We start from the raw sequence: 57,671 nt of genomic DNA, 5'->3' as shown, positions 1-57,671 counted from the left end.
CTTTGACTGCTTGTAAGTCTACGGTTTCAGTTCTATTTCACTCCCCTCCCGGGGTTCTTTTCACCTTTCCCTCACGGTACTCTTCTCTATCGGTAGCTTTTTAGTATTTAGCCTTGGAGAGTGGTCTCCCCAGCTTCAAACAAGGTTTCTCGTGCCTCGTCCTACTCAGGAACATTTTAAAAAGATATTTACATTTAAATTACAGGACTATCACCTTCTTTGGTTAAACTTTCCAGATTATTCTTCTATATAAATATTTTGTAACTTTTTTGCTTATCACAGACTAAGCCTAAACGTCCTACAACCCTCTAAATGCAACGCTCTGCAACTTGACACATTTAAAGTTTGGGCTATTCCCCTTTCGCTCGCCACTACTAAGGGAATCTCTTTGATTTCTTTTCCTCAGGGTACTTAGATGGTTCACTTCCCCTGGTATCACCTCTATTATTTAGATAATAGATAGCTAGCATCTTGCTAGCTGGATTACTCCATTCGGTAATCTTGGGATCAATAAATGTTTGCTTCTCCCCCAAGCTTTTCGCAGCTTACCACGACCTTCTTCGCCTTAAAGCTCCTAGGCATTCACCATAGACTCTTATTACTTTGACCATATTTTTATCTTCCATCTCTAATTTGCCAATTTGTTTATGCAACATAGAATAATATATATCTTTGTTTAATCCATGTCAATAGTTACACCAATATTTTAATAAATAAATTAATCTTTTAAATAGAAGATTTTGCTAAAAATAAACCAAATGCATTAAACATTAACTACAAATTATCCATAATTAATATTAAGATCAAAAAAATCAATTAAAAATTTAGCAACACCATCCTCATTATTACTAAATCTTGTTATTTCATTATTCACTAAATTAATTTTAAGAAATTCATTAGCATTCTTCATTAAAACCCCTTTACCAAGATTTTTAAGCATCTCATAATCATTATTATTATCCCCAAAGGCTAAAACATTGCGCAACGAAATGCTCTCAAGAAAAGCAATATTTTTAATAGCATTATATTTATTAGCATTAATATCTGTAACCTCTAATAAATCCCTAGAAGAAAAAAACACCCTTATATCCTGAAAATCTTTGCTTCTAATCTTATTATCAAGTTTATTAAGAATTATTAAATCATCAGAATAATAAACAATCTTAGAAACAGAATCAACGCCTAATTCATTTAAATCTCCAATAATAACATTTAAACCCAAATCCCTAATAAAATGTTTCATAATAGGACTTTTAACATCTGAATTAGAATACCAAGTATCATAAGTATAAATATTAACATCAACATTATCTGCATGTATTTTGAGGATCTCTTTTACTAAACCATAACTCATTGCGTGTCTAAAAATTAAATTTTCTTGCAAAAACACTTCAGCTCCATTCGCAGTTACAAGATAATTATTGTCAATATTAATTTCTTTTAATTGATTCCTTACATTTTCAATTTCACTCAACCTTCTACCGGTTGCAATAATTATTTTAAAATCTTTACCTAAAGTCAAAAGAACCTCGAGGGTTAGAAAACTAATTTCATGGTTATTATTTAACAAAGTGCCATCAAGGTCAAAAACCAGTATTTTATATCTTTCATAATTAGAATTCATATATAAATCTCTCTTGTAAGATATAATATCACAAATAATTTATTCTTAATAAATTACTCTTAAAGAGCGTAAAATAATAAAATTTAATAAAAATATCTTTTTTGAAATTTTTTAAAAAAGATATTTAAATGAAAATCAACGCCTTGAAACAAATTTATTATCTTTAATATAAAATCTCCAAAACTTATTTATATCATCCTTTTGTGCATAATTAATATTTATTCTTTTTGAACAAACTATATTAAAATCTAGATTAAAACTTTTTTGTAAAAAAAGCTCATTATTCCCAATAAGATCAACTTTATTAAAAGTTAAATCAATGTTTAAAAATTTTGTAAGTTTGCCAGGACCATTAGTAAGAATGCCTTTACCCTCCAAAAATGGAGAAATGGGCTCTACACTTCTAATTAAAACAGCTTGTGGATTATTTTTGTCCGCAGTCACAATGTTAAACATATAGTGCACACCATATATCATATACACATAAGAATATCCTCCTATGCTATACATAGCATTTGTGCGATTTGTTCTCTTGCCACCATAAGAATGACAAGCGCTATCTGTTATTCCCATATAAGCTTCCGTTTCAACAATTCTGACAACTATTTCCTTTTTATTGATCTTTCTGATCAATAAATTACCAAGCAATAACTTTGCAACAGTAGTAGCATCTTCTAAAAAAAAATATCGATCCATAAACTCAATTTTAAAAAAAGATAATAAAAAAAACTATTGTCAAAACACATAAAAATATAAGAACATATTACTCAAAATAAGAATAAAAACTAAATGACTTAATTGTCCAATAAATAAATATTTCAATATCAAAAAAATTGTAGTCAATTATAACAATCTTTCAAATAGATAAAAATAAAATTAACAAATCTTATAAAACACTTATATAAAGTAACAGGCATTAAAAAATATATGAATAATTACAAATAATATGCAATAGCTCTTGTATCTTTTTAAGATACAAGAGCTATTGACAAAGCTAGAAGATTTAAATAAAATTTGTAGAGAGTTGGTATAATTAAGGGATCATAGCTCAGGTGGTTAGAGCGCAGGTCTGATAAACCTGAGGTCGGATGTTCAACTCATCCTGGTCCCAATGTGTTTTATTTTTCCAAGTACTGCGATCTGCTTTAAGCTATAATGAATAATGACAATAAAATATTTGGTTGATTTTAATTTTTAAAATTGGCAACTGCCGTTCTATTAGATTTAAAATCATGTTTACTATTAACAGAATTTAATTTAATATGGAACTGTACAATACCAACTTGCTAAAGATTTATTTTTTCTAAAAAGAATATAATTCAAATATACTTTCCAGTCGGCTAGTTTATTACAACTTCACTACTCTCACTAACATACCTTAAGCACCTTTATTTCTTACTGGTTAAAACAATAGATTTAAGTATCCATTCAACTGAAATTATGCGACATGTGGTGTATACAAAACTCTAAAACGTATTCGCTATATCATTTTAATATATACTTGTTGATAATTTAAAATTCATGAAGTCAAGCTTCAAATTTCAATCCGGACTGAGACCCGATTTGTGAGTTTTACTTATATCCACTATTTCGATTCGATTTTGTACAGGCCGTTGTAGCATGCATGTAACCCAAAACATAAGAGCCCCGATAATTTGATACTATCCCTACACTCATCCAATTTGCCACCAGTAATCTTACCTGAGTTCCCATTATTACATATGGGCAGTATATAAAAAGGATTGCAACGGTTGAAAGATTTAATACAAAACAAATTAAAGACATTCATACAATACCTGTATACAGATCCAAACAAAAAATAATTATCTCTAACTATATCCTAGATATATCAGCTTCTGACAAGGTTCCTCGCGTATCATCGAATTAAACCACATGCTCCACCGCTTATACTAAGGCCTCCGTCAATTCCTTTGAGTTTCACTCTTACAAGCATACCTCCCAGACGACACACTTAACACGTTAGCTTCAGTATTAACTTTTAGTTAACACCAAGTATGCATCGTTTACAGCGGAGACTACTAGGGTACCTAATCATGCTTGCTCCCTACACTTTCGTGACTTAGCATCAGTATTAACCAAGAAGTTAGCACTCACCTCCGATATTCTTTCTGATATCAACGAATCCCACCCTTACACCAGGAATTTTAACTTCCTCTATAAAACTCTAGACATATAGTTTCCAACATAGTTCCACAGTTCAACTGTGGCATTTTATGCATAGACTTATATATCCGCCTACTCACCCGTTACACCAAATAATCCCAAACAACGCTCGCCCCCTGAGCATTACCACAGCTGCTAGCACGTAATTAGCCAGGGCTTATTCATAAATTAACGTCACCACCTTGTCATTTCCTAAAAAGCTTATTCCTTATTTATAAAAGGATTTTACAACCTTTAGAATTTCTCATCCTTATAGTATTACCCTATAAGTCTCTTGACCATTATAAAAGATTTTCAACCATAGTCTACTATAAAAACCCTAAACCACATCTCGGTTTTAATGTTACCACTCATAAAGTAGACCATTCACACATTACCTACCCTTCGCCATAATATATTACTACATACGTTTGACTTGTATACTTAAGATGCACTGCTAACGTTAACCCTAAGCCAAAATCAAACTCTTAATTATTTTTTTTGACTTCTAGCCCTGCTTAATTCTTAGCTTATCTCATCTTCTAATAATTATTTTAACCTTTAATAAACTTGTCTAACATAATACTTAATACCAAGCTAGGATATACACTTAATGGAGGTTAAGGGACTCGAACCCTTGACCCTCGGCTTGCAAAGCCGATGCTCTAGCCAACTGAGCTAAACCCCCAATCAATTTAAATTCTTTAATACTAAAAATAAAAAATCAAACACAAAAGCTTCTCTTATAAAGTTAAGAGAAATACCGGCTTTAAAAGCTCTTTTATCAAAAGATAAAAGTAGAGAAGAGTTAATAGAATTAGCCTTAATTTATCTTTCTCTTAGAAAGGAGGTGATCCAGCCGCACTTTCCAGTACGGCTACCTTGTTACGACTTCACCCCCCTCACTAAACATACCTTAAATACCTTCCTCCCTTACGGGTTAGAATAATAGCTTCGGGTATCCTCAACTCGGGTGGTGTGACGGGCGGTGTGTACAAGGCCCGAGAACGTATTCACCGTATCATTCTGATATACGATTACTAGCGATTCCAACTTCATGAAGTCGAGTTTCAGACTTCAATCCGGACTGAGACCTGCTTTGTGCGTTTTGCTTCACATCACTGTTTCGCTTCGCTTTGTACAGGCCATTGTAGCACGTGTGTAGCCCAGGACATAAGGGCCATGATGATTTGACGTCATCCTCACCTTCCTCCGACTTATCACCGGCAGTCTTATCTGAGTCCCCATCATTACATGCTGGTAACAGATAACAAGGGTTGCGCTCGTTGCGGGACTTAACCCAACACCTCACAGCACGAGCTGACGACAACCATGCAGCACCTGTATATAGGCCCCAAACGGGGAATAATTATCTCTAACTATATCCTATATATGTCAAGCCCTGGTAAGGTTCCTCGCGTATCATCGAATTAAACCACATGCTCCACCGCTTGTGCGGGCCCCCGTCAATTCCTTTGAGTTTCACTCTTGCGAGCATACTCCCCAGGCGGCACACTTAACACGTTAGCTTCGGTACTAACTTTTAGTTAACACCAAGTGTGCATCGTTTACAGCGTAGACTACCAGGGTATCTAATCCTGTTTGCTCCCTACGCTTTCGTGACTCAGCGTCAGTCTTGACCCAGAAGTTCGCCTTCGCCTCCGGTATTCTTCCTGATATCAACAGATTCCACCCTTACACCAGGAATTCTAACTTCCTCTATCAGACTCTAGACATATAGTTTCCAACATAGTTCCACAGTTGAGCTGTGGTATTTTATGCATAGACTTATATATCCGCCTACTCACCCTTTACGCCCAATAATCCCGAACAACGCTCGCCCCTTACGTATTACCGCGGCTGCTGGCACGTAATTAGCCGGGGCTTATTCATAAATTAACGTCATCACCTTGTCATTTCCTACAAAGCTTATTCCTCATTTATAAAAGAATTTTACAATCTTTCGACCTTCTTCATTCACGCAGTGTCGCTCCGTCAGGCTTTCGCCCATTGCGGAAGATTCTTAGCTGCTGCCTCCCGTAGGAGTCTGGACCGTATCTCAGTTCCAGTGTGACCGTTCACCCTCTCAGGCCGGTTACTTATCATCGCCTTGGTAGGCATTTACCCCACCAACTAACTAATAAGACGCAGACTCATCTACAAGCGAAGCTTTAAAGGCTTCCTTTCATCAATTAACAAATTAATTGACCTTATTCGGTATTAGCTACTATTTCTAGTAGTTATCCCCATCTCATAGGTAGATCATCCACGCGTTACTCACCCGTTCGCCACTAGATGCATTGCTACATCCCGTTTGACTTGCATGCTTAAGACGCACTGCCAGCGTTAGTTCTAAGCCAGGATCAAACTCTTCGTTATTCTTATTTTTTATTTAAAAATTAACAAGTTCCGTTTATTCTTTTGCTTGGCTTTCAACCTTACTTAACTCTTCCCTTCTCTCATCTTCCAATAGTCATTTCAACATTTAATACTTTAACAAAATAAGAATCATATTGTCAATACCTTTGCATTATTTTATTAACACAAAACATAAAAAAATAAATTTTATTCATTAAACATGATAAAAGCATTAACAACCACATTTTTCATTAACAGGTAAAGTTGTAAGAACTTTTTTCAATTTATTTCCTAATTTAGCTTTTAAATAATCAAAGAAAGTTCTAAAATTTTCATTATCTCCTTTAAACTTAATCCATAATTCTTTAAAAGTCAAAATTCCTTCTCTAAGATCCTTGTAATTAGTAAAAGACGCATTACAATCACTATACATTAAATTATAAAAATCAGAATCTTGTTTATCCTTAAAAAAATCTATACTTGGTATCTTTTTAGCAAAGGCAAATCCCCTTTCATAAGCAGTACCCGCATCAACATAATTAACCAAAGCTAAAATAATATCGCTACTAACCAACTCTTTTAAATCTATTTCTCTTATTTTTTCTCTTATATCTCTATTTACAAACTTATAATCAACCTTTTCAAGCAATCCCATTTTTTTGACAGCATGATGCTCTGGAGAAAATACATCTAAATTAAACTCTTCAAGAAATTTCAAAACCTCATCCCTCAGCTTAATTTGCTCTTCGCTGAAAAATGGAGAAGCCAAATAAATTTTCATAAAAACCCCTGTTAAAGTTCAAGTATAACACAATAAATCAATCAGATAAAACCTATAACAAATAAAGTTTTGATATCCAAATAGAAAACATTTATTTTAAACGATTTCTGCTGACTAAAATAGTAAATTCTCCTTTAATCTTCTCTTTACTCGATTCGAAATAATTTTTTAACTCCAAAGGCTTCCCAATTTGATATTCTTCATAAATTTTTGTCATCTCACGACCAACAAGAATCTTCGCATCCAAACTAACAGAAGAAATTTCAACAAGCAATTTCAAAAGTCTATGACCAGATTCAAGCAAAACAAAGGCCTCACCCCTTTTATATAGCTCAGCAATTCTTTTAAATCTTTTAAGACCCTTGTTAGGTAAAAATCCCTCAAAAAGCACTGATTTTTCTCTAAAAGGATTAACACTTACAATTGTATTAAAAGAACTTACTCCAGGAATTGGGCAAACTTTGTATCCCCCTTTAAAAGCAGCATCAACTAACAGGCTACCTGGATCACTAAGGCCTGGAGTACCAGCATCACTAACAAAAGCAACAGAATTTCCTTTTGACAAAAAATTTAATAGCATGCTTATCCTCTTATTTTCTGTTGCAGCATTACAAGAAATCATTTTTTTATTAATTTTATATCGCGACAAAAGCTTACTAGTGACTCTAGTGTCTTCTGCAAAGATAACATTTACCGATTTTAAAACATCAACCGCTCTATAAGTAATATCTTCTAAATTACCTATTGGCGTGCCGATAATATATAACATAACTTCTTTTAATTCCTCCAAAAACTAAAAACAAATATATTAAATACATATTCTTTAATGATAAAAATCTAAAATCTTTTATTTACCAAATGCAAGAATAAGCTATACGCTATTTTATATGTCTATCAAAATACTTGCTTTTGTATTACATTTAGTTATATCATTAAGTGTTAATGATTAAAAAGCTAAAAGAAAGGGAAAATTTATGTTTGCATTAATTAGAAAAATATTTATAATCTATTTTCTATGCATTACTCTTGCAGGTTTTGCCATGATTTTTATTGACAGCAAATTTACTGAACAACCTGATACCAAAGAAAATCAAAACAAAATTAATCAACATACAATCGAACCTAATTTAATTATGTTTACATCTTCTATAGGAGGATTTTTGGGTGTTTATGCTGGAATTTGGATATTTAATTATGATAAAAACAATTTTTACTTAAATTGGGGAAATTTAATTATATTAATATATAACATAGCCCTAATTATCACCGTATACTCAAAGTCGCGCAGTTAGCTAAAACACAGCTTAATTATTTTCATAATTTATAAACTATTAACTATAATACCTCTTTTAATCATATATTTATACACTTCTTCGGGATTTTCCAAGCTTTCAATCAAGCTTTCTGCCCTGTCATTTATTTTTTCCACCAATTTTTTATAAGCTACTTTTATTCCTCTACTTTCTAAAAAATCCTTTGCGGGTTGAGAAACAACCCCAGCTTGAACATTTTGAAGTCCTATATTATAAATAATAATAGCCGCTGCCTTGCCTACAACTTTATCATAAATCTCAAGTCCTTCTTTATTTTGAATATACTTATTAATAAAATTATCTACTTCTAAAAGGGGCTTTAATCCCCTTTCCATATTAGAATAAAGTATTTTATGATCTTTAAATAACCTTAATGTTGGATTCAAGCCTGATATCATTTAAAACCCCTTTTTTAACCATACTTTATAATAATTAATAATAAAAACAAACACTATTAATAATATACATAAACAATAAATACTGCAATATCTAAAAAGATAGTATACTTATGCTATATGATATTCGTGCCAAAAAACAATAGTAATACTAAAATTGAAATAAAAAAATCTATCTTTGTTTCATATATTTTTAATATTGAAAAAAAAGAAGATATAAATAAAACTATTAAAAAATATAAAATAAAATTTAAAAATGCTACCCATATAGTTTATGGATTTAGGATTGGAAACAAGAATTCATTCTTAAATGGAATGAGCGATGACAGAGAGCCTAATTTAACAGCTGGAAAACCCACATTAGATGCCATAATACATAATAATTTAACTGATACTTTAATCATTACATTGCGATATTTTGGAGGCACTTTGCTTGGTAGAGGGGGATTAATCAAAGCATATTACAAGTCTGCCAAAGAAGTTATTAAAAACACATCTATAATAGAAAAAGAGGAATTGGAAATTTTAAGCTTAAATTTAAATTATAACCAATACAATTCACTATTAAAAATGAAAAATAAACTTGAAATAGAAATAACAGATTCAGACTTTTCAAACAAAATAAACACTTCAATTAAATTTAAAACAAAAAATACACAAAAAATATTGGAATTTTTTATAGAAAACGGTTTAACTCAAGAAATTTTCAAGTTTAAAAAAGAATAATATACATCTCAAATAATCAAATATTTAAAATTACTTTGAAATATTATTATTTTTATCATTTATGTTTTAAAATATAAAAACAAAACCAAATAAAAAGAGAAAATTTATATGAAAATAATATCTGTAATCAATCAAAAAGGGGGCGTAGGAAAAACTACAAGTGCCATTAATATTTCCTATTCAATGACTCTGCTCAATAAAAAAATTCTTCTAATAGACATTGATTCACAAGGAAACTCTACCAGCGGCACAAACACCTCAGAGCACATAGCTGAAAACTCAAGTTATGAACTCATTAATAAAAAAACAAAGATCAAACCTTTAAATCATTTTAAACTAGACATAATTCCATCTAGTATTAAATTAGCTTTACTCGAAAAAGAATTAATAAATGAACTTTCAAGAGAAAATTTTTTAAAAAATGCATTAACACTGTATGAAAAAGATAAATATGATTTTATTATTATTGACTGCCCTCCCACACTTTCAATATTAACTATAAATGCCCTTATTGCAAGTAATTACCTGTTAATACCAATTGAAACAGAATTTTTTGCATTTGAAGGTATAAACCAATTAATAGATACAATAAATACCGTAAAACAAATAAATAAAAATCTAGAAATTGCAGGCGTTTTTGTAAACAAATACGATATAAGAAACAAAAGTAAAGAAAAATATGTAAGCTCTTTAAAAAAAGTTTTTAAAGAAAAATTTTTAAATACAAAAATAAGGAAAAATATAACCATTTCAAAATCTCAAGAAGCAAAAATGCCTGTACACGAATATGACAAAGAAAGTAATGCCGCAAAAGACTTCTTAGAACTCTCAAAAGAGATAATAAATAAAATCAAGGAATAACTATGTCTGACAATCTCGAAACTTTAATGTTTCTAATGGGGAAAAAATTAGAAACGTCTTCAATAAATTTAGAAAATATCGAAAAAAAAGAAATTCTTTCAATTGAAAGAAAAAACTTTGACTACAATAAGCTAGATAAAGATATTTCTAATTTTTTAAAAACAAAGCAATATGAAATTTTCAATATTTTTAATAATACTTATACAAAAATTGGAAAAATACTTAAAGAGACTCAAGATAAATTAAAAGGAAACAATCAATATAACGGACTTTTTTATCAGTGGTTCAAAAGTATGGGATTTAAAAAAGACAAAGTTTATGCTTTAATATCAAGATATAATCTGCTTGTCGAAAATTCCGACAAGCAACTCACTATAGAAAAACTGCCGTTATCATTATCATATGAAATATCTAAAAAATCTTGCCCCCCTATTTTAAAAACCGAAGTTTTAGATGGTAAAATAAATTCTTTAAAAGAATATAAAATTGTTTATAAAAAAAAATTTGATATAAAAGATACACATAAATCATTACTTAAAAAAAATGAAAAATATGAAAACGATATAAAAGAATCATTGGATTTTATATTAAAAAATATAAAAGAATTTAAAAATATCAAACTTAACAAGTTAGACCAAGAAAGCTTAAAATTATTTTTTCATTCTATTTCCGAAATAAAGAAAAAAATAAAATTTATTAAAAATCATTTTATCTAAATCTAGAGCTGCACCAAAAAATATAAATTTTGCTCCCCATTTAAAACTTAAGATTTCTTTATAAAAACTAAATAATTTTAAAAAAACTTGAAAAGTTACACATTGTGACAAATACTTAAAAAATCAAAACTCCCATAAAATTAATAAAAGATATTTTATAATCTTTAAATTATAAAAATAATTTAGTTAATATGGCCAAAAAAAGAAACGATTCTTCTTAAATCACTTGCTGTAAAATACTCTATTTCTATTTTCCCTTTATCTTGATTCCCTTTAATATCTATTTTTGTTTGGATTTTATCAAATAAAAATTCTTTTATATTGCTTAAAAAAGGATCTTGTTCGGCTTTATTTTTTTTTGCTATAGATTTATAAAAATTTTTAACATATTTTTCTGCATCTCTTACAGAAAATTTTTTTTTCAGTATAATTAAATAAAGATTATACCTATCTTGTTTGTCTTTTAAGGATAAAATAACTTTAGCATGCCCAAAAGAAATTTCTTTTCTATGCACTGCATTTAATATTTCTTGTTCAAGATCTAAAATCCTAACTAAATTTGAAATATAGGCTCTACTTTTTCCAATTTTTTCAGACAAATCCTTTTGAGTTAAAGAATATTTATTCATTACATTTTTATAGGCATAAGCTTCTTCAACAGGAGTAAAATTTTCTCTTTGAATATTTTCAACCAAAGGCATAAAATCTCTACAAGATTCTTTCATGTTAACCTCAATGACAGGAATATTTGTCAACTGAATAAGTTTAGCGGCCCTAAATCTTCTTTCTCCTACTATGATTTTATATCTCTCATTTACTTTACAAACAATTATGGGTTGCAAAATTCCATTTTCCTTTATGGAAATACTTAACTCTTCTAATTCAACAAGACTAACAAATTTCCTTGGCTGATCATTATCAATATCTAAAAGTTGAATATCTATCATTTTAAAAACCCCATCCATATTATCAAAACCCCCTACAACACAAAATTTTACCAGGTTATAATATTAAATTACAATTTCTAAATAAAAAAAAAGAATGTTCCACGTGGAACATTCTTAAATAAGAAAAACCAATTCTTTATTTAATAAATTTTGAAACAGAAATCAAGTTGTCATTATCAAGAAATAACACTTGAACTCCTCTAGCATCTTTGCCTTGCTCAGATACTTTTCCAGCTACTGTTCTTAAGGCTTTTGAACGTTTGCTTACAAGCAAGATTTCATCATCTTCTGACACTGCTACAGCATCAACAACACTACCCGCTTTTTTATCAGATTTTTTATAACTAGTATAACCAGTGGCTCCTCTTTTAAGTTCAGATATCTTAGAAACACTCAATCTTTTTCCATACCCATTCTCAGAAATAATCAAAAGATAAGGATTTTCTCTAAGCGCCAAAACCTTAACAAACAAATCCCCTTCTTTCAATTTCATTCCACAAACACCTTGGGTACCTCTATTAGTAAGCCTAACATCCCTTGAATTAAATATAAACGCACTTCCCTTTTTAGAAAGACAAATTACTTTTTCATCCTTAAAAACAATCTCTGCACTTGTAACAAAATCTTTATCATTAAGTTTAATAACAATAACACCTCGAGACTTTACTGTTTTAAAATCTGTAGATTCGAATCTAGCTATCTTTCCACTTGCAGTTGTAAGCAATAAATAGGCATCATCAGTAAAATCCTTACTATTCTTAATAGTTAATATTTCTTCCTGAGCTCCTAAATTAATAAGCTCACTAATATTTTGACCTTTTGAAGCTCTTGAAGAATCTTTTATTTCATAAGCATTGATTAAATAAAGCTTTCCTTCATTTGAAATCATAAACAAATAATCATGGGTATTGACGCACAAAGCAATAACAATCTCATCTCCATCATTAAGATCAAAAGAACTGAGCCCTTTTCCCCCCGTACCTTGCAATTTATACTCATTTTGTGAAAGTCTTTTAAGGAAACCTTTCTTTGTAAGCATAACAACAATATTTTCTTTTTGCATTAAATCCGACATACTAGTTTTTAAAACCTCCTCATCATAAATTATTTTAGTTCGACGTTCATCGCCAAATTTCAAACCTAAATTTATAGTTTCTTCTCTTATGATATTAATAATCCTTACTGGATTCAAGAGAATATCTTCATAATCTTTTATTAAGCTTAAAAGCACATTAAGCTCTTCTTCAAGCTTAAAAATCTCAAGAGCTGTAAGTTTTTGCAACTTCATATCAAGGACTGAATTGGCCTGAATCTCAGAAAGACCAAAATTTACAACAAGTCTCTCCTTTGCATCTTTTGACAATTTAGATAATTTAATAACCTTAATAACCTCATCTATATTATTTAAAGCAATATTTAATCCCTCAAGAACATGTGCTTTCTCTTTTGCCTTTTTCAAGTCAAATTCAATACGTCTTTCGATAATGTTTTTTCTATGCTCAATAAATTCAAATAATAATTCTTCCAAATTCAACTGTTTAGGAATACCATCCACAAGGGCTAAATTATTTATACTAAAATGCTTTTTAAATTCAGTATATTCATAAAGTAAATTCATAATAACATGAGGATCAAATCCTTTTTTAACTTCAAGAACTATTCTAATGCCTTCTCGATCAGACTCATCTCTTATATCTAAAAGTCCTTCTAACTTTTCTTCTTTTGCTAAAAACGCAACCTTCATAAGAAGTGCAGATTTATTTACTGTATAAGGTATTTCTGTAACAATTACAGCATTTCTATCTTCTGTTCTTTCTTCAATATGATATTTTGCCCTAATAACAACACTTCCCTTGCCAGTTTTGTATGCTTTAATTAAATTATCATTATAAACAATCTCTCCAAAAGTTGGAAAATCGGGACCTTTAACTATCTTGAGCAAATCAAACATAGAAGCATTCTCATTATCCAACATATAAACAATAGCATCACAAATTTCTCTTAAATTATGGGGCGCCATGTTAGTAGCCATACCAACAGCGATTCCACTAGAGCCATTTACCAAAAGAAATGGAAATGATGAAGGCATAATCTCCGGCTCACTTAAAGAATCGTCATAATTAGACTTAAAATTAACAGTCTCTTTGTCTATATCCTTAACAATATATTCAGCTATTTTTTCCATTTTAGCTTCAGTATATCTCATAGCAGCAGGAGGATCTCCATCAATAGATCCAAAATTTCCCTGCCCCCGTATTACAGGATATCTAAGTGAAAAATCTTGAGCAAGTCTCACAAGAGCATCATAAATTGATTGATCCCCATGGGGATGATATTTCCCAAGAACATCTCCTACTATTCTTCCAGCCTTTTTAAAAGCTTTATCAGAACGAAGTCCCATCTCATACATAGAATAAAGGATTCTCCTATGAACTGGCTTAAGACCATCTCTTACATCTGGAAGAGCTCTGGAAACAATAACTGACATTGCATAATTTAAATAAGAAGTCTTGATTTCATCTTCTATCTTAACATTTAATATTTGTTCTTTATTTTCTCCAACTGCCATTAACGCTCCAATTACACATCAAGATTAATTACATTAAGTGCATTCTGTTCAATAAATTCTTTTCTAGGCTCAACTAAATCCCCCATAAGAGTAACAAAAATTTTTTCAGCCTCAACAGCATCATCTATATTCATCAATCTCATTTTTCTTCTAGCAGGATCCATAGTAGTTTCCCATAGCTGCGTTGGATTCATCTCCCCAAGTCCTTTATATCTTTGCAGAAAGATACTATTTCGATTTTTAGTTTCAATAGAATCTAAAAACTTTTCCTTTTCTTTCTCATCATAAAAATAATAAATACGATTGTCATACTTTATTTTATAAAGAGGAGGCATGGCTATATATATATAGCCATTTTCAATTAATTCTCTCATATATCTAAAGAAAAAAGCTAAAAGCAAAGTTCTAATATGAGAGCCATCAACATCAGCATCTGCCATAATAATGATCTTGTGATAACGAAGTTTTGTAATATCAAAAGTTTTACCAACTCCTGCGCCAAGAGATGCAATTATAGGAATAAGCTTATCATTGGTAATTACCTTATCTTCTCTTGTTTTCTCAACATTAAGCATTTTCCCCCACAATGGCAAAATGGCCTGAAAAAATCTATTTCTACCCATTTTAGCGCTTCCTCCAGCAGAATCACCTTCTACAATATAAATTTCTCTTTCCAAGGGATTTTTAGAAGTACAATCAGCCAATTTCCCAGGCAATGCTAGGCTTTCAAATGCATTTTTTTTTCTTTCTGATTCTCTTGCTTTCCTTGCAGCCTCACGAGCACGAGCAGCTTTTATTGCTTTTCCAAGAATAATGTCTATCTCTAAAGGATTTAAATTAATAATTTTCAATAAATGCTCGTATACAATAACCTCAACTATTTTTTTTATCTCAGAATTACCAAGCTTGCTCTTTGTTTGACCTTCAAATTGAGGTTCTGGAACTTTTACAGAAATCACAGCTGTAAGTCCTTCTTTAAAATCATCTCCTGTAAGATTTGGAACATCTTTTTTACTTATTTTTGAATTTTTAAAAGCTTCATTCATAGCCTTAGTAAGGCCACTTCTAAAGCCCATAACATGGGTCCCCCCTTCTCTTGTATTAATATTATTAACAAAAGAAAGAATATTATCAGAATAGCTTTCAGTCCATTTAAGTCCCACATTAACAATAACATCATTCATAAAACCATCAATATAATAAGATTCTGATTGATAAGCTTTACTGTTATTAGTTAAATAATCTACAAAAGATTTTATGCCACCTTCAAAATAAAATTTAGAAGATTTTTCTTTGCCAAATCTTCTATCTTCAATTGAAATATATATTTTATCATTTAAAAAAGCAAGTTCTTTAAGTCTTTTTTCAAGAACATCAAAATTATAATCTAAAGTTTCAAAAATTTCAGAATCTGCTAAAAAAGTAACCTTGGTTCCAGTAATAACAGATTCTCCCACAACTTCTACTTTAGAAGTTGGAATACCTTTTGAAAAAGTTTGCCTAAAAATTTTTCCATCCCTATTAATGTAAACTTCTAAAAACGAAGACAAAGCATTTACAACCGAAATTCCAACACCATGCAATCCTCCAGAAACTTTATAAGTGCCTTTATTAAACTTGCCGCCAGAATGTAGTTTTGTCAAAACAAGTTCAAGGGCACTAATTCCTTCTTCTTCATGAATGTCTGTAGGAATCCCTCTCCCATTATCAATTACAGTTATGGTATTATCTAAATTAATAATAACATCTATTCTATCACAAAAACCAGCTAAAGCCTCATCAATACTATTGTCAACCACCTCATAAACCAAATGATGCAACCCATTAATAGAAACAGAGCCTATATACATACCAGGCCTTTTCCTAACAGCCTCAAGTCCTTTTAAAACCTGAATGTTACTAGCAACATAATTCATAAACCTTCCATTCATTTAACTAAAATCTAGACACAGATAAATTCTACATTAAAAAAAAAATAATATCTATTACATACAAATTAACAAAAATTTTAAAAATTTTACAAGCAATTCAGATAGAATCCTAATTTAACATTATACTATATAATGTTATAAGTATAGTACTAAAACCAACAAGGACAAAAAATGGAAAAATCAAAAAATATATGGAGCTTAATTTTAACAGAAATAAAAAAAGAATTATCAGAAGAAGAGTTTTATGTTTGGTTTGAAAATTTGTGCTTTTTAGAATCCATAGGTGACAATATTAAAATATCTACTCCAAATTTATTCCATAAAAATCAAATAGAAAAAAGATTTACAAAAAAAATCAAAGAAATACTCACAAACAATGGCTACGATAACGTAGTCATTGTATTTACAAATCAATCACCTAAAACCTATTCTAACAAACAAGAAAGCGAAAAAACAAATTTTAACGCTTTCCCAAAATTCGACAAACTTAAAGGAAACACACCCTCTAAAGAACCGATTCAAGGCATAAAAGATCGTATAAAAATGTATATCAAAAAAGAAGAAGGACTTACAAATTTAAAAAACCCCTTTCTTAAAAAAAGATATACATTTGAAAATTTCATCATAGGGCCAAATAATAAACTTGCATACAACGCCAGCTTGTCAATCTCAAAAAATCCTGGGAAAAAATATAATCCCTGTTTAATTTACGGTGGAGTTGGGCTTGGAAAAACACATTTACTTCAAAGCATAGGAAACAAAACAGAAGAATTACATAATAACCTCAAAATATTATACGTTACTGCTGAAAATTTTTTAAATGAGTTTGTAGAAAGCATAAAAACACACGAAACAAAAAAATTTAAAAAAAAATATAGATACTTAGACATGCTACTTATAGACGATATCCACGACTTACAAAAAAAAGAAGGTATACAAGAAGAGCTTTTTCACACATTTAATGCCCTTTATGAAGACAATAAACAATTAGTATTCACATGTGACCGGTCCCCTTCTGAACTTACAAATTTTACAGATCGACTAAAAAGCAGATTCACAAGGGGATTAAATGTTGATATATCAAAACCCAATTTTGAACTCAGAGTAGCTATTATTGAAAAAAAAGCAGAAGAAGATGGCATAAAGGTTCCTAAAAACATACTAAATCTGGTTGCCCAAAAAGTTACAACAAATGTAAGAGATCTTGAAGCTGCTGTAACAAAACTAAAAGCATATATAGATTTAGACAATATAGAAATTGACATTGAAATTGTTGAAAAAATAATAAAAGAAATAATAATTTACGAAAAAGAAACAACTAACGAACCAAGCAATAAAATCAATATTGAAAATATAAAAAAAATACTCTTAAGAGAACTAAAAATTGCACATAAAGATATTGAGGGACATAGCAAAAAACCAGAAATAACAAAAGCTAGACATATTTATGCATACCTTCTGCGGAATTTTACAGAGCTATCAACAATTGAAATCGGAAAAATTATTGGCGGAAAAACCCACTCAACAGTGCTTTATTCGATAAATAAAATAGATAGAGACAGAAATAATGACAAGGAAATAAACAATTTAATCACAGAACTTATGAACAAAATAAAAAAAAATTAAACCTAATTGAAAAATCAAAAATTCTTTTAAACAATTAAAACAAATTATTTAACAAAAATACAACAAAAAACAACCTATAATTCAACAAGATATTTCTTTATGCCATATTACATTAAATATAATTAAACAATTAAACAGAATACTACTACTATTATTACTATCATATATATATGGACTAAAAATATAAAACAATGAAAATTTACAGGTACAAAATGTAATAAAATATACAAGGAGGAATCATGTTAAATAACACATTTTTTATTTGCGACACAAATCAAATTACAAGTGAGATAGAAAAAGCAAAGGGAATAATATTAAACAGGAATATGAATGACATTTGGAGTGCATTGTTAATAGAAGTAGAAAAATCTAATCTTATAATTAAATCAACAGACAGAAATATATTTTTTGAAAGCATAATTCCAATTGTCTCAGAGACAGATTTTAAGGTATTAATTAATGCCTCAAATTTTTATGATGCAGTGAAAGCATTCAGTTTTTGCAAAAAAATTAAAATAGTTTTTAACGAAAATAATAGCAAATTAGAAATTATGGAAGAATCAAAAAATGAAAAAGAAGAATATGAAGATCATTTGAAAGAACCTACTTTTTCATATGAAGAAATAGAAAATTACAATTATGATATGGTTAATGAAGATTATACTTTTGAAATTGAATTAAAACAAAAATCTTTTAAAAAAATAATAAACAGAATAGCTTTTTCAGCACATCTTGATGAATCTAAAAATGTATTAAATGGCGTGTATTTTACAAAAAATGAAGACTCTCAATTATTGCTTGTTTCTACTAATGGGCACAGAATGTCTATTTGTAAAACAGAAATTATGGTTGAAGAGAATGTGAATTTTATAGTTCCCGTAAAAATATTTAATTTTTTAAAACATCTTATGTCAGGGGAAGGTATGGTTAAAATAAAATCTTCGAATAAAAAATTTTATGTTGAATTTGATAACTATAAAATAGCTTGTAGTTTAATTAATGGCAATTATCCTGATTATAAAAGCATTATACCCAAAGAACAAAAAAATAAATCTTTAGTTTCGCTAAGCATTCTGAAAGATAGACTTGCAAGAATCAATTTGTATGTTGATAAATCAAGAAAGTTAGTTTTAAATTTTTCTGAGTCTCAGCTAAAACTTCTTGGGGAAGATTTGATTACTGGAAGAAAAGGAGAATTTTTTATTAAAAATCCGAACTATTTATATGATGGGTCAGATGAGGTTATGGCTATTAATATTTCATATTTTATTGAAGCTATTGGTGTTTTTGAGACTTCTAAGATAGAAATACAATTTAATTCGGGAAATGTATTAAAATTGAGTGAACCTGAAAATTTTGATTTTACACACTTGATAATGCCGATGTCTTTAGGGTAAAGTAAATTATTAATGTGATTTTGAATATTGAAATAAGCTTTTTTAAAGTTTGTTAAATATTATTTTTTTGCATTGTGGTATAAAAAATTGCTATGAATGATTCTGCTTTTAAAAAAATAGATAATGTTCTTAAAGGTTATTTAGAATCTGATTTGCTTGTTAATAAAAAAATAAGTTCAAAATTATTGATTGTTGATAAATGGAATCAGATTTTCAATACTTTATCAGATGATGTTAAATTTTTAGATTTTAAAAATGAGCGATTTCTTTTTATTGAAGTAAGTAATTCAAGTATGTTGCATAGTATATCAGTCAATAAGTCAAAAATAATAAAATCAATAGAAGAATTAACATGTATTAAAGTAATAGATATAAAGGTTATAGTGAAATAATTATTATTGACAATCGTATTTATATACTATACCATTGTAGTGTTCAATTTACAGCTTAGTAGCGGAAAATTGTTTTTAATGGAGGAGCGTTTTGAAAAGGACTTATCAGCCCAGTCGTGTTAAAAGAAATAGAAAATTTGGGTTTAGGGCTAGAATGAAGACTAAAGGTGGAAGACTTATTCTTGCAAGACGAAGGGCAAAAGGAAGAATAAAATTAACTGTTTCTGATGAAAAAAAGAAATATTAGTCTAAAATCAAAAATAGAAATTCAAAAAATTTTCAAAGAAGGTAATCTGATTAGATTTAGCAGTCTTAATCTTAAAATGTTTTATAAATCAAATCATCTGATTTATTCTAGAATTCTTGTTACCTTTTCTAAAAGTTTTAGGGGCTCTGTAAAAAGGAATCTTGTTAGAAGGCTTTTTAAAGAAGCTTTTAGAAAAAGATTAGAATTATTAGAAGGTAGGGCTATAGATATTATTTTTGTGGTTTATTATAACAGGTTGGATTTGACATATTTTAATATTGAATCTCTTATGAAAAGTTTAGTTTTAATGGTGTAGGGGCATAAGTGAATCAAAGTAAAAGAGTTTTAAGAGCTGTTTATTTGTCTTTATTTTTAATAGGTCTTTTTATGCTTATTAATGATGTTTTTTCTTCCAGGATGTTAAGTTCTAAGTCTTCTGAGAAGGATTTGAATTTTGATTTAAGCAAAAGCTTTGATGATAATCAATTATTTTTAAGTAAAAGCAATAACTTTAATTTGATTGATAAGTCTCAAGATATTTTTGTAGAAACAGGGATATATTGTGCTACTTTTTCAACATTTAGAGGAAATTTGGTTTCATTAAAGCTTAAAAATCATTTAAATTTGGAAAAAACTCCTACAGACCTGATTAATGTTGATTATGAAAATGAACCTTTTTTCGATGTTAGTTTTGATTATTTAGTAGAGGATTTGTTTTTGTATAAAAAAATAGATGATTTTAATCATGAATTTAAAGCTTATTTTAAAAATAATGGCAAAACTTATGAATATGTGAAAAAGTATACATTTTCTAAAAAAAATGAATATTTGATAAAATTTGAAGTTACTGTAAACGGTCTTGAGGATTATGACTTATTTGATATTGATTCTTATAAAATTATTTTTGGTTCTCAGATTGAAAGGTTAAGCGATAAGGCTAAGTTGCAATATAATAATTACTTATCTCAAATAATTTATTATGATAATAAGCTTAAATATGGTAAAGATGGTCTAAGTATTAACAATCCCAAATGGATTGGTTCTAGTACCAAGTATTTTGAAGTGTTGCTTTCTAAAGAAAATATGGAAGTTGAGTTCAAGAAGGAAAAAGGAATTCTTAAATCGTTTATTGTTAATAATGTTATAAATAAAAAAAACATTAATGATAAGTTTTTTATTTACGCTGGGCCTAGGGACAATAGGTATCTAGATATTTTTGATAAAAATGATGCTAATACCTTTGGTTTATCTGATAGTGCTTTTGGAATGTCAGTAGAGAAGAGTTTGTGGCATTTAATTCAAGTTCCTATGCAAATAGTAATGCAAGTTTTTTATGATGTTATACCTAATTGGGGGCTTTCAATTATTTTTTTGACAATTGTTGTTAGAATACTTATATTCCCTTTGACATTTAAGGGATTTAGAGCTACTGCCGAGCTTTCCAAGCTTCAACCCAAAATGAAAGAACTTCAAGTAAAGTTTAAGCATGATCCCAAGAAGTTAAATGAAGAGATGGGAAGGCTGTATAAAGAAGAAGGAGTTAATCCTCTTGGAGGGTGTCTTCCTGTAATTTTACAGCTTCCTATATTCTTTGCTCTTTATTCACTTGTAAATAATTTATTTTTATTAAGAGGGGCTAATTTTATTCCAGGTTGGATTGATGATTTATCTATTGGTGACAGTGTATATCATTTTGGATATAAGCTTTATTTTGTATCTTGGACCGATATTAGAATTTTACCTTTTATTATGATGTTTACTCAATTAGGATCTACAATTGTTAGTTCTAATATTGATTTAAAAAATCTTGGAGCGCAGCAGAAGTTTTTATATTTTGGAATGCCTATTATGTTTTTTTTCATACTTTACAATATGCCATCAGGGCTTTTGATATATTGGATTACAACAAATATTTTTACTATTTTACAACAATACTATATAAAGATGCATTTGTCTTAAAGGGGGAATAATATGAGCTATGAATTTTACGGAAAAACCGAACAAGAAGCAATAAAGAAAGCAATGAGAGATCTAGAATTAAAAGAAGGTGAGTTTGATGTAGAAATTTTAGATAAAGAAAGGGTTGGATTTTTATTTAAGAAAGAAATGATTAAAATAAGGGTTTCTCCTCATGTAAAGGAGGTTAAAAAGGGTGGTTTTGAAATTAAAATTGGGGATGAAATTTGTGATAAAATTTTAGAATTTGTAAAAGAAATGCTAATCAAAATGGGATATTCTGTGAACTTAACAATAGAGCTTAAAGAAGAAGGTTATATTAAGATTTCTATTGAGACAGATAGCCCAAATATTTTGATTGGGCGAGAGGGTAAAAATTTAGATTCTTTACAGCTTTTGACAAATGTTTATACCTCTAAGCTTATTGGTGAAACTAGTACCTTTAATAGAGTTATATTAGATATTGGAGATTATAGAGAACGATTTAAATCTAGGTTTATTAATTTAGCAATAAATTCTTTTCATAAAGTCAAAAGAACCAGGCGGTCTATTTTGTTGCCATCAATGAATCCTTTTGAAAGAAGAATTATTCATACGACTTTAAATCGTTATAGTGATATAAAAACTGAAAGCGAGGGTGATGGAAATATAAAAAGAATAAGGGTTTCCTATGTCAGAAATAATAGGTTTGGCAACAATAATTTTCGCAGTTATCAAAAAAGAGATTTTGGGTTTAAAAAATAGATTGATGCTTTTAGTTTGTATTGAATTTTAAAGGAATAATAATATGAAGATTTTTTTAACTGGAATTGCAGGCTTTATTGGATTTCACGTAGCCAAAAAGCTTGCAGAAAAAGGGCATGAAGTTTTAGGTGTAGACATATTAAATGATTATTATGAACTCAAATTTAAACATGAAAGATTAGAGGCCTTGGGTTTTTGCTCTAAGGATGTAAAAACCCATAAGATTATTAAGAGTGCAAAATATAATAATTTATCTTTTGCTTATCTTGATATCTTAAATAAAGATAAACTGCTAGAACTTTTTAAAGAATATAAGTTTACACATGTTTGTCATTTAGCTGCTCAAGCGGGTATTAGAGATAGTCTTGAAAATCCTGATAGTTATGTTTCAATAAATATTGTTGGGTTTTTTAATGTTTTAGATGTATGTAGAGTTTGCAAAGAAAACATTAAGCATTTTGTTTATGCTTCAACATCATCGGTTTATGGTATAAATGAGAATATTCCATCTAATGAAGATTTTAGTACGGATCATCCTTTAAATTTATATGCAGCTAGCAAAAAATCTAATGAGATAATAGCGCATGCTTATAGTGCATCTTTTAATATTCCCACAACAGGGCTTAGATTTTTCACAGTTTATGGGCCTTATGGAAGACCCGATATGGCTTTATATTTATTTTCAGATGGAATTAAAAATGGCAAGGCTATTAATATTTTTAACAATGGGAATATGGCTAGAGATTTTACATATGTAAGTGATATTGCAAACGGTGTTTACAAAGTGTTGAAGAATCCGGCTAAGAGCGATTGTAATTTTGATGTTAAAAATCCAAATTCGTCAACGTCTTCTTTCCCTTACAGGATATATAATATAGGAACTGGACATGCAACTAAATTGTTAGATTTTATTGAAGAACTTGAGGTGAATTTTGATAAAAAGGCCTTAAAAAATTATATGCCTATGCAAAAAGCAGATGTTGTGGAAAGCTGTTGTGATATTGTAAAGCTTAAAAATGATATGGGTTATGAGGCTAAAATTTCTATTAAAGAAGGAATAAAGGAATTTTCACAGTGGTATAAAATGTTAGAGACTACTGAGAAGGTTTGATTTTTATTTTTTTTCAGAATGATAGATTTTTAATAAATTTATGGTTGCTTTGGTTCAATAATTATCAATTGATTTAAATTCAATTCTACTTCTTAGGTGTATAATTTATTGTAGGCATTTGATAAAAGAAAAAATAAAATAGAAAGGAGTGTTATAAATGGGCGTTTTAGACAAGATTAAACCAGGTGTAGTTTATGGAAAAGAACTGCATTCTTTATATGAAATATGTAAAAAGGAAGGATTTGCTATTCCTTCTATTAATTGTATAGGAACGAATTCTATTAATGCAGTTTTGGAGGCAGCAAAAGAAATTAATTCTCCTATTATGATACAATTTTCCAATAGTGGTTCTGCTTTTATTTGTGGGAAAGGGTTGAAGATGGAAAAACCACAAGGAGTTTCAATAGTTGGAGCTATTTCTGGTGCTATGCATGTTCATTTGATGGCAGAGCATTATGGTGTTCCTGTTGTTCTTCATACTGATCATTGTGCTAAAAATTTGCTTCCTTGGGTTGAAGGACTTTTAGAGTATGGTGAAAAATACTATAGTCAGCACAAAAGACCATTATTTTCTTCACATATGTTAGATTTGTCAGAAGAGCCTATTAAAGAAAATATTGAAATTTCTAAAAAATTCTTAGAAAGAATGGCAAAAATTGAAATGTTTTTAGAAATAGAGCTTGGAATTACGGGCGGGGAAGAGGATGGAGTTGACAATTCAGATAGGGCTTTACATGAACTATTTTCAACTCCTGAGGATATTTATTATGGATATTCAGAACTTTTAAAGATTAGTCCAAATTTTCAGATTGCAGCAGCTTTTGGAAATGTTCATGGAGTATATAAACCGGGGAATGTTAAGCTTACTCCAAGGGTGTTAAAGGATGGTCAAGATTATGTTATATCAAAAACAGGAGCAAATATTAGTAAGCCAGTTTCTTATGTTTTTCATGGGGGTTCTGGGTCTACAATTGATGAGATCAATGAAGCACTTTCTTATGGGGTTGTAAAGATGAATATTGATACAGATACTCAGTGGGCCGCTTGGGAAGGTGTTTTAAATTATTACAAAAAAAATGAAAATCGTTTGCAAGGTCAATTAGGAGATGGCAAGAACATTGATGTTCCAAATAAGAAATTTTACGATCCAAGAGTTTGGTTAAGAGAGGCTGAAATTTCTATGAAAGACCGTGTGAAAATTGCGTGCAAAAATCTTAATAATATTAATAGGAATTAAATAAAAATTCACGAATTTTTATTTGCAAGCTGCTTTTTGAGCGGCTTTTTTATTATTCTATTATGTTTTAGATATTGAATTATAAAATTATTGATTATTTGATATATTTTTCAGAATTTAAATAAGATATTAATTTATTTTTAAAATGATTTTTTAATGACATTATGGCTGAATAAGAAAATAATTAAAATTTTTTAAAAAAGCATTTTTGCTTTGAGATGGCTTTATGTGTTTTTATAGTGTTTATTGTTTGTGAAAAATTAAACTTTAGCTTTTGAGATTTGATTTTTTGAAGAAGAGCATGCTATTGGAAAATGCTAAAGAATATAGATTGCCTGATTTTTATAATTTTAAAGGTGTGCTATAGTTAAATTGTGAATTTAAGTGTCATCGGCAACAATATTAATTCCTAGCTCTTTGAGTTGTTCATTTGAGATTTTAGAGGGGGAATTATCAAGAGGACTTGCCGCAAAAGAATTCTTGGGAAATAGTATTACATCTTTTATTGAAGTTGATTTTGTCATCAGCATTATTAGTCTATCAATACCAATTGCAATGCCACCGTGGTTAGGAGCCCCATATTCTAGTGCTTTTAGAAAAAAACCAAATCTATCTTCTGATTTTTCTTTTTGGAATCCTATTATGTTAAAAATTCTTTGTTGAAGTTCTTTGTTATGTATTCTAATTGAACCTGAACCGAGCTCTACACCATTTAAAACAAGATCGTAAATTTCACCTATGGTTTTGTTTGGATTTTTTTCTAAATTGGCAATATATCGCTTTTTGGGAAGCGAGAACATGTGATGAGCTGGCGTATAGGTTTTTGTGTTTTTATCATATTCAAATAGTGGAAAGTCGTAGACCCATAGAAATTCAAATTTATTGTCATCTATTAGTTCAAGATCGTTTGCAATTTTTATTCTAATTTGACCCATTGCTTTGCAAGCGATTTCCCATTTGTTATTAGCTGTAAAGAAAATTATGTCATTATTTTCTAGAGAATAGGTTTTTATTAATTGTTGTTCTTCTGTTTTTAAAAATTTTGCAATTCCCCCAGAAAATTTATTGTTTTCAATTTTTGTAAAATAAAGTCCTTGTGTTTTGTAAAGCTTTGCAATTTCTTCTAAATTATTTATTTTTGCTCTTGAAAACTTATCAGCTTTATTTTTTACTATTAAAATTTTAATTACCCCTTTGTTTTTTAGAGTATCTTTGAATATATTAAATTCTGAATTTTTTAAATTTCGACTTATATCTTGCAATATAAGTTCAAATCTAGTATCTGGTTTGTCACTTCCATATGTGTTCATGGCCTTTTTATATGTTATCTTTTTAAATTTTTTAGGTAAGTTAATATTAAGGCAATTTTTAAATATTAAAAAAAGCATATTTTCTATTAATTTAAAAATATTTTCTTTTTTGATAAAGCTCATTTCAATATCAAGTTGAGTGAACTCCGGTTGTCTATCTCCTCTTGAATCTTCATCTCTATAGCAACGTGCTATTTGAAAGTATTTATCAAATCCCGCTATCATTATAAGCTGTTTGTAAAGTTGTGGAGATTGGGGTAGGGCATAAAAAGATCCTTTGTGAATTCTTGATGGGATTACAAAGTCTCTTGCACCTTCTGGTGTTGATTTTACAAAAGTTGGAGTTTCTAATTCTAAAAATTTTCTTTTTACTAAAAAATTTCTAATAAGATGAGTAGCTTGGCATCTTAAGATGATTTTATTTTTCAATGAATCTCTTCTTAAATCTAAGTATCTATATTCAAGTTTTGAGTTTTCACTTGCATTATTGTCATCTTCTATCATAAATGGCAATTCATTACACTTTGATATAATGTCAATGTTTTTTGCCAATATTTCAAAATATCCTGTTTTCATATTTGCATTTATCATGTTAGAAGGTCTTTTGATCAATAATCCTTGAATTTTAATACAATATTCAAGTTTTATTTTTTCTACTATCTTTAAAAGGTGCTCTTCAGTTACTAAGACCTGAGCTTTTTCATATCTGTCTCTTATGTCTAGAAAGGTAAATTTTCCATGGTGTCTTATTTTTTTTATCCAAGCATTTATTTCAACTTTTTTGTTTATCAATTTTTCATTTAACTCATTACATTTGATAACTTTAAACATAATTCAGCTCACTATTATATTGTAAATTTCTTTGTCTGTTTTTGCATTTAAAATTTCTTTTTTATATAGATCAACTTTGCCTACAACAGATGCTAAAATTCTAGGGTAGCTAACATAATCTTTTGCTGGGCATAATATTAATATAAAAACATGGCTTAAATTTTTGTCAAGAGCATTAAAGTCAATCCCCCCATGGCTTATTCCTATTGCAATATGTATTTTTGAGATTAAATTTGTTTTTAAATGGGGGATAGCAAAACCTTCTTTTAATGCGGTAGTAATTAATTTTTCTCTCTCCATTAAATCTTGGAATATTCTTTCTTTGTCAATTTCAATGTTTATTACGCTTAGAAGTTCTCTTATTACATCAGCCTTGTTGCTTGCTTTTAATTCTAGAATAATATTTTCCTTTTTTATTCTTTTATTTAGCTTGATATTACTAAGTATTTTATCATAATTTATTGAGTAATCTAGTTTTTTTGCTCTTAAAGAGACTGTTTCAACTTCTTTGGTTATTTTTTCTAGGTTTAATATTGTTTCTCTAAAAAGGTCTTGCATTATAATTAAGTGATTATTTGGGCATTCGAATGTGATTTTGCTACCTTCTCTTTTTATTGAAAAGGATATATTATTTTTTCTTGCATTAATATATTGTGAAGAATCATTTTTAATCTGTTGTGTGAAAAATCCTTCTTTTCTTAATTCATTTTTCAAGTCCCACACAAGAATTTTGGCTAAATTATCATACTCAAATGATACGCATATGTGTGTATTTTGATCTATTGGTAGTTCTTTTTTAAGTCCGCTTTTATTTATTTTGAATAAAAAGTTTATTATGGGTGTTGCAATAATTGTTGGCAAAAATACCATTATTATTATGATTCCAAATATTTTTTGACTAATAAATCCTGAAGATAATGCTACATTCGCCATAATAAGTGAAACTTCTCCTCTTGGGACCATTCCGGCTGCAATTTTTAAGGCTCCAAGTTTATTAAATCCCAAAAAAAGTGCTGGAATAAAGCAAAATATGCTTTTAGTAATTATTGCTATTGCGCTAATTGCCAATCCCAAAATAAGAACTTCTTTTGAAAGTATTTCGTTAATATCTGACATAAGCCCAATTGATGTAAAAAAGATTGGGATAAAAAATCTTTCAAAAATTGTTAGTTTATCTTGAATTACATATACAATATCTGTTTTTGACATAGCAAGCCCAAATACATAAGCTCCAACAACAAAAGACATTCCTAGATTTTGAAAAATGCTTGCAATAGTAAGAGCTAGAGAGAGTGTTATTACGGTTGCTAGTGTGACACTATTTAATTTTTTTAACAGTCTTGAGAGTGTCTCTGATATATATATTAAAAAGAAAGTTAAACATAGCCAGATTACTATGTTTTGAATTATGCTTTTGATTGAGCTTGCTATATCAAGATCTGATATAGATCTTGATATAGTTATTACGCTTGTAAGCATAAGCATTGAAAGTACATCATCAATAATTGAAGTTGAGATTATTGTTACCCCTTCTGAAGTACTCATTTTTTTTTGTGCTGAGAGTATGCTTGCTGCGATTCCTGCTGATGTTGGGGTTCCAATTATTCCAATAAAAAGTGAGGTTGGACTTATCATAGGAACATTAAAAATTATACTGGCCATTAATACAAAACTTGTGAATGTGCCAATAACTTCTGTTATTCCAATAATTCCTCCGCGTGGCAGAAATTTGATGAACAATTTTAGGTTAGTTTCAAGTCCAGCCGTGAAAAGTAATATTATTGAAGCTATGGTAGAGATTGCAAATATTTTTTCATTTATTAAATAATTTTCTCCAATTTGAGTTATCCCTAATGGAAATAATAAAGGTATTTGAATTTTTCCAAAGGCATTTGGACTTAAAATTATTCCTGCTGTTATTTGCCCTATTACTTTTGGAATTCCTATTTTTGCCACTAAATTGCCTAGTGAAATAGACGAGATTACAATGATTGCCAGACTCATGACAAAAGATGACATTGTTGCTTCAATGTCATCTTTTGCTGAGTATGAAAATAGAAGATTAGGTAAGTGTAGTAGCATTGTTATGTAAAAAATTTTTTTGTTCATTTTTAAAGCTCTTTTGAAAAATTATATTTTAATAAGTTTAACAAATTTTTAATTATTAGTTTTTCTTTTTTCCCGATGACTGTTATTTTTACTTTTTCTTTATATATTATTCCTAATATGATAATTTCGAATGTAGACTTTGCGTCAGCTTTTCTACCATCTGTTGTTGTTATTTTTATATCACACGAAGAATGTTTATTTGCGAATTCAGAAATGATGTTTGCGGATCTTGAATGTATTCCATCCTTATTTATTATCTCAATTTCTACTTCTTGCATTTTTTACTTATTTTATTTATTATTCCTCTTTTCTTTTTCTTTAGTTGCTGCTTGGTAAAGTGTTCCTATTGCTCTATCAATAAGGGTTAGAAGTATTTTCCCATCTTCTCTTATATGTATTCTTTTCCCCCAATTAAAGTGAACGTGTGCGTCGAATTCAAAAAGTTCACGTTCTTTTTTGATTGTAATTTTTAAATTTTCTACATATTTTTTGATATGAGTATCAAATTTTTCTAGCTTTTTGAGAATAAAATTTTTTTCACTCTCATTTAAGTTATAATTGACTGTTTGAATTTTAGGTTCCATAATATATTTTTCCTTTCTCAGATTTCAATTCATTTCTATACTTGTTTACTGTTCTCCTAGAAATAGAGATTCCTTTGGATTTTAGTATAGCAGAAATTGCTTTATCTGACATCTTTTTATTTACTTCTAACAACTTTTTTACTGTTATTTTAATGCTTAATTTTGAAAATTCATTTGTTTTTGCTCCACCAACAGAGCTAAAGAGTTCTTTGATTAATATGGTACCCCACTCGCATTTTAAATATTTATTTTTTATTGCCCTTGATATTGTTGATTTTGATACATTGATTTTTTCTGATAAAATGCTCAAGTTCATTGGCCGTAAGCTTTTAAAACCTCTTCTTAGAAATTCTTTTTGCAGTGTGTATATAGCTATTCCTATTTTTGCAAGTATTTCGTCTCTATATCGTAATGATTCGATTAACCATTTTGCTTTTTTTTGTTTTTGAGGATTTTCAGGCGTCCTTTTAAGTTCTTTTTTAAAGATGCTAACTTCTTTGATTTTAATCTCAAATTTGTTATTGCGGTTTATTATTAATATATCTGGATCAACATAAAAATTAGTGTCTTCTGGATCTTTAAATTCGATTGTTGGGTTGGGGTTGAGTTTTTGTCTTATAATTTCTAAAGCTGTATTAAATTCTTTACTTCTTATTTTGAGCTCTTCTTTTAATTTTTCTTGAGTTTTCTCAAGAAGTTCTGCTTTTTCAAGGATTTTAATAATATTGCTTTCTAATTTATGATATTTTGCTTGTAAAATTAACGATTCTATTATATTGGGGACGCAAATTCCAATTGGATCAAATTTTTGAATAAGTTCAATTATTTTTTTTACTTTTTCTTTTTCTTCCTTTTTAAAAAGATCATAAGGGTTTATTATATGAAAACCCTTATTGTTTAGATTGTTTATTAATATTTCACCTATTTTAAGTTCATCTTCATTTATTCTTTGAATTCTTAATTGTAGTAAAAGGTGCTCTTTTAAAGAAGTATTTGTGTGTGTTTTTTCAAGAGCTATGTCGTGTTGATTTTTTATCATATTATCTTCTTTGTAAAAAAACTTTTTAAATCTATATGTTTTTAATGTTTCAAAAAAGATTTTATTTGGGACTATTTTTAGACATTCGTTATTTTCGCTTTCTTCTAGTATAAGCTGTGCTAATTCTTTTTTATTAAGACCTAGTATTTTTATTGTTTGTATTTGAATAGAGTTTAAATTTTGAGATAATTTTAATTTTTGTTTAATCATATTTATATTAATGTATAAAAAAATCCGCTAAGTATAATTACTAATGCCGGGCTTATTTTATTATAAAGAAATAAAATAAAAAAATTAATTCCTACAACAGCCAAGGTTCTTAAAAGTTCTGTTTTGTCGTTTTCTATTTTTAAATATGTGTTTTCAAGCAAAATGATTATTGTAATTATCCATAGCGCAACAATAATAGGTTTTAGATTTTCTAGACAATAATTTAAAAAGCCGATCTTGTGTAGCATTAGTAGGATTATAACCATTATTAATATTGGAGCTGTTATTAATGCTACTGTAGCGATTATGGCTCCTGTAATTCCTGCAATTTTCATTCCAACGTATGTTGCTATGTTTGTGGCAATAGGTCCTGGGGTTATTCTTGATATTGTAATCATATTGACAAATTCTTCTTGTGTTATCCAATGTTTATTATTAATTATTTCATTGTTTATTATTGCTGCAATTCCGTTGCCACCTCCGAAATTTAGTAATCCGATTTTTAAAAATGTAATTAATAAATTTATTAAAATCAACTTATATCCTTTTTCTGTGTAGTTAATATTTTTTTTATTGTTATATATTTTAATGTATATATTAAAAAGAATATTAGCAGAATATATGATATTTTTATTTTTAATTTAAAAATTGCAAAAATTACAAGAAAACATATTGTCCATTTTATTACAGAATTATTTAACATTTTTTTTGAAAATTTTAACACAACTGTTAACATTATGATAATTGAAGAGATTTTTGCACCTTCTAAAAATTTTTTAACTTGTGCGTTATCTGGTACTAATTTTAGGTAAAGGAATACCATTATTATTGCAATAATGGAAGGTAGAATTCCAGCAACAACTAGTAAAAGTGCACATGGAAACCCTCCAAATTTTTTTCCTATTAGGAATACAAAATTAACTGCTGTAACCCCAGGAATAACATTTGATGTTGCTAGTATTTTGTTAAAATCGTCCTCTGATATTATTTTTCTTTTTTTAACAAGTATTTTTTTAAGCTCAGATATAATTATTAATCCTCCGCCAATTGTAAGTGTTGTTGTTTTAAAGACAAGTAAAAACAAGTCTAGAATTTCATATAATTTTTTTTGCTTCTTTTTATGCATTTGTTTTGTCAAATTTAGTAAAAATCTTTGGCATATTAATTTTACCATAAATGTTGTTGTAATGTGTATTTTGTTATTGGGCTACGGTGACGAAAACATGCTTTATTGTAGCTTTAAAACATTGATGTATTGTTTTTGCTAGGAGTTTATATTGAAAAGGTTTGTTTATTTTTGTGTTATAATTCAATTAATTTATGTAAAGTTTAGAGGGAAAGTTTAGTTTGTTTAAGGAGTTTTTTATATTTAAAGATTATTTTAATCATATTCTTGAGAGTGTGATAGGTTATGGTTTAAAAGTTTCGATTGCCATAGTGCTGTGGTATTTTTTAAAGTTAATAGTTAAGAAAATGGGGAAAATCTTATTTAAGACTTTGGAAAAGTCTAGATTAGAGGAAAAGTTAGAGGCTACAGTTTTTAACTTTTTAGAATCTTTTTTCAAAATATTAACAGATTTTATTATTATTTTAATAATATTGCCATATCTTGGGGTGCCTACAACATCCATTGTTGCTGTATTTGGATCATTAGGACTTGCTATTGGGCTTGCTGCCCAAGGTATTTTATCCAATTTTGTTAGCGGATTTATTGTTTTGAATTCTAAATTTTTTAAGCGTGGAGATCATATTAAATGCGGCGATGTTGAAGGGTTAGTTGAGAATGTTCAAATTTTTTTTACTACACTTAAAACATTTAACGAAGAAATTATTAAAATTCCAAACAGTAAGCTTACATCTAATTTTGTTATTAATTTTTCAGCAAATCCTAGAAGAAGAGTTGTGTTTTCTTTTCAAGTTCCTCATGACACAAATATCGGTTTATTGAAAGATAAAATAGAGGGTTTAATGATTCTCGATAATAACAAATTTAATGTTGAGGCCTGTTCTCCTATTCTTATTGTCGAAAAATATACCCCCTTTTATATAGTTGTGCAGGTTCGATTTTTTGTTAATACAGAGGCTTTTTGGGATTTTAAATATTTTATTGGTGAGTCTATTAAAAATGTTTTATTGGATATGAAAATTAAGTTTCCAATTTGTTTTATACCTTTTGATAAGTCACATTAATGATTTTTTTTTGCAATAATTTCTGAGTAATAATTTTCAATTTTTTTTGTAAAAAAATGGCTTGAAAATTTAGTAGAGTATTTTTTCGCATTTTGTTTAAATGTTTTTAGTGTTTTATCATCTTTTATTACTTTATCGATGTACTTAGATAGGTTTTCGTACTTTTTTATTAAGAATCCGTTTATTCCCTCTTTTATTACATCTTTATATATATAATCATTTATTAAAATAGCGGGTATTCCAGCAGTTAATGCTTCTATTACCGTCATTGGATATACTTCGCTTTTTGATAGACTAGCAAAGATATCAGAAATTTTGTAGTAATAGCATATTTCTTCCCATGGAATTGTTCCTATTAGTAATATTTGTTTCTCAAGCCCATGTTTGATGCTAAAATTTTTTATTTCCTTTTCTTCACTTCCTTTACCAATAATGATAAGTTTATAATTTTTATTTTGTATTAAAAGGTCTTTTAAATGTATTACTAATGAATTTATGTTTTTTTCTTTATTTATTCTCCCTACAAATATGATTATTTTGTCTGTTTGCTTTATGTTGTGTTTTTTAAAAATTTCATCTTTTTTTTCTTTGCTTAGAGTTTTTATAAAAAGCTTTCTATCAACTCCATTTGGAATTATTTTATAGTTAGAATTATTTGAAAGTTGAAAATACCGCTCTTTTGCTTTGCTTGATGGGTAAATAAAATGCTTTATTTTATTATAATGTCTTCGCATCATTTTATCGGGTTTAATAAAATATTTAAAAATTCCTAAGTAATGTAAATAGTAATCCCACATTGTATGGCTTGTGTGAACTATTGGTATGTTTTGTTTTAATGCAATTTGTTTTCCAATTTTTCCCATAGAAAATTCGGAGTGAGTATGAATGATGTCTGGTTTATAGCTTTGTATTATTTTAAATATTTTTTTTTTGTTGGGAAAAGCTATTACAGCATCTAGTTTTTTATTTATTTGAATAGATGAGCATCTGTAAACATTCTTTTCTTTTAAAGATTTTTTGGATTTTGGACAAAATATGTAAACTTCATATCCATTTTTTTCAAATCCCTCTTTAATTTGCTTTATTGACGTTGCCACTCCATTTTTTTCTGGGATATAGGTATCTGTAAATATTGCAACTTTCATATTCTCCTCCTAGCTTAAGTATAATATATTTGGGACTTGGATTATAATTTACTTTGATGCAAGTGGTTTATTTATTATTAGGCAGTGAGCAAGGTTTAAAAGAGGCTTATTTAAAAGAGCTTTTAATCAAGATGAATGCTTTTAAATCGAAAGTTTTAGTTACTAAAATTTTTTTGTCGGAACTCTCAGTTGTGGGATTTGCTGAAAAACTATTTTCCAAGTCTTTTTTTTCAGAAAAAGAAGTTCTTATTGTTTATGAGGCTGAACTTTTAAAAGTAGGAAAAGATTTAGAACTAATATGTAATGCAATTTTAAAGTCTAACAATAAAACTGTTATTTTTGTTTCTAATAACAATACATGTAACATTGATTTTAAAAATAAACTTAAGTTTATAAAAAAAGTTTTTTATGAAATTTCTGATGATGACAAATTTACATTTGTAAAAAGAAATTTTTCTAATCTTAATATTAAAATTACAGATTCTGCAATAAACTTAATGCTTTTAATGCTAAATTCAGATACTAAAATTTTGAAATTTTATATAGATTCTTTTGCGCTTTTTGCTAAGAACAACACTATTAATGAGAAAGATATAACTTCTTGGATTAGTTTTGTTCGTTTTGAAAACACTTTTTCTTTATTCAATTCTATTTTAAGAAAAGATATGGTTCATTCTTTGATAAAGATCAAGTCTATTTTGGATCAAGGGGAAGATTTGCTTAATATTTTAATGAGTCTTATTTGGCAATTTAAAAGATTATTAAAAGTGCAAATAGATTATAATGTATGTGGAAGCTTGCAGAGTGCATTAAATAAAAATAAAATCTTTTTTTCCTTAAATAAAATTTATAGAGCAGGAGTTAAAAATTATTCAATTGCAGAAATAAAAATTGTTTTGAAAATTTTATATAAGTTTGATTTATATTTGAGGATTTATTCTAAAAATATTCATCAAAATTTGTCGTATTTTTTAATATTTTCAATCTTAAAGCTTAATAATAATTTTTTAATGCATTCTTCTACAGAATCAAAATTTGATTTTTAATATATGAAGCGAAAATTAAGTTGGATTGTATTATTTTGTTTTTTATCTTGTAGATCTGAATCTAGATTGGCAGAAATTGTTTTAATAGAGTTTTTTGATTCTATTAAAAATTTGCAAAACAATCCTGAAATATTTTTTGATCATTTAAATATTCCAAGTGATGATGATCTAAGAGAAAAGATTCGTGGATTGAAATCTCAGTCAAAGGATGATTTTATTTTTTATCCTTTGTTTTTTAATAATCTAAGATATAAAATAATAGATAAAAAAAACATTTCTAAAGGTTTTGAATTTAAAGTTATTATTAAAAATATTAATTTTCAAAACGGGATAGAAAAATTTTTGGCTAAATTAAATGAAATTGAAATAAGATCTTCAAAGATTAAAAATTTAGAAAAAAAAGAGCGTAAAAAAATATTTAACAATGTAATAAATAAAGTTGTTGTAGATTTGACTAATTGTGATTACACCGAGATTATTTATTTTTTTAGAGTAGTAAAGAGTTCTTCTAGAGGATATAAAATAGAACTTTTGGGAGATGTTTTAGATATGCAAGTTAGAAACAAGCTTATTAATGATCTTTTTTTAGTTTTATCGCCTGGAATTTCAAATAGTTTTTATGTTTTAAAAAATATTGATAAATAATAATTTAGTTAAAATATTGTAATTTTAGCCATTAATTTAGAGGTTATATGAAATTTAATTGAATTTAAAATTTATTTGCCGTGATTATTTTTTTATTAAGTTTTCTTTCATTGCAAATTCTTTTATTCTTTTTGCAATTTCAATGTTTACCTTTATTTTTTTTGAAATTTCACTTTCACTTAAAGGTAATATGTCCTTATAAGTTCCAATTGATTTTAATATTTTTTGAGCTGTTTTTTCTCCAATTCCATGTATTTTTGTATACAATAGGGTTATTTTTTCTCTTCTTTTTTTATTAAATTCGTTAGCTTTTCTGTGCGCCTCATCTCTTACATTTTGTAGTATTCTAAGAGCAGGGTGTCCTTGAGGTAGATTTATTCCTTTTTTGTTGGTTGTTAAGAATATTGTTTCATGTTTTTTTGCCAACGAACAGACTTTTACGTTGTTTTCTATTTTTAAACCTTTTAATATAGAAAAAGCAGCATTTAATTGTCCTTTTCCTCCATCAATTAAAATTAAATTTGGTAATTCTAAATTTTTATTGATTATTTCTGAATATCTTCTTAAAATTACTTCTTTTATTGCCTTAAAGTCGTCAATTTCTCCTTTTGATAGTGAGTTTAGCTTGTAAAGCTTGTAGTGTTCTTTAAAGGGAATTCCCATTTTAAAAGTAACCATAGAAGCTACTGTTTCTTGACCTTTAAGATGGGCAATGTCAAATCCTTCAATTATTTTGGGAAGTTTATCCATTTCTAGACAAATTTTCAAGCTTTCAAGTGCTTTGTTGCTTTTATTTTCATATTCTCTTAAAGATAATTCAGCATTAGATATGGCCATTTCCATTATTTTTAAAATTTCTTCTGTTTCTTTGTAAATAATTTCTGTTTTTGTATTTTTAATCTCATTTATTAGTTTTTCAGCATTTTTAGTGTCGACATCTTTGAGAAAAATATGAATTTTGTCGGGTACTATCATATTAATAGATGTGTAGTATTGAATCAAAAATTGTAAAACCAATTCATTTTTTTTGCAGATACTCTCGTCAAAGTTTGCATCTCTTTCAACTAATTTCCCATTTCTATATTTTAATACTATTATTGTATTTACATGTTCTCCTGGATGAACATACACATAGTCTGTGTTTAAATTATTGGTTTTTGCAACGATTTGGATTTGAGTAATCTCTATTAAAGAACTTTTAATTTCTTTTAATTTAATGGCAGTTTCAAAATCTTCTTTTTGTATGGCAAGTTTTAATTTAACGTCAATTTGGCTTAATATTTCAGATATATTTCCGTTTAGTATGGATTTTGCCTTATCTAGTTCTTCTTGATATTCTTTCTCAAGGTTTTCCTTGTAGCACACTCCAAGGCACTGCCCCATATGATAATACATACAAGGAGCATTGGATTTTTTTTTACACTTTCTAATCTTAAATGTTTTGTTAATAAAGTCTAGTACTTGGTCTAATTTTTTTACATTAGTAAATGGTCCAAAATATTCGCTTTGATCATTAATTATTTTTCTAGTTTTGAAAATTCTTGGATATTTTTCATGAGTTATTCTTATCATGGGATAACCTTTCCCATCTTTTAATTTTACATTGTAATCAGGTTTGTGAGTTTTGATTAGATTGCATTCTAAAAGCAATGCTTCGTATTCACTGTTTGTTGTAATAACTTCTATTGATTTTACATTTTTCATTAATATTTTGATTTTTTGGCTTTTTTTTTCTAAAAAATAACTTTTTATTCTTGATCTTAGATTTTTTGCTTTTCCTATATAGAGTATTTTTTTATTTTCATTTAGCATTTTATAGCAACCGCTTGTAGTTGGTAATTTTATTACTTTTTCGAATAAACTTGTTAGGTTTTCTTTCATACTGTTAGGCAGTTTTTAGATTTTAGAAATCATCTTATGATATAATATTGTATCATAAGACAGTTTGTTTTATGTTTTGAAGTATTTAAAAAATATGAATAATAACAATTAAAAGGTCAAAAATGAGATTAATTTTAATGCTCTTGTTATTTTTTGCGTGTTTTTCTAGTCTTTTATCTCAAGAATTGAAGTTGATACTTGATTCAAAAAAAAATTTTAAATTTATTCAAGATTCTAAAAATATTACTTTTGAAAGGGATATGAGGGGTTTGCTTGGTATTTATTTGGGTAGATATAAAGCTGTTTTAGATTTGAATAATATTGATTTACGCTTAGAAATAGGAAGGGATAATAAATTAAAAGACACATCTTTAAACTATTTAGTTAGTGCAAAAAGTTTGAGAGTTTCAAATGAATTTCGTAATGTCTCTAACGGCTCTTTAATTTTTTATTCAAATCAAAATTCTATTAAGTTTAAGCCATTGACAAAAAAAGCATTCTTTTTCTCAGGCAATACCGTTTCTGATTTTACTATTAAGTTTTGGGTATATCGAACAACTTCTGTTACAGGAGAAATTATTTTTAGTTGGGATGGTTATAAAAATATTAATAATTTGTGGGTAGATCAGTCTATTAGATTGGAAAGTGATGAGGGAAATTTTGTTTGGGTTTTAAACAATGTATTTTTAAAAGATAATAAAAATCCTATCAAAATTAGAATGAAAAGCAATGATGATTTTATTCCAAAGAAATGGCATTTACATACTTTAAGATATAGACAAAGGGACGGCATACTTGAATATTTAATAGACTCTAAACCTCAAGCAATAGAATATGTAACGGATAACAAGAAGGAAGGATCAGGATATTTATTAAGTATTGGCAATTTTATTGATTTTACTCTAGGAACTTATTTTACTGGTGCTGTTGAGAATTTAGAAATACATAAAAGCTTTGAAGAAGTTAGCAATGCTTTTTTTTCAAAGAATATGGGATACATTATTACAGAGCCTATTAAGCTTTCTAAATATTATTCTCAAATATTGTCTTTTGATGTTGATTCTAATGTTCCTAAGGATACAGAGATTGTTTATTATTATAGATTAGATAATAAAGTGTTTTATGATACAGATAGCTATGGGAATATTAAGAAAAATTTAACTGGGGCTTGGATTCATTTTGATCCTAAAAAAGATTTTCCAGATTCGAAAATATCAAAATATATTCAAATAAAAGTTGAATTTTATCCTAGTGGAGATTCTGTAAGCAGTCCTTCTCTTTATAGTATGTCGATCACTTATGTTCCCGAAGCAGCTCCATTTCCTCCTGTGATAACAAAAGTTATTCCAGGTTCTAGGGAAGTTTTTATTGAGTGGATTCCTGTTGTTAATAGTAGTGTTGAAGGATATTATATTTATATTGGCGTTACCTCTGGTAATTATCATGGAAAAACCAGTGGCTCTTTAATTTCTCCTATTGATGTTGGAAATCAAACTTCTTTTAAGATTACAGGACTTGAAGATGGAAGGCTTTATTATATTAGTATTGCTGCTTACAATTTAGACAAAAGTGTTAATAAGACTTCTTTTTCAAAGGAAATTTCTGTAAGGCCTATGGAGATTTTTAAAAAATATGAATAACTTTAGTTTTGAGAAAGCTTTAAATTTTTATAAAAATGGTGATTTTAAAAGCTCTCTTGATAATTTAGATGTTTTTGATGAAAATTTTGATTCTCTTGCACTTAAAGCACTTATTTATTTTAAGAAAAAGGATTATAAGGCTCTTTTATATGTATTAAATACTTATCCTGTTATTTTAAGTGAACACAATTTTTTAGTTAAGCTTATGGATTATGGGAAAGTTGAAAAAAATAAAGATGATTTAGGTCCTTTTGAAAATTATAATTTAGGTGTTTTTTATTTCAATTTAAGAGAATATGAACTTGCGTTAAGCTGTTTTTTAAAAGCTAAAGAGCAAAAATCCGATTTTATACAAGCTTTAAACAATAGTGCTGTTTTATTTGAAATGATGGGGAACAAAGATAAGGCTTTAAAATTATTTTTCGAGGCTAGAGATTTGGATAAAAATAATTCTCTTGTTAAACTTAATATTTGGATTTTAAAAAATAGCGAATCTCTTGAAACAGCAAGCTTTTTAAAAGTAGGCAAAAATTTTTTTGATGCCAATCTTTCTATTGTTGTTAATTATTTAATGTATTATTTCTATTCTATTGGGGAAATAAGCAGAGCAATTAGGCTTTCTGAGAAATTTTTGACTGATTCTCATTATTCTAAGTATATTTGGCATAATAGGGCAACTATTTTTCATAAAATAGGTAGCATGACTCAAGCTACAATGTCTTATGTTAAAGCCATTTTGAATTTTTCAAATATTTATACAATTTATAATATGCACATTGCAACAATTGATCTTTTAAAGTTTTCTCCTAAAAAGGCTATTGAGAGAATGGTTAATGATTATTCTAATCTAGATTTGATATATTTGTATGCAACTTTATTTTTTCTTAGGAATCGTGATCTTGAGGATGCCTATTTTTACATGAAAAAACTTTGTGAGCTTAACCCAGAGTCTTATTCAAAATTTTTAAAATTACTTGAGTCTAGCGAGGATATGTTGATTGAAAATTTGCTTGAAGAATTTGCAATAGCTTTAAGAGTAAATTGGTATTTAGAGTATTTATTTTTTATTGATAATTCTTTAAATTTGAGAGATCCTATTTTTATTTTTGATCACAATATGAGGATAAATACATATATTTGGAGAATTAAAGATGAGTGTATTGAATTAAAATTGAGTAATAATGAAGAAAAAATGGTTCAAGAGCTCTTGCATGAAGAATGGATTTGTTCTGAAATTGACATTTCTATTGGAGATTTTCAAAATTTAATAGAAGCTTATAAAGAGTTTAGGATAAATTACTAATATTTATAATTTATTTAGTTGACAATAATAATGTCTCTATAAGATAATATGTATTAATGTTGTAGGAGAGATGCCAGAGTGGCCGAATGGGGCTTCCTGCTAAGAAGTTGTCCTTTTAAAAAGGGGACCATGGGTTCGAATCCCATTCTCTCCGTAATTATTTAAATCTTGACAGTGCGTACTTTATTTATTAAAATTTGTTTTAACTCTGGAGAGGTGGCAGAGTGGTTTAATGCTACGGTCTTGAAAACCGTTGTAGGTGTAAGCCTACCGTGAGTTCGAATCTCACCCTCTCCGTAATTGTTATTTTAGATTTTAATTATTAAGATTAAGAGCGTAGGGTTTTATTGGACTGATAACCATTTTCTGTGTTTTCGTGTATAGGAAATTGAAATTCAATTTTATCACATTCATTACAATCAATTAAGAATGAGTTATAAAAAATTATGATTTGGTTATTTTTAAAGTAATATTTATATTTTGGAAAGATTGTTGTGAATTTTTTTTCCAATTCGCTTGGATTTCGGTTATTTTTGATGTTAAGATCTATAATCTTACTTTTTACCTGTTCTTTTAATACATTTATTAGAGAGTCTAGCTGATCTTTTGATATTATTTCTGAAATTTCTATTTTTTTGTTTCCTTTTAGGTTTAAAGTGTAATATTTTAAGAGTGTGTTAGATTTATTTTCTTTTAAGGATTCTTTATATAAAATAGATGTAATGCCAATATTTTCATTTTTAAATATTGTAAAGCTGGAAAAATAAAAATATTCATTTTTTAAATTTTCGGTTTTTAATATTTTATTTTCGATGTCTTTTTCCCATTTTTTTATAAAATTTTCAAATTCAAAGTTTGCATTTTCCATAAAAGGAATTTTTGCATCTATATGGAGAATATTCTTGTTTTTTAGTATTTCTTTTTTTTTAATATTTTTAGTTTTAATTCTGAATTCAGAATAAACTTCATTTGAGACTGATTTAGAGCATGATAAAATAGATGATATTAAAAGAAAAATGATTATTTTAGTTTTCACAATGTCTCCATTTTCCATTGAGTATTTTTATTGTAATAAATAGTAATTTTTATTACAATAAAAATTACTTATTTGTGTCCATAGCTCAGTTGGATAGAGCGTTAGATTGCGATTCTTAAGGTCGGAGGTTCAAGTCCTCTTGGACACGGAAATTTTGTTAGTTTGGAGAGATGGCCGAGTGGCTTAAGGCGCACGCTTGGAAAGCGTGTATACGGTAAAATGTATCATGGGTTCGAATCCCATTCTCTCCGATTCCTAGGACCCGTACTATCAAGTGTTGCTAAACCCCGTCAGGACTGGAAGGTAGCAGCGGTAAGCGATTTTTTTGGTGAGTACGCAAGTCTTAGGTTTAATTTTGAGCTGAAATGTAATGCTTTACTTTATATTAAAATGTGGATTTATCTTTTTGAAACTTACACCCTTGTTATATTTTATCGGGAAGCTTTTTTGTTAGATATTTTTTATGCTTTGTAAAATTCTTTGGTACTTTTTTAAAGTAATAGTTTTGAGATATACATATATTGTATAGTATATATTTATAGCATTTTACTTATTAAGGTATTAGGAGGTAAAAAGTTAATGGCATCTTCAAGAGGTACTGCTCTTAAGAAACGTCCTAGAGATTTCAATGCTCTTGAAGGGCAAGATTTTGTTGTTGAGACTTTAAAGCATTCTATAGAGAAAAATAAAATAGCAAATGCTTATATCTTTTCAGGTCCAAGAGGCGTTGGAAAGACTTCATCGGCTAGAGCTTTTGCTAGATGCTTAAACTGTAAGAATGGACCGGCAGTTATGCCTTGTGGAGAGTGTAATAATTGTAAATCTATTGATAGTGACAGCAGTCTTGATGTTATTGAAATTGATGGTGCTTCAAATACTTCGGTTCAGGATATTAGACAAATTAAAGAAGAGATAATGTTTCCTCCTGCAATTTCCAAATATAGAATATATATTATTGATGAAGTTCATATGCTCTCTAATTCTGCTTTTAATGCTCTTTTAAAGACAATTGAAGAGCCACCAAGCTATATTGTTTTTATTTTTGCTACCACAGAGTCACATAAGCTTCCAGAAACAATAAAAAGCAGATGTCAGCATTTTAGTTTTAAACTTTTATCGTTAGAAAAGATTTATAATATGCTTAAGAAGGTTTGTTTTGAGGATCATATTAAATATGAAGATGAGGCTTTAAAATGGATTGCATATAAAAGTGGTGGTAGCGTAAGAGATGCTTATACTCTTTTTGATCAGGTAGTTTCTTTTACTAATTCTGACATTAAATTAGATCAAATAAGATCTAAGATGGGATTTACCAATGATGAATTTTTAGAGAAGTTAGCAGTTAGCATTCTTAGTGAAGATGTAAAGGAGTTGATTTGTGTTCTTGATTCTATTTTTTTAGCCGGAATCTCTTATGAGCAATTTTTGTTAGATTCAATTGAATTTTTTAGAGAGGTATTATTCCTAAAGATAGGCATTAAAAATTTTGAGTTTATTGGAATTAAATCTGAGGACTTGAGAAAGAAATTAGTTGATTTTGATTTGAACTATCTTGAGAGAATTATTGTTGTTTTGCTTGAAACTTACAGGGATTTGCAATTTTCGGCTAATCCAAGATATGAGCTTGAGATTAATTTTATTAAAATTTTAAGACTTAAAAACTATATTCCAAATCATGTTTTGATAAAACAAATTCAAAATCTTGAGGACAGTTTGTTAGAAAATATGGATTTAGATTCAAGCAATTTTGATGCTTTAGCAAATAAGAAGAGCAAAGATGATTTAGCTTTTATTTCAGCAAAACCCAATTTAGAATATGGATTTTCCGAAATCAAATCTTTAGGAAAAGAGGAGACTAGTTGTGATGAAAATTTGTCAACAAAAATCGATGGAAATCTTTTAGAGTCCAATAGTGTTGATGAGATTGATGAGATTTTTATTGAGGACGATGATAATTCAAGTAAAGCAAATGATTTTATTGATATAAGAGGTAAATTTATTTATATTGTTTCAAGATATATTCAAACTTTAGTTCATTCAGGAGAAGTTGTTATTGATGGCAATGTTCTTTATTATAAGGTGTTTAGTGAGTTTGAATATAATGAGCTTCAAAATTATAAAGGCGAGATAAGGTCTGAGTTTTATAAAGAATTTCCCAATTTAAGCATTGTGTTTCAGAAAAATTTCAAAAACCTTGAAAAGGATTTTGAAAAATTAGAAACTTTAAAAAATATTTTTGGAGCAAGTGAAGTTCTGGAGGAATAAAAATATGGCAGTAAATCCGTTAGATTTTTTGAAAAATATGTCTAGTGTTAAGAGTAATATTGACAATATTAAAAAGGAAATATCTAAAATTACGGTTTGTGGTAAAGCGGGTAGCAATATTGTTGCTATTGAGATGGATGGCGAATTTAATGTTAAAAAAGTTTCAATTAATAAGGAATTTTTTGATGATTTAGACAATGATGCTTTTGAACAAATGGTCAAATCTGCTTTAAATGATGCTGTTTCTAAGGTTAAGGAAGAGATAAAATTAAAAACTATGGGGGTTCTTCCTTTTGGAATGTAGGTGTTAATTTTGTAAAAATTATATTTTGATTTTTCAATATAATGTTAAGCTTTTTACAACTTATAATATTCCATATAAATTTAATTAATCAGATATAATTTTGCTATTAAGCAAGTATTTTTATTTATTTAATTTTTTAAATAATGTCCTAAATTTAGGAGGGTTTTATGTCAATGTTATTGCAAAAAACTTTGTGTATTATTAAGCCAGATGGGGTTAGAAGGGGTTTAATTGGTGATGTAGTTGCTAGATTTGAAAGGGTAGGTTTAAAAATGGTGGCTGCTAAAATGCTTATTGTTGATGAGAGTCTAGCAAAAAAACATTATTTGTACGATGATATTGTCTTTAGGCATAGTGAGGTGGTTTGGAAGTCTTTAATTGAATTTATTTCAAATTCTCCTGTTTTTGCATTTGTTGTTGAAGGAGTTGAAAGCATTGAGGTTGTTAGAAAGCTTTGTGGTGCTACTGAACCAAAATTAGCCATTCCTGGAACAATACGAGGAGACTTCTCTTATCACAGTTTTAAATATTCGGATGAAAAAGGTTTTTCAATTTATAATGTGATTCATGCATCTGCAAATGAGGTAGATGCAATTCGAGAAATATCAATTTGGTTTAAAGATAATGAAATTTTAAACTACAAAAGAGATGATGAGCGTGAGCATTATTATTGTTAATTTTTGCAATTTATTTCTTTAAAGGGATAAATTTTAAATTACTAATTTAATACTACCCCAAAATAGGAACACTTTTTGTATTTTTGTTTTAATTTCTTATATTTTAAGTAGTCCTTTTATACAAAAGACTGTTCTTTAGGTGGGTATATTTATCTTACTCTTATATTTTACATTGTAAGTGGTTATGTAAATAAGTTTTGTTTGATAAAGTTTTAATGTTATGTTGTTATGTTTAATAGATTGTCAATTGAAATAGAAAATTTCTAGTTTTGTGAAAAATATTTATGAGAATACCTATGCTATATTTTTTATTTTTGTTTTTTGCTTGCACTTTCGATTATGATGAATATTCTAATAGGTCTGATGTGGCAAAAAAGTTTCCCTCAATACAAATATTAGGAATTAAGTATTATGATGTTGTATATAATAAAGAGCAAATTGTTTTAGAGGCTTTAAGTTTTAGTTATTTTAATGATTATAAAATTTATAAGGCAGAGAATGGGAGGTTTTTATATTATTCGCTAGATAATGAAATTTCGGGGAAGTTTAATAATTTGGAAGGTTCTTATATTACAAAGGATTTGGATATGAGAGATTCTGTAGAATTTAAAATAGAGGATAAAAATAATTATTATTTGCTTAATTCAAATAGGCTTTTATGGAAGAATAAAGACAAGAAGTTGCAATCTCCCCCAAATGAGCTAGTATTAATTAGATTTAATGATAGCAAAATAAAAGGAAAAGGATTTTCTTATTTTTTAAAGAGCAATGTTTTTTATTTTGATTCTGGGGTTGAAGGAATCATGAATTGAGGGATTTAATTTTAATATGGATTTTTATTATTTTTATTAGCAATATTCAAGCAGCACAAAAAGAATCTAGGCCTAAATCTGAGAGGGTTAAAGAAAATGAAGAGAAAAATATTAATTTTACCTTTAAGTCAGATTTTGCGCAAGGAATAGTGTCTTCTTTTTATAAAAAAATTGTTTTAAAAGGAAATTCAGAGGTTATCTCTTCAGATTTTAAGCTTAGGGCAGATGAAATTGAAATTTATGGAGAAAATGGCTCTTATCTTGAAGCTCGAGGTAATGTTTTTTATGAAGATTATAAGAATAAAATGCATGTTAAGGCTCAGTTTTTATTTTTTAATAGAAAATTGGATAACTTTTATCTTCAAAAAGGGGTTGAGCTTGAAGATTTAGAAAACAATATGCTTATTAAAGCAGAAAGAGTTGAGGGCAGTAATAAATCTAATGTTTATATTATGCAATATTCTGTTAAAATATATAAGGATGATACTTTTGCAAGAGCTGAGAATGGAACTTATAATAAAGAAGAAAAAGAAATGGTTCTTGAGGGGGTCCCAGTAATTTACCAGAAAGACAATTATTATTCTGCTTCAAGAATAATTTTTAATACAAAAACTAATAGGTATAAACTTGAGGGAAGTGTTGAAGGAGAGTTTACTCAAGTTGAAAATGATGCTTCTGAAGAAAAAAAATAAAATAAAAGAGATTAAGGAAAGTCTTAATCTTAATTCTGTTAATAATGTTGTTTTAAAAGCAGACAACATTATTAAAAAATATGGTGAAAAGTTTGCTGTTAATGGTATTACAATCAATATTCATAAAGGTGAAGTTGTGGGGCTTCTTGGCCCAAATGGAGCCGGTAAAACAACAACGTTTTATACCATTGTAGGTTTCATTAAGCCTAATTCGGGTAAAGTTTTAATAAATGATTATAACATTTCATCTCTTAATATGTATGAGCGTGCACGGATAGGAATTGTGTATCTTCCCCAAGATGCTTCAATTTTCAGAGAACTTACAGTTGAAGAGAATATTATGGTTGCTTTAGAGAGAAGAGAGGATCTATCCAAGGCTGAGCGCAAGATAGAGCTTGTAAATTTACTTAAAGAATTTGAGATAAAAAGAATACAAAGTCAAAAAGCTTATACTCTTTCTGGTGGAGAGAGGAGGCGAGCAGAGATAGCAAGAGCTTTAGCTGTAAATCCCTATTTTTTACTCTTGGATGAACCTTTTGCCGGTATTGATCCTATTGCAATTGGAGATATAAAGAATATAATAAAAATTTTAAAAGAAAGAAACATTGGAGTTCTTATTACTGATCATAATGTAAGAGATGCTTTTGATATAATAGATAGAGCTTATATTGTTTATCAAGGGCAAGTACTTGATGAAGGTGATGTTGATTATATAGTAAAGAGTGAAAAAGCCAAAAAGCTTTATTTGGGAGAAGAATTTAGATTATGAAAACAATAGATCATGAATTTTATTATGAATTTAGAATAGCTGATGATGTTAAAATGATTTATACTAAAAAACCTTTTAACCTAAGTTTAAGAGAGCTTAGTAATGATAATTTAAACTTTGTTCCCAAGTCAAAAAAAATAAAATATTTAAAGCAATTACATACAGATATTATTTATAAAGTTGAAGATGATTTTATAAATTTTCAAGAAGGAGATGGTCTTATATCTAGCTCTTTAAATGTGGCTCTTGTTACTTACTTTGCAGATTGTCTTCCAATTTACTTTTATGATTCAGTGAAAAAATTTATAGGACTTATTCACAGTGGATATAAGGGAAGCTTTAGCTTGATTATTTTAAAAATGTTGTTTTTTTTTGAAAAAATGGGTTCCTCTTTTAAGGATTTAAAAATTGTTTTTGGACCTTATAACAGATCTTGTTGCTATGAAGTTTCTGAAATTTTCTTGAAAGAAGTAAGTGATAAATTTAGCAAAAGCTTATTAAATGCGTCTTTTTCTATTAGAGATGGTAAAATATACTTTGACAATGCTAGTTTTAATTTTAATTTGCTTTCTAATTTTAATTTAAATATTTATGATTCAAAACTTTGTACGTATTGTTCTAAAAATCTTTATTCTTATAGAAGATTAAGAGAAGGTCAAAGTTATGCTTTAATTTGGAGAATCTAACTTGAACGTAAGAGATTTGTCTTTTAAACTCAATTCAATTTTTGATATAAAGAAGTATGAGCATGTTGATAAAAATTTAAATGGGCTTCAAGTAGGGAATCTCAATGCTAAGGCTAACAAAGTTGCTTTTGCAGTTGATGCTAGCTATTCAACTTTAAAAGAAGCAAAAGGAAATGATTTTCTAATTACCCATCACGGTATTTTTTGGTCAAAAAAAGAGCGCATTGTTTCTAACATGTATGATAAAGTAAAATTTTTGATTGAAAATAATTTAGCTCTTTATTCAGTACATTTACCTATGGACGCTCATTCTGTTTATTCACATAGCAAGGTGTTCTCGGATTTTTTAGGATTAACAAATCCTTTTGCTTTTGCAAATTATGGAGGATTTAATCTAGGGATTATTGCTGATTCTGCTTTTAGTTTTTCTGAAATTTTGGAAAAAATTAAAGAAAAAAATAAACATATTCTTTTTTCGAAGAAGTTTAAAGAATCAGTGAGTAAGGTCGCAATTGTTAGTGGTTCTGGATACTCTTTTTTTGAAGAGGCTTTACATTATGGTATAGATTTGTTTATAACCGGAGATACTTCTCATCAAATATATTCTTTAGCAGAAGAATGTGGGGTGAGCTTGATTTTTGGGGGCCATTATTTTACTGAAACTTTTGGTTTAATTAAATTAATGGAAGATTTCAAAATTCAAGAAGATTTAGAGGTTAAATTTATTTGTAAAGATACTAATTTATAAGGATTTTTGTATGAGCGTTAAAAGTAAACAATATTTTAATATTTTTGTATTTATTATTAGTTTAATTTTTTTTGATCAACTTTCTAAGTATTTGGTTGTGAAGTATGTCAGATTGGGTTCAGTATATTTTTCCTTTTTTGATAATTTTTTTAGGATAATACATGTAAGAAACACAGGCATTTTGTTTTCTATGGGCTCTAATATTCATTATAGTTTGAAAAAAATTTTTTTTCTTGTAATGCCTATTTTCATTTTGATATTTGTTTTTTATCTTTCTTTGAAAGAAAAAAATCGTATTGCCAGGATTTCACTTTTATTAATTTTTTCAGGGGGAGTGGGTAATGTTATTGATAGATTATTTAGACCTTCTGGAGTTGTAGATTTTTTAGATTTCAAATTTTATGGAATTTTTGGACTTGATAGATGGCCTACTTTTAATTTTGCAGATAGCTATGTTGTTATAGGGATGATTTTATTTTTGGTTTATGATTTTTTTATAAAAAGAAAAGCGTTTAATAAATGAAGATCTTGAGTTTTATTTTATACGTGTCAATAAATTTATTTTTAATGTTTTTAGTTTTCTTTTTAGAGTTTCTTTTAGTTGTTAAATTTAGTATTATTGTAAAGCCTTATTTGCAATTTATATTGATTTTCATGATGATTGTTTTTGCTGTTTTAGTGGGGTATTTTGTATCAATTCTTATTGTAAGAAGTTTGTTTATTAAGTTATTTAAACTAGATCAGTAAAAAGAGAGGCTTTGTGTCTTTAAGGGTTTTAATTGCCGGTGAGGTTGTAGGTAAAGCTGGGATTGTTGCGATAAAAGCTTTTTTATCATCTTTTAAGGTTAGAAAAAAGGTTGACTTTGTAATATCTGGTAATAATTTTACTACAGGTTTAAGAGGGCTTGGCAAAAAACATGCCTTTTTATTGAAAAAGTATGGAGTTGATGTGTTAACTTTAGGTGAAAATGCTTTTGCAAGGCCTGATTTGTCTGGTGATCTTGATAAGTATAATTTTATTTTAAAACCTTTAAATTGTCCCGCAAAATTAAGAGGATATTCCTATTTTATTTACAATATTAATGGCAAAAAATTGGCTGTAATGAGAATTGTAGGTCAAACAGGAATAACTAAGTATCAATTTAATCATCCTTTCTATAGTTTTGATCCTGTTTATAAAAGAATCAAAATGCAAACAAACAATATTATTGTTCTTTTTGATTCAAATACTACAGCTGAAGTGAATGCTTTGTTTTTTTATCTAAAATCAAGAGTTAGTGCTTGTCTTGGAATAGGAAAAAGGATTTTAACAGCAGATTTAAGAATTTTAGATAATACCGCTATTATAACTGATTTAGGCAGAGTTGGTAGTTTGGATAGCGTTATTGGATATGCTCCTAATTTAGAGATAGATAAATTTTTGAAAGGATTTTTAAATCAGAAATTTGATGAATCTTGGGAAGGCCTTGGCTTTAACGGTGTTTTAATTGATATTGATGAGAACGGTCATTCTTTTTCTGTAGAGGCTATTAGAGAGTATATAGATTATAAATCAAGTTTAAAAGATATAGATATTGTTTGATATTTAATTTTTTCAGGTATTTTTTAAATTTAATTAATCTTATCTGTGTGATTTAATTTTATTAGTTTTCTTATGTATAGTAGTATAGGAGGTTGGGCCATGCATAGTTATATTGTAGAAGGTGGTTTTAAGATAGGTGGTCAAATTACAGCTAGCGGTAATAAGAATTCCGCTTTACCTTGTATTTTAGCCGCTTTACTTACTGATGAAGATGTTATTTTAGAAAATATTCCTAATATTAATGATGTGAAAGTTGTTTTAGATATTTTAAGTGATATCGGAGCAGATATTGTAAGCGAGGGAAATACTTTGAAAATAAAAGTTTTAAATATTGTAAAAACAGAAATAGATTCCTCTCTTACGGATTTAATTAGGGCTTCCATACTTTTATTAGGCCCTTTTGTTTCTAGATTTGGAGAAATAGATATGGCGCTTCCGGGAGGAGATTTGATTGGGAAGAGACGGCTTGATACCCATTTTTACGGTCTTTGTAAGTTGGGAGCTAAGTTGAGTAAAAAAGATAATAGAATTGTTTTAAAGGCTAATAAGCTTGTTGGAGCTGAAATGTTTTTAGATGAAGCTTCTGTTACAGCTACAGAGAATATCATTATGGCTTCGGTTCTTGCTGAAGGAAATACCGTTATTATGAATGCTGCTTGTGAGCCACATGTTCAAGATTTATGCAATATGTTAAATTCAATGGGTGCTAATATTTCGGGGATTGGTTCAAATGTTTTAGAAATAAAAGGTGTAAAAAAATTAAGTGGAACCGTATTTAGAATAGGAGCCGATTTTATGCAAGTTGGCTCTTTAATTAGTCTTGCGGCATTAACAGGGGGTGAGCTGGAAATTAAAAAAGCAGATCCCCAACATTTCAGATTAATTAGGCATATATATTCAAAACTTGGTATTAATTTTGAATATGATAGGGAAAATGTATATGTAAAAGATAAACAAGAATTAAAAGTTAAATTAGATTTTGGTGAGCAAATTCCAAAAATTGATGATGGTCCGTGGCCAGCCTTTCCAACAGATCTTATGAGTATTATTATAGTTACTGCAACTCAAGTAGAAGGCACAGTTCTTGTTTTTGAGAAGATGTTTGAATCCAGGATGTTTTTTGTAGACAAGTTAATAAAAATGGGAGCTCGAATTGTACTTTGTGATCCACATCGTGTAGTAGTTACGGGCAAATCTCCTCTTAAAGGTAATGTTTTATCTTCTCCGGATGTACGAGCAGGAATGGCTCTTCTTATTGCTGCTTTTGTTGCTAAGGGTCGCAGCGAGATTCAAAATGTTTATCAAATTGAACGAGGATACGAAGATGTGGCTGGTAAATTAATTAATTTAGGTGCAAAAATTAAGAGAGTTAAAAGCCAATAGCTTTTAGGTCTTATTATATGCGATTTATGAAAAATCTTTTCAAGAGAATAAAGATAATAATGAAGAGGTTGAATTATGAATGAAGTTATATTAAATTAATTTTTATTGTTGTAATTTTTTATTTAATATTATTGAATTTTGTTCTATTTTATAGTTTAAAGATCTTAATATAAAAATAATATTAAAAGATCAAGAAAAATTTGAAAGGCATTTCTGATTTTGAATTTTTGCCTTTATAATATTATTTATTATTTTAAATAAGTGCTTATTGCTTTGCTTTAATTCGTGAGAATGCTTTTTTATTATTAATTAATAAATCTGAATTTAGATTTTTTATAGAAAAATATTTTAGATAAGGATGAAATTTTATGTCTACAAATAAGAGCAAAACTAGGGAATTAATATTAAATGGTAATTTATATAAGGTTCTTTTTTTAATAAGTTTTCCTATTGTTATAACCAATATTATTCAAGCTTTTTATGACCTTACTGATATGTTTTATGTTGGTAAACTTGGAGCTATGCCTTTGTCAGCGCTTTCACTTGCTGGTCCTATAAATTTTTTTATTATGGCTATTGCTATGGGTATGGCTACAGGAAGCATTTCTTTGATTTCAAAATGTATAGGAGAGGGGAATTTTTCTCGTTTTTCAAGGTATGCAGGGCAACTTATTGTTTTGAATTTTACTTTATCCTTATTTGTTGTTATTTGTGCTCTTTTTTTTATTGAGAATCTTTTAGATTTTTTGGGCGTAAAAGGCGAGCTTAAAGAGCTTTCAAAGGTTTATTTTTATGTGACAATTTTTGGAATTCCTATTATGTTTTTAAGTGTTTCAATTACATATATTTTAAATGCTCAAGGAGAAACCATCCTTTCAATGTTAATAGTTTTATTTGCTAATATTGTTAATTTTATTCTTGATCCAATTTTAATATTTAGTTTTAATATGGGCATTGTTGGGGCTGCTTGGGCTACTTTATTTTCAAAATTGTTAACCGTTGCTTTTTATTTATTTTTAACTTACAAATTAAATCGTGGATTAAAAATTTATCCAAAGGATTTAGCGCTAGACATAAAATCTATTAAAGAAATTGTTAATTTGGGGTTACCTTCAACTTTTGGGCAAATAATGGTTTCATTGTCTTTTTTTATTTTCAATTATATTGTTATTAAGATTAGTCCAAAATTTTTGGCGGCGTATGGACTTACAAATACTATTATTTCTTTTTTATTTCTTCCTGCTATGGGAATTGGTACTGGAGTTATTTCAATTGTTGGCCAAAATCTTGGTGCCAAGAAAATCAATAGGGTGGGAGAAGTTTTAACAAAAGGATTTTTTATGTCTTTAGGAATTTTATTAATAATAAATTCGATTGTTATTATTAATAAACAGCTTATATTAAGGTTATTTACAAATGATTTGGAAGTTTTGAATTATGCTAATAATTATTTGTTGTTAACAACTATTGGTACTTTTGGATATGGACTGCAGCAAGTATTTTTTGGAGGACTTATTGGATCTGGTAGGACAAAAATTGCAATGATTATTATTTTTATTAGATTGTGGCTTATTCGTCTTCCAGTAGTGTTTATTTTTCAGTATTTTGGCATAATTGAAAATTCTTTAGGTTATGCTTTTATAATTTCAAATTATTTAGCAATTATAATTTTAGTTGTTTTTACTTGTACTCGTTATTGGACCAAACCCAGTTTAATTAAAAAATACAAATAGTAATTAAGATTTATATTTGTATTTTATTAAAGGAACTAGTTTACTTGTTCTAAGTAAATTTAATGTTTTTGGTCTTTAAAATAGATTTTAGATTTTTTGTTAATTTATTTTTTTGTGCAATAGCTTATTTGCAATAAGGCTCATTGTTTTTCAAAAATATATAATATGTTTTTTCTTTTAGCGTTGATTTTAGTTTTTAAATAAAAAGTTTTTGTCTCAAGCCCATTAAGGTTTTCTCTAATTAATTCACCCGTTTTACTGCCTTCCTTGAAAATTGCTAATGAATTTGCATTTATATTTTCTCCGCTTTTGTTTTTAAGAGTAATTATTAGATTGTTTTTACTATCGGATTTATAGTTTACTATCTCTACTTTTTTGCTAGTTTTTATAGTGCTAATAAGATAGGTAATTTCTTGAGCATTTTCTTTTGATTTTATTGTGCTTGTTTTCATGCAAGACATAAAAACAATTGAAATGCTAGAAATTGTAAGTATTGGTAGTAATTTAAGCTTAATTTTTTTAGTTTTCATTATTTTTTATTATATTTTTTTATCGGGGTAATGTTAACTTTTTTTGATAACATAAAGATGTTTGATTAATTTTAAATAGTGATTAGATTTAAAATTATTTATTATTGTTTTAAATTTCATGATTTTAAATGTATTAGTTGAGCATTTTTTATTTTAATTAATTGTTTTTAAAGTTTTATTCTCTAGTATTTTGTGCTTTTCTTTAATTAATATAAAATTTGTGTTTATTTTTAATACCATTGTATGTGATTAGTTGAATTTAAAAGTTTAAGCATATTGACTATATTTTATAAAATGTGTAGACTTTTAAAGTTATTAAAATTTTTTAGAAAAACACGCAGTGCGGGTCAATTTCTAAGAATTGATTTTTTGATTATTTGTAGCTATTTTCTTATTTTGAGAAGAATAAATTTGTTAAAATTTTTTAAAGAGATTGAATGTAAGTAGCTATTTAGAATGTGAAATTTAGGAGGTTAATCATGGCAAAAGAAGTTTTTCAAAGAACAAAGCCGCATATGAATGTTGGAACAATAGGTCATGTTGATCATGGCAAAACAACATTAACAGCGGCTATTAGTATTTATTGTTCAAAATTAAATAAAGATGCAAAAGCATTAAAGTATGAAGATATTGATAATGCGCCTGAAGAGAAAGCAAGGGGAATAACAATTAATGCTAGGCATATTGAGTACGAAACAGCTAATAGACATTATGCTCATGTTGATTGTCCAGGTCATGCTGATTATATAAAAAATATGATTACAGGAGCGGCTCAAATGGATGCAGCGATACTTTTAGTTGCTGCTGATAGTGGTGCTGAGCCCCAAACAAAAGAGCATTTGCTTCTTGCTCAAAGAATGGGAATAAAGAAAATAATAGTTTTTTTAAATAAATTAGACTTGGCAGATCCTGAGCTTGTTGAGCTTGTTGAGGTTGAAGTTTTAGAACTTGTTGAAAAATATGGTTTTTCAGCTAATACCCCAATAATCAAGGGCTCGGCTTTTGGGGCTATGTCAAATCCAGAAGATCCTGAATCTGCAAAATGTGTTAAAGAGCTTCTCGAATCCATGGATAATTATTTTGATCTTCCAGAAAGAGATATTGACAAACCATTTTTGCTTGCTGTTGAAGATGTATTTTCTATTTCAGGAAGAGGTACTGTTGCTACTGGACGTATTGAAAGAGGCGTTATTAAGGTTGGCCAAGAAGTTGAAATAGTTGGCATTAAAGAAACCAGAAAAACCACTGTTACTGGTGTTGAAATGTTCCAGAAAATTCTTGAGCAAGGCCAAGCAGGGGATAATGTTGGTCTTCTTCTAAGAGGTGTTGATAAGAAAGATATTGAAAGAGGACAAGTTTTGTCAGCGCCAGGTACAATTACTCCGCACAAGAAGTTTAAAGCTTCAATTTATTGTTTGACTAAAGAAGAAGGTGGTAGGCATAAGCCATTTTTCCCAGGGTATAGACCACAATTCTTTTTTAGAACAACCGATGTTACTGGTGTTGTTGCTTTAGAAGGCAAAGAAATGGTTATGCCTGGTGACAATGTTGATATTGTTGTTGAGCTGATCTCTTCGATAGCTATGGATAAAAATGTGGAATTTGCTGTTCGAGAAGGTGGGAGAACTGTTGCTTCAGGAAGAATTCTTGAGATATTGGAATAGTTTAAGACTTTGGGGAGATATATTTAATATCTCTCTAAAGTTTAGGAGAATAAATTGATTGCTAAAGATAAGATACGCGTAAGATTATTTAGTTTTGATGTTAAAATATTAGATCAGAGTGCCGAATCTATTGTTAAAGCTGTTCAGAAGGCTAAAGCTCAAATTAAGGGCCCAATTCCTTTGCCTACAAAAATAAAAAAATATACTGTTTTGCGTTCTCCTCATGTCAATAAAAAGTCAAGAGAGCAATTTGAAATGAGAACTCATAAAAGGCTTATTGATATTTTAGAACCCACTTCTGCTTTAATGGACTCTTTAATGAAGTTAGAGCTTCCAGCAGGTGTTGAGGTAGATATTAAACAGTAAATAATATTTTTAAGTATATGAATTTGAGGTGTTTTAATGTTGGGATTGATTGGAAAAAAAGTTGGCATGACTCAGATATTTCAGAAAAATGGCATTGTGGTTCCTGTTACTATTATAGAGTTTCAGCCCAATTATATTATAGGGAAGAAAACAGTTGATAGAGATGGTTATAGCGCTCTTATAGCAGGTTCTGTGGATCTTAAGGGTTCTAAAGTTTCAAAGCCTATAAAAGGTCAATATAAAAGTTTAAAAGATATTGAGCCTAAAAAATATGTGATAGAGCTTAAGGGGCTTGATGGATATGATGCTGGGGATGAGATTAAAGTTGATGTTTTTAAATCAGTTAGGTATGTAGATGTTACAGGCACTACTAAAGGCAAGGGTTTTCAAGGGGCTATGAAAAGGCATAATTTTAGTGGTGGACCAGCGTCTCATGGATCAAAATTTCATAGGCATCTTGGTGGCACAGGACAAGCTACCACTCCCGCAAGAACATTTAAAGGGACCAAAATGGCTGGTAGAATGGGTGGAAATCAACAAACTATTCAAAATCTTGAAGTTGTTTTAATTGATGAAGAAAAGAGAGCTATTCTAGTAAAAGGGGCTGTGCCTGGTGCTAAGGGTTCTTTTGTTGTTGTTAAGAAATCTAAAAAGTAGGTATTTAGTATGGAAAGAAAAGTTTTTTCTAAAGATGGGAAAGAGATTGGAACTGTAAATTTAGATGATAGAGTTTTTAATATAGAAGTCAGTCATGGGTCTATTTATAATGCTATAAAAAGTGAATTGTCTAATCTTAGGGTTGGAACATCTTCAACTAAAACTAGATCAGAGGTCAGGGGTAGTTCTAAAAAGCCTTGGAAGCAAAAAGGAACCGGCAGGGCTAGAGTGGGTACAAAGCGAAATCCAGTTTGGGTTGGTGGAGGTATAGCATTAGGGCCAAAACCTAGAGATTATAGTTATAGATTGCCTAAAAAGGTAAAAAGGCTTGCATTTAAGTCTGTATTAAGTTTGCGTGCTGCTGATGAAAGTAGTTTTAAGGTTGTTGAGAACTTTAATATTGAATCGGGAAAAACAAAAGATCTTGCTTTAATAATAAAAAATTTTGTAAGTTTTAATGGCAAAGTGGTTGTTCTTTTGGGCAATGATGATCAGATGATTAAGAGGGCTGGTAAGAATATAAGAGATTTAAAGATTTTGTCTTTTGATAAACTTAGAGTTGTTGATTTGTTTTATGCTAAGAATTTAATAGCCCTAGAATCTGCTGTCAACAAGCTTAATGAGTTTTACGTTAAATAAAAAAGATGTTGAGGATAAGTATGAAAGCTTATGATATAATAGTTTCACCTATGCTTACTGAAAAAACCAATACTCAAAGAGAAAGTATTAATGTTTATGTT

Annotated in this window: 55 protein-coding genes, 6 tRNA genes, 3 rRNA genes and 1 other RNA gene (2 of these 65 running past the window's edge); 42 read left to right on the top strand and 23 right to left on the bottom strand. The window is 28.4% G+C overall.

All coding sequences use genetic code 11. From position 1 onward, the window contains the following. From HNR35_RS02165 to HNR35_RS02155, 3 genes are all read right to left on the bottom strand, one after another. Window positions 1-609, bottom strand: a 23S ribosomal RNA gene (locus HNR35_RS02165) (its annotated part extends 47 nt beyond the left edge of the window); the annotation flags it as partial. A gap of 172 nt (window positions 610-781) precedes the next feature. Next, on the bottom strand, window positions 782-1,624 hold the full coding sequence (locus HNR35_RS02160; RefSeq protein WP_006433979.1) for a Cof-type HAD-IIB family hydrolase: 843 nt from the start codon (window positions 1,622-1,624) through the stop codon (window positions 782-784). Window positions 1,625-1,759: 135 nt separating this feature from the next. Further along, window positions 1,760-2,320, bottom strand: a complete 561-nt coding sequence (locus tag HNR35_RS02155; protein WP_006433905.1) for a DNA-3-methyladenine glycosylase — start codon at window positions 2,318-2,320, stop codon at window positions 1,760-1,762. Between the two features lie 341 nt (window positions 2,321-2,661). On the opposite strand from HNR35_RS02155, the gene HNR35_RS02150 reads away from it, so the two are divergent. Next, window positions 2,662-2,735 (top strand) — tRNA-Ile (locus tag HNR35_RS02150). 196 nt (window positions 2,736-2,931) lie between these two features. Here the strand turns inward: HNR35_RS02150 and HNR35_RS02145 are convergent. From HNR35_RS02145 to rsmI, 5 genes are all read right to left on the bottom strand, one after another. Next, window positions 2,932-4,283 (bottom strand): 16S ribosomal RNA (locus HNR35_RS02145). 118 nt (window positions 4,284-4,401) lie between these two features. Further along, window positions 4,402-4,475, bottom strand: a tRNA-Ala gene (locus HNR35_RS02140). A gap of 155 nt (window positions 4,476-4,630) precedes the next feature. After that, window positions 4,631-6,166 (bottom strand): 16S ribosomal RNA (locus HNR35_RS02135). Between the two features lie 211 nt (window positions 6,167-6,377). Beyond that, complete coding sequence (locus HNR35_RS02130; protein WP_183223591.1) at window positions 6,378-6,926, bottom strand: nucleoside 2-deoxyribosyltransferase; 549 nt, start codon at window positions 6,924-6,926, stop codon at window positions 6,378-6,380. 91 nt (window positions 6,927-7,017) lie between these two features. Continuing rightward, entirely contained in the window at window positions 7,018-7,695 is a 678-nt protein-coding gene (gene rsmI, locus HNR35_RS02125; RefSeq protein WP_183223589.1) for a 16S rRNA (cytidine(1402)-2'-O)-methyltransferase, read from the bottom strand. A gap of 205 nt (window positions 7,696-7,900) precedes the next feature. Here rsmI and HNR35_RS02120 point away from each other — a divergent pair, with 205 nt between their 5' ends. Further along, entirely contained in the window at window positions 7,901-8,218 is a 318-nt protein-coding gene (locus HNR35_RS02120; protein WP_183223587.1) for a hypothetical protein, read from the top strand. Window positions 8,219-8,247: 29 nt separating this feature from the next. Here the strand turns inward: HNR35_RS02120 and HNR35_RS02115 are convergent, their stop codons facing one another. Further along, window positions 8,248-8,637: a DUF1893 domain-containing protein gene (locus HNR35_RS02115; RefSeq protein WP_006433995.1), complete on the bottom strand. Its 390-nt coding sequence runs from the start codon at window positions 8,635-8,637 to the stop codon at window positions 8,248-8,250. A 117-nt stretch (window positions 8,638-8,754) separates the two neighbouring features. On the opposite strand from HNR35_RS02115, the gene HNR35_RS02110 reads away from it, so the two are divergent. The 3 genes from HNR35_RS02110 (at window position 8,755) to HNR35_RS02100 (ending at window position 10,937) form a co-directional block, all read left to right on the top strand. Then, window positions 8,755-9,360 (top strand): YigZ family protein, encoded by a 606-nt coding sequence (locus HNR35_RS02110; protein ID WP_183223586.1) that lies wholly within the window; start codon window positions 8,755-8,757, stop codon window positions 9,358-9,360. Window positions 9,361-9,468: 108 nt separating this feature from the next. Then, window positions 9,469-10,221 (top strand): ParA family protein, encoded by a 753-nt coding sequence (locus HNR35_RS02105; protein WP_183223584.1) that lies wholly within the window; start codon window positions 9,469-9,471, stop codon window positions 10,219-10,221. 2 nt (window positions 10,222-10,223) lie between these two features. Then, window positions 10,224-10,937 carry a hypothetical protein gene (locus HNR35_RS02100; protein WP_183223582.1) on the top strand — a complete coding sequence of 238 codons (714 nt, stop codon included), beginning with the start codon at window positions 10,224-10,226 and terminating at the stop codon, window positions 10,935-10,937. A gap of 182 nt (window positions 10,938-11,119) precedes the next feature. Here the strand turns inward: HNR35_RS02100 and HNR35_RS02095 are convergent, their stop codons facing one another. The 3 genes from HNR35_RS02095 to gyrB form a co-directional block, all read right to left on the bottom strand. Further along, entirely contained in the window at window positions 11,120-11,902 is a 783-nt protein-coding gene (locus HNR35_RS02095; protein WP_183223580.1) for a ParB/RepB/Spo0J family partition protein, read from the bottom strand. Window positions 11,903-12,020: 118 nt separating this feature from the next. Continuing rightward, the gene (gyrA, locus tag HNR35_RS02090; RefSeq protein WP_183223578.1) at window positions 12,021-14,453 is read right to left on the bottom strand and encodes a DNA topoisomerase (ATP-hydrolyzing) subunit A; all 2,433 of its coding nucleotides are present in this window, start codon (window positions 14,451-14,453) and stop codon (window positions 12,021-12,023) included. An 11-nt stretch (window positions 14,454-14,464) separates the two neighbouring features. Then, complete coding sequence (gene gyrB, locus HNR35_RS02085) at window positions 14,465-16,369, bottom strand: DNA topoisomerase (ATP-hydrolyzing) subunit B (protein ID WP_040353499.1); 1,905 nt, start codon at window positions 16,367-16,369, stop codon at window positions 14,465-14,467. A gap of 186 nt (window positions 16,370-16,555) precedes the next feature. On the opposite strand from gyrB, the gene dnaA reads away from it, so the two are divergent. From dnaA to fbaA, 9 genes are all read left to right on the top strand, one after another. Beyond that, complete coding sequence (dnaA, locus tag HNR35_RS02080) at window positions 16,556-18,010, top strand: chromosomal replication initiator protein DnaA (protein ID WP_183223576.1); 1,455 nt, start codon at window positions 16,556-16,558, stop codon at window positions 18,008-18,010. A 239-nt stretch (window positions 18,011-18,249) separates the two neighbouring features. Then, window positions 18,250-19,407 (top strand): DNA polymerase III subunit beta, encoded by a 1,158-nt coding sequence (gene dnaN, locus HNR35_RS02075; protein WP_183223574.1) that lies wholly within the window; start codon window positions 18,250-18,252, stop codon window positions 19,405-19,407. A gap of 92 nt (window positions 19,408-19,499) precedes the next feature. Further along, window positions 19,500-19,799 carry a hypothetical protein gene (locus tag HNR35_RS02070; protein ID WP_183223572.1) on the top strand — a complete coding sequence of 100 codons (300 nt, stop codon included), beginning with the start codon at window positions 19,500-19,502 and terminating at the stop codon, window positions 19,797-19,799. A gap of 91 nt (window positions 19,800-19,890) precedes the next feature. Further along, on the top strand, window positions 19,891-20,046 hold the full coding sequence (gene rpmH / locus HNR35_RS02065) for a 50S ribosomal protein L34 (protein WP_004791483.1): 156 nt from the start codon (window positions 19,891-19,893) through the stop codon (window positions 20,044-20,046). Further along, window positions 20,027-20,362: a ribonuclease P protein component gene (gene rnpA / locus HNR35_RS02060; protein WP_006434003.1), complete on the top strand. Its 336-nt coding sequence runs from the start codon at window positions 20,027-20,029 to the stop codon at window positions 20,360-20,362. Before rpmH ends, rnpA begins: the two co-directional genes overlap by 20 nt. Before the next feature lie 8 nt (window positions 20,363-20,370). Further along, a complete protein-coding gene (gene yidC, locus HNR35_RS02055) occupies window positions 20,371-22,005 on the top strand; it encodes a membrane protein insertase YidC (RefSeq protein ID WP_183223570.1) in 1,635 nt (544 codons plus the stop codon). 12 nt (window positions 22,006-22,017) lie between these two features. After that, the gene (jag, locus tag HNR35_RS02050; protein ID WP_183223568.1) at window positions 22,018-22,746 is read left to right on the top strand and encodes an RNA-binding cell elongation regulator Jag/EloR; all 729 of its coding nucleotides are present in this window, start codon (window positions 22,018-22,020) and stop codon (window positions 22,744-22,746) included. 43 nt (window positions 22,747-22,789) lie between these two features. Continuing rightward, window positions 22,790-23,857 carry an NAD-dependent epimerase gene (locus HNR35_RS02045; RefSeq protein ID WP_183223566.1) on the top strand — a complete coding sequence of 356 codons (1,068 nt, stop codon included), beginning with the start codon at window positions 22,790-22,792 and terminating at the stop codon, window positions 23,855-23,857. A gap of 157 nt (window positions 23,858-24,014) precedes the next feature. Next, window positions 24,015-25,094, top strand: a complete 1,080-nt coding sequence (gene fbaA / locus HNR35_RS02040; protein WP_183223564.1) for a class II fructose-bisphosphate aldolase — start codon at window positions 24,015-24,017, stop codon at window positions 25,092-25,094. A 380-nt stretch (window positions 25,095-25,474) separates the two neighbouring features. Here the strand turns inward: fbaA and aspS are convergent, their stop codons facing one another. The 7 genes from aspS to HNR35_RS02005 are packed head-to-tail and all read right to left on the bottom strand — an operon-like array spanning window position 25,475 to window position 32,315. After that, window positions 25,475-27,235, bottom strand: a complete 1,761-nt coding sequence (gene aspS, locus HNR35_RS02035; protein WP_183223562.1) for an aspartate--tRNA ligase — start codon at window positions 27,233-27,235, stop codon at window positions 25,475-25,477. A 3-nt stretch (window positions 27,236-27,238) separates the two neighbouring features. After that, window positions 27,239-29,344, bottom strand: coding sequence for a cation:proton antiporter domain-containing protein (locus HNR35_RS02030; RefSeq protein WP_006433968.1), 2,106 nt, complete (start codon window positions 29,342-29,344; stop codon window positions 27,239-27,241). A 2-nt stretch (window positions 29,345-29,346) separates the two neighbouring features. After that, window positions 29,347-29,622, bottom strand: a complete 276-nt coding sequence (locus HNR35_RS02025; protein WP_006434018.1) for an HPr family phosphocarrier protein — start codon at window positions 29,620-29,622, stop codon at window positions 29,347-29,349. 12 nt (window positions 29,623-29,634) lie between these two features. Beyond that, complete coding sequence (locus tag HNR35_RS02020) at window positions 29,635-29,928, bottom strand: HPF/RaiA family ribosome-associated protein (RefSeq protein ID WP_183223560.1); 294 nt, start codon at window positions 29,926-29,928, stop codon at window positions 29,635-29,637. Continuing rightward, window positions 29,918-31,177 (bottom strand): RNA polymerase factor sigma-54, encoded by a 1,260-nt coding sequence (gene rpoN / locus HNR35_RS02015; RefSeq protein ID WP_183223558.1) that lies wholly within the window; start codon window positions 31,175-31,177, stop codon window positions 29,918-29,920. The genes HNR35_RS02020 and rpoN overlap by 11 nt, the downstream gene beginning before the upstream one ends. A gap of 2 nt (window positions 31,178-31,179) precedes the next feature. Continuing rightward, complete coding sequence (locus HNR35_RS02010; RefSeq protein WP_183223556.1) at window positions 31,180-31,713, bottom strand: chromate transporter; 534 nt, start codon at window positions 31,711-31,713, stop codon at window positions 31,180-31,182. After that, on the bottom strand, window positions 31,710-32,315 hold the full coding sequence (locus HNR35_RS02005) for a chromate transporter (protein ID WP_183223618.1): 606 nt from the start codon (window positions 32,313-32,315) through the stop codon (window positions 31,710-31,712). Before HNR35_RS02005 ends, HNR35_RS02010 begins: the two co-directional genes overlap by 4 nt. A 209-nt stretch (window positions 32,316-32,524) precedes the next feature. Between HNR35_RS02005 and HNR35_RS02000 the strand changes: the two genes are divergently transcribed. Further along, window positions 32,525-33,367: a mechanosensitive ion channel family protein gene (locus tag HNR35_RS02000; protein ID WP_183223554.1), complete on the top strand. Its 843-nt coding sequence runs from the start codon at window positions 32,525-32,527 to the stop codon at window positions 33,365-33,367. On the opposite strand, the gene HNR35_RS01995 is transcribed toward HNR35_RS02000, so the two are convergent. Continuing rightward, on the bottom strand, window positions 33,364-34,512 hold the full coding sequence (locus HNR35_RS01995) for a lipid galactosyltransferase (protein WP_183223552.1): 1,149 nt from the start codon (window positions 34,510-34,512) through the stop codon (window positions 33,364-33,366). The genes HNR35_RS02000 and HNR35_RS01995 overlap by 4 nt on opposite strands. 56 nt (window positions 34,513-34,568) lie before the next feature. Here HNR35_RS01995 and holA point away from each other — a divergent pair, with 56 nt between their 5' ends. Together holA and HNR35_RS01985 are read left to right on the top strand one after the other, a co-directional pair. Next, entirely contained in the window at window positions 34,569-35,558 is a 990-nt protein-coding gene (holA, locus tag HNR35_RS01990) for a DNA polymerase III subunit delta (RefSeq protein ID WP_183223550.1), read from the top strand. Between the two features lie 3 nt (window positions 35,559-35,561). Next, complete coding sequence (locus HNR35_RS01985) at window positions 35,562-36,203, top strand: hypothetical protein (protein WP_183223548.1); 642 nt, start codon at window positions 35,562-35,564, stop codon at window positions 36,201-36,203. 84 nt (window positions 36,204-36,287) lie between these two features. Here the strand turns inward: HNR35_RS01985 and uvrC are convergent, their stop codons facing one another. Then, window positions 36,288-38,084 carry an excinuclease ABC subunit UvrC gene (gene uvrC / locus HNR35_RS01980; protein ID WP_183223546.1) on the bottom strand — a complete coding sequence of 599 codons (1,797 nt, stop codon included), beginning with the start codon at window positions 38,082-38,084 and terminating at the stop codon, window positions 36,288-36,290. 122 nt (window positions 38,085-38,206) lie between these two features. Here uvrC and HNR35_RS01975 point away from each other — a divergent pair, with 122 nt between their 5' ends. The 4 genes from HNR35_RS01975 (at window position 38,207) to HNR35_RS01960 (ending at window position 41,324) form a co-directional block, all read left to right on the top strand. Further along, window positions 38,207-39,724 (top strand): fibronectin type III domain-containing protein, encoded by a 1,518-nt coding sequence (locus HNR35_RS01975; protein ID WP_183223544.1) that lies wholly within the window; start codon window positions 38,207-38,209, stop codon window positions 39,722-39,724. Then, a complete protein-coding gene (locus tag HNR35_RS01970; RefSeq protein WP_183223543.1) occupies window positions 39,717-41,027 on the top strand; it encodes a tetratricopeptide repeat protein in 1,311 nt (436 codons plus the stop codon). The genes HNR35_RS01975 and HNR35_RS01970 overlap by 8 nt, the downstream gene beginning before the upstream one ends. Before the next feature lie 64 nt (window positions 41,028-41,091). After that, window positions 41,092-41,181: transfer RNA gene (locus HNR35_RS01965), tRNA-Ser, on the top strand. A gap of 56 nt (window positions 41,182-41,237) precedes the next feature. Beyond that, window positions 41,238-41,324 (top strand) — tRNA-Ser (locus HNR35_RS01960). 31 nt (window positions 41,325-41,355) lie between these two features. On the opposite strand, the gene HNR35_RS01955 is transcribed toward HNR35_RS01960, so the two are convergent. Further along, window positions 41,356-42,063, bottom strand: a complete 708-nt coding sequence (locus HNR35_RS01955) for a hypothetical protein (protein ID WP_183223542.1) — start codon at window positions 42,061-42,063, stop codon at window positions 41,356-41,358. Window positions 42,064-42,137: 74 nt separating this feature from the next. Here HNR35_RS01955 and HNR35_RS01950 point away from each other — a divergent pair. The 16 genes from HNR35_RS01950 (at window position 42,138) to HNR35_RS01880 (ending at window position 53,714) form a co-directional block, all read left to right on the top strand. Beyond that, window positions 42,138-42,211, top strand: a tRNA-Arg gene (locus HNR35_RS01950). Between the two features lie 16 nt (window positions 42,212-42,227). Continuing rightward, window positions 42,228-42,314, top strand: a tRNA-Ser gene (locus HNR35_RS01945). Between the two features lie 3 nt (window positions 42,315-42,317). Then, window positions 42,318-42,414: signal recognition particle sRNA small type (gene ffs, locus HNR35_RS01940), an RNA gene on the top strand. 228 nt (window positions 42,415-42,642) lie between these two features. Beyond that, window positions 42,643-44,328: a DNA polymerase III subunit gamma/tau gene (dnaX, locus tag HNR35_RS01935; protein WP_183223539.1), complete on the top strand. Its 1,686-nt coding sequence runs from the start codon at window positions 42,643-42,645 to the stop codon at window positions 44,326-44,328. A 4-nt stretch (window positions 44,329-44,332) separates the two neighbouring features. Further along, window positions 44,333-44,632, top strand: a complete 300-nt coding sequence (gene efbC, locus HNR35_RS01930; RefSeq protein ID WP_006433922.1) for a nucleoid-associated protein EbfC — start codon at window positions 44,333-44,335, stop codon at window positions 44,630-44,632. Between the two features lie 167 nt (window positions 44,633-44,799). Further along, window positions 44,800-45,309 carry a nucleoside-diphosphate kinase gene (locus HNR35_RS01925; protein WP_006433999.1) on the top strand — a complete coding sequence of 170 codons (510 nt, stop codon included), beginning with the start codon at window positions 44,800-44,802 and terminating at the stop codon, window positions 45,307-45,309. Window positions 45,310-45,593: 284 nt separating this feature from the next. Continuing rightward, window positions 45,594-46,121, top strand: coding sequence for a hypothetical protein (locus HNR35_RS01920; RefSeq protein WP_183223538.1), 528 nt, complete (start codon window positions 45,594-45,596; stop codon window positions 46,119-46,121). Beyond that, window positions 46,118-46,813, top strand: a complete 696-nt coding sequence (locus HNR35_RS01915; protein ID WP_183223536.1) for an LptA/OstA family protein — start codon at window positions 46,118-46,120, stop codon at window positions 46,811-46,813. The genes HNR35_RS01920 and HNR35_RS01915 overlap by 4 nt, the downstream gene beginning before the upstream one ends. After that, window positions 46,791-47,582: an LPS export ABC transporter ATP-binding protein gene (gene lptB, locus HNR35_RS01910; protein WP_006434001.1), complete on the top strand. Its 792-nt coding sequence runs from the start codon at window positions 46,791-46,793 to the stop codon at window positions 47,580-47,582. The genes HNR35_RS01915 and lptB overlap by 23 nt, the downstream gene beginning before the upstream one ends. Continuing rightward, the gene (gene pgeF / locus HNR35_RS01905) at window positions 47,579-48,268 is read left to right on the top strand and encodes a peptidoglycan editing factor PgeF (protein WP_183223535.1); all 690 of its coding nucleotides are present in this window, start codon (window positions 47,579-47,581) and stop codon (window positions 48,266-48,268) included. The genes lptB and pgeF overlap by 4 nt, the downstream gene beginning before the upstream one ends. Window position 48,269: 1 nt before the next feature. After that, window positions 48,270-49,016, top strand: a complete 747-nt coding sequence (locus HNR35_RS01900) for a Nif3-like dinuclear metal center hexameric protein (RefSeq protein ID WP_006433928.1) — start codon at window positions 48,270-48,272, stop codon at window positions 49,014-49,016. Window positions 49,017-49,026: 10 nt separating this feature from the next. Further along, window positions 49,027-49,539 carry a signal peptidase II gene (lspA, locus tag HNR35_RS01895; RefSeq protein ID WP_183223534.1) on the top strand — a complete coding sequence of 171 codons (513 nt, stop codon included), beginning with the start codon at window positions 49,027-49,029 and terminating at the stop codon, window positions 49,537-49,539. A 44-nt stretch (window positions 49,540-49,583) separates the two neighbouring features. Further along, window positions 49,584-49,763 (top strand): hypothetical protein, encoded by a 180-nt coding sequence (locus HNR35_RS05940; RefSeq protein ID WP_336509690.1) that lies wholly within the window; start codon window positions 49,584-49,586, stop codon window positions 49,761-49,763. Window positions 49,764-49,776: 13 nt separating this feature from the next. Beyond that, complete coding sequence (locus HNR35_RS01890; protein WP_183223533.1) at window positions 49,777-50,598, top strand: YmdB family metallophosphoesterase; 822 nt, start codon at window positions 49,777-49,779, stop codon at window positions 50,596-50,598. 99 nt (window positions 50,599-50,697) lie between these two features. Beyond that, complete coding sequence (murA, locus tag HNR35_RS01885; protein WP_183223532.1) at window positions 50,698-51,981, top strand: UDP-N-acetylglucosamine 1-carboxyvinyltransferase; 1,284 nt, start codon at window positions 50,698-50,700, stop codon at window positions 51,979-51,981. Window positions 51,982-52,349: 368 nt separating this feature from the next. Then, complete coding sequence (locus HNR35_RS01880; protein ID WP_183223531.1) at window positions 52,350-53,714, top strand: MATE family efflux transporter; 1,365 nt, start codon at window positions 52,350-52,352, stop codon at window positions 53,712-53,714. Window positions 53,715-53,854: 140 nt separating this feature from the next. Here the strand turns inward: HNR35_RS01880 and HNR35_RS01875 are convergent, their stop codons facing one another. After that, window positions 53,855-54,244, bottom strand: coding sequence for a hypothetical protein (locus HNR35_RS01875; protein WP_183223530.1), 390 nt, complete (start codon window positions 54,242-54,244; stop codon window positions 53,855-53,857). A 479-nt stretch (window positions 54,245-54,723) separates the two neighbouring features. On the opposite strand from HNR35_RS01875, the gene tuf reads away from it, so the two are divergent. The 5 genes in view from tuf to rplW are tightly spaced (at most 54 nt apart) and all read left to right on the top strand, a layout consistent with a single transcriptional unit that may run on beyond the window. After that, window positions 54,724-55,908: an elongation factor Tu gene (tuf, locus tag HNR35_RS01870; protein WP_006433994.1), complete on the top strand. Its 1,185-nt coding sequence runs from the start codon at window positions 54,724-54,726 to the stop codon at window positions 55,906-55,908. Window positions 55,909-55,962: 54 nt separating this feature from the next. Further along, window positions 55,963-56,274 carry a 30S ribosomal protein S10 gene (gene rpsJ / locus HNR35_RS01865; RefSeq protein ID WP_002557068.1) on the top strand — a complete coding sequence of 104 codons (312 nt, stop codon included), beginning with the start codon at window positions 55,963-55,965 and terminating at the stop codon, window positions 56,272-56,274. Window positions 56,275-56,310: 36 nt separating this feature from the next. Then, complete coding sequence (rplC, locus tag HNR35_RS01860; protein WP_006433991.1) at window positions 56,311-56,931, top strand: 50S ribosomal protein L3; 621 nt, start codon at window positions 56,311-56,313, stop codon at window positions 56,929-56,931. 9 nt (window positions 56,932-56,940) lie between these two features. Beyond that, window positions 56,941-57,570: a 50S ribosomal protein L4 gene (gene rplD, locus HNR35_RS01855; RefSeq protein WP_183223529.1), complete on the top strand. Its 630-nt coding sequence runs from the start codon at window positions 56,941-56,943 to the stop codon at window positions 57,568-57,570. A gap of 20 nt (window positions 57,571-57,590) precedes the next feature. Further along, on the top strand, window positions 57,591-57,671 hold the start of the coding sequence (gene rplW / locus HNR35_RS01850; RefSeq protein WP_006434016.1) for a 50S ribosomal protein L23. Its footprint extends 216 nt past the window's final position; 81 of the gene's 297 nt are visible here — the first part of the coding sequence; it begins with the start codon at window positions 57,591-57,593; the stop codon falls past the right edge of the window.

It is taken from the genome of Borreliella spielmanii (assembly GCF_014201705.1).
In the GTDB taxonomy this organism is placed as follows: Bacteria; Spirochaetota; Spirochaetia; order Borreliales; family Borreliaceae; genus Borreliella; species Borreliella spielmanii.
Note: the sequence above shows the minus strand (reverse complement) of the source record. Positions and strands in the feature narration are given on the sequence as shown.

Excerpts from the sequence above, each read along its gene's own strand:
- HNR35_RS02160 (WP_006433979.1), bottom strand. The coding sequence starts at position 1,624 with ATGAATTCTAATTATGAAAGATATAAAATACTGGTTTTTGACCTTGAT.
- HNR35_RS02155 (WP_006433905.1), bottom strand. The coding sequence starts at position 2,320 with ATGGATCGATATTTTTTTTTAGAAGATGCTACTACTGTTGCAAAGTTA.
- HNR35_RS02130 (WP_183223591.1), bottom strand. The coding sequence starts at position 6,926 with ATGAAAATTTATTTGGCTTCTCCATTTTTCAGCGAAGAGCAAATTAAG.
- rsmI (WP_183223589.1), bottom strand. The coding sequence starts at position 7,695 with ATGTTATATATTATCGGCACGCCAATAGGTAATTTAGAAGATATTACT.
- HNR35_RS02120 (WP_183223587.1), top strand. The coding sequence starts at position 7,901 with ATGTTTGCATTAATTAGAAAAATATTTATAATCTATTTTCTATGCATT.
- HNR35_RS02115 (WP_006433995.1), bottom strand. The coding sequence starts at position 8,637 with ATGATATCAGGCTTGAATCCAACATTAAGGTTATTTAAAGATCATAAA.
- HNR35_RS02110 (WP_183223586.1), top strand. The coding sequence starts at position 8,755 with ATGATATTCGTGCCAAAAAACAATAGTAATACTAAAATTGAAATAAAA.
- HNR35_RS02105 (WP_183223584.1), top strand. The coding sequence starts at position 9,469 with ATGAAAATAATATCTGTAATCAATCAAAAAGGGGGCGTAGGAAAAACT.
- HNR35_RS02100 (WP_183223582.1), top strand. The coding sequence starts at position 10,224 with ATGTCTGACAATCTCGAAACTTTAATGTTTCTAATGGGGAAAAAATTA.
- HNR35_RS02095 (WP_183223580.1), bottom strand. The coding sequence starts at position 11,902 with ATGGATGGGGTTTTTAAAATGATAGATATTCAACTTTTAGATATTGAT.
- gyrA (WP_183223578.1), bottom strand. The coding sequence starts at position 14,453 with ATGGCAGTTGGAGAAAATAAAGAACAAATATTAAATGTTAAGATAGAA.
- gyrB (WP_040353499.1), bottom strand. The coding sequence starts at position 16,369 with ATGAATTATGTTGCTAGTAACATTCAGGTTTTAAAAGGACTTGAGGCT.
- dnaA (WP_183223576.1), top strand. The coding sequence starts at position 16,556 with ATGGAAAAATCAAAAAATATATGGAGCTTAATTTTAACAGAAATAAAA.
- dnaN (WP_183223574.1), top strand. The coding sequence starts at position 18,250 with ATGTTAAATAACACATTTTTTATTTGCGACACAAATCAAATTACAAGT.
- HNR35_RS02070 (WP_183223572.1), top strand. The coding sequence starts at position 19,500 with ATGAATGATTCTGCTTTTAAAAAAATAGATAATGTTCTTAAAGGTTAT.
- rnpA (WP_006434003.1), top strand. The coding sequence starts at position 20,027 with ATGAAAAAAAGAAATATTAGTCTAAAATCAAAAATAGAAATTCAAAAA.
- jag (WP_183223568.1), top strand. The coding sequence starts at position 22,018 with ATGAGCTATGAATTTTACGGAAAAACCGAACAAGAAGCAATAAAGAAA.
- HNR35_RS02045 (WP_183223566.1), top strand. The coding sequence starts at position 22,790 with ATGAAGATTTTTTTAACTGGAATTGCAGGCTTTATTGGATTTCACGTA.
- fbaA (WP_183223564.1), top strand. The coding sequence starts at position 24,015 with ATGGGCGTTTTAGACAAGATTAAACCAGGTGTAGTTTATGGAAAAGAA.
- aspS (WP_183223562.1), bottom strand. The coding sequence starts at position 27,235 with ATGTTTAAAGTTATCAAATGTAATGAGTTAAATGAAAAATTGATAAAC.
- HNR35_RS02030 (WP_006433968.1), bottom strand. The coding sequence starts at position 29,344 with ATGAACAAAAAAATTTTTTACATAACAATGCTACTACACTTACCTAAT.
- HNR35_RS02025 (WP_006434018.1), bottom strand. The coding sequence starts at position 29,622 with ATGCAAGAAGTAGAAATTGAGATAATAAATAAGGATGGAATACATTCA.
- HNR35_RS02020 (WP_183223560.1), bottom strand. The coding sequence starts at position 29,928 with ATGGAACCTAAAATTCAAACAGTCAATTATAACTTAAATGAGAGTGAA.
- rpoN (WP_183223558.1), bottom strand. The coding sequence starts at position 31,177 with ATGATTAAACAAAAATTAAAATTATCTCAAAATTTAAACTCTATTCAA.
- HNR35_RS01995 (WP_183223552.1), bottom strand. The coding sequence starts at position 34,512 with ATGAAAGTTGCAATATTTACAGATACCTATATCCCAGAAAAAAATGGA.
- holA (WP_183223550.1), top strand. The coding sequence starts at position 34,569 with ATGCAAGTGGTTTATTTATTATTAGGCAGTGAGCAAGGTTTAAAAGAG.
- HNR35_RS01985 (WP_183223548.1), top strand. The coding sequence starts at position 35,562 with ATGAAGCGAAAATTAAGTTGGATTGTATTATTTTGTTTTTTATCTTGT.
- uvrC (WP_183223546.1), bottom strand. The coding sequence starts at position 38,084 with ATGAAAGAAAACCTAACAAGTTTATTCGAAAAAGTAATAAAATTACCA.
- HNR35_RS01975 (WP_183223544.1), top strand. The coding sequence starts at position 38,207 with ATGAGATTAATTTTAATGCTCTTGTTATTTTTTGCGTGTTTTTCTAGT.
- HNR35_RS01970 (WP_183223543.1), top strand. The coding sequence starts at position 39,717 with ATGAATAACTTTAGTTTTGAGAAAGCTTTAAATTTTTATAAAAATGGT.
- dnaX (WP_183223539.1), top strand. The coding sequence starts at position 42,643 with ATGGCATCTTCAAGAGGTACTGCTCTTAAGAAACGTCCTAGAGATTTC.
- efbC (WP_006433922.1), top strand. The coding sequence starts at position 44,333 with ATGGCAGTAAATCCGTTAGATTTTTTGAAAAATATGTCTAGTGTTAAG.
- HNR35_RS01925 (WP_006433999.1), top strand. The coding sequence starts at position 44,800 with ATGTCAATGTTATTGCAAAAAACTTTGTGTATTATTAAGCCAGATGGG.
- HNR35_RS01920 (WP_183223538.1), top strand. The coding sequence starts at position 45,594 with ATGAGAATACCTATGCTATATTTTTTATTTTTGTTTTTTGCTTGCACT.
- lptB (WP_006434001.1), top strand. The coding sequence starts at position 46,791 with ATGCTTCTGAAGAAAAAAAATAAAATAAAAGAGATTAAGGAAAGTCTT.
- pgeF (WP_183223535.1), top strand. The coding sequence starts at position 47,579 with ATGAAAACAATAGATCATGAATTTTATTATGAATTTAGAATAGCTGAT.
- lspA (WP_183223534.1), top strand. The coding sequence starts at position 49,027 with ATGAGCGTTAAAAGTAAACAATATTTTAATATTTTTGTATTTATTATT.
- HNR35_RS05940 (WP_336509690.1), top strand. The coding sequence starts at position 49,584 with ATGTTTTTAGTTTTCTTTTTAGAGTTTCTTTTAGTTGTTAAATTTAGT.
- murA (WP_183223532.1), top strand. The coding sequence starts at position 50,698 with ATGCATAGTTATATTGTAGAAGGTGGTTTTAAGATAGGTGGTCAAATT.
- HNR35_RS01880 (WP_183223531.1), top strand. The coding sequence starts at position 52,350 with ATGTCTACAAATAAGAGCAAAACTAGGGAATTAATATTAAATGGTAAT.
- HNR35_RS01875 (WP_183223530.1), bottom strand. The coding sequence starts at position 54,244 with ATGAAAACTAAAAAAATTAAGCTTAAATTACTACCAATACTTACAATT.
- tuf (WP_006433994.1), top strand. The coding sequence starts at position 54,724 with ATGGCAAAAGAAGTTTTTCAAAGAACAAAGCCGCATATGAATGTTGGA.
- rplC (WP_006433991.1), top strand. The coding sequence starts at position 56,311 with ATGTTGGGATTGATTGGAAAAAAAGTTGGCATGACTCAGATATTTCAG.
- rplD (WP_183223529.1), top strand. The coding sequence starts at position 56,941 with ATGGAAAGAAAAGTTTTTTCTAAAGATGGGAAAGAGATTGGAACTGTA.